Source organism: Acinetobacter sp. YH12134, from assembly GCF_013418555.1.
GTDB lineage: Bacteria > Pseudomonadota > Gammaproteobacteria > Pseudomonadales > Moraxellaceae > Acinetobacter > Acinetobacter indicus.
In genome coordinates this window covers 115,181-171,698 of the sequence record NZ_VPBT01000004.1, presented here as the reverse complement: position 1 = coordinate 171,698, position 56,518 = coordinate 115,181, and the positions used below count along the sequence as shown (strand labels likewise).

The following is a 56,518-nucleotide window of genomic DNA, read 5'->3' as shown; positions in this document are numbered from 1 at the left end:
CGTCGATTGATTCTGAGGGAGGTGCGGTATTCAGTTCTGGACGCGGCACAATACCATAAAGCATCAGATGCACGGTATGCTGGATAATGCGCTGCTGCATGCTGCGGTTGCGCAGGGTTTTGCCGGTGACCATTTCCATTTGCGTCGCGAAGTCTGCATAGTTCTGGGTCAGGGCCCAAATATTCAGAATCAGCAGTTCAGGGTCAATATCTTTGGAGATTTTGCCTTGTTCCTGCCAGTTGCTGATGACTTTGGCTTTACGCTTGACCAGTTTTTTCAGCGGACCTTTCAGGATTTCCAGAATATGCGGGGCACCCTGAATCACTTCCAGCGCAAACAGGCGTGAAGCTTTTGGCTGGGTGCGAGACACTTCAATCTTTTGCAATAAGTAGTTGGTGATCGCTTCTTCAGGTTCAAGCTCGGCTTCCAGCATTTGCAGTGGCGCCAGCCATTTCTGTAATACAGTGGTCAGCACTTCTACATATAACGCTTCTTTATTTTCATAGTAATAGAAAATATTCGACTTATGCATTTCTGCAATCTGAGCGATTTCATCTAAGCTCGCCCCATTAAAACCGTATAAGGAAAATACGTCGAGTGCTGCGTTCAGCAACTGATGTCGTTTTTGAGTACTCTTTTTTTTTTCCATTAGCAATTAAAAAACAATGAAAAGGGGGAATCACGAATTGTACGTCAAATCATCAGTTTTGTGCATCCTCGTCTATTGCAAATTATGATAAATGCAGCAGAATTTTGTAGATTAACTAATAATTTCCACAGGATTGTTAAATTTAAGCCCTATAAAGCACACTTTTTGAGTCTGGTAAAAAATATAACTGAAGGCTTGATTTCAAAGATTTTTTATTCTTTTATTTTAAATCAAAATATAAGACATAGTTTATAGAAATAATCCTGCATCTATTTGGGCCTATGTCACAAAAGTTTCATAAACCGAGATGAAGTTTTACCCTTAAATTGAGCCGGAATTTAAGGGTAAAGCTGCGGGGGCAGGCTCAGATCAAAATTAATCCTCATGTGGCCAAGACTGCATCTAGCACCTGCTGCTCCAGTTCGGCAAAGGCAATACTTTTTTGCCGCGGGCGCGGTAAATTGACCTGAAAGGTTTTGGCAATATGACCACGATCGAGCAGAATAATCCGGTCGGCCAGCTGTACCGCTTCACTGACATCATGGGTGACTAAAATGGCAGTAAAGCCCTGTTCGGTCCAGAGCCGTTCAATCAGCTTCTGCATTTCCAGACGGGTCAGGGCATCCAGTGCACCTAAAGGTTCATCCAGCAATAAAATCCGCGGTTGATGCGACAGGGCACGTACCAACGCGGTACGTTGTCGTTGACCGCCAGACAGTTGCGAGGGCCATAGCCCGGCTTTGTCTTTCAGACCGACTTTTTCCAGCAGGGCGCTGGCATGTGCGTACTGGTCTTTGCCCAGACCAAGCTGTACATTCTGCTCGATGCTGCGCCATGGCAGCAGACGCGGGTCCTGAAACATCACCCGGATATCATCCGAGGTAATGCCTTCGTGGATATGCCGTGCCGACTTAAATTTGATTTCGCCGTAGCTTGGTTTTTCCAGATCGGCAATTAAACGCAGCAGGGTGCTTTTGCCACAGCCACTGCGTCCGACAATGGCCAGAAATTCGCCCGGCTGAATATGCAGATCCAGGTCTTGCAGCACCTTCACCGAACCATAAAACTTGTGTAACTGTTCAATCAGGATTTCCGCACCTGCCACCGCCTGCGGCTGAATATCCGGATTGCTGCGCAGTTTCGGGCTGCTGTGCTCGGCATGCAAGCCAGCAATTAAATTACTCATCTTCGCTCACTCCTTATTTCTGGTAGCCGGCATGCCAGCGCAGTAAATAGCGTTCCAAAGCCACGGCCAGTACGTCGGCCAGTTTACCCAGCAGGGCATACAGCAGGATGCCAACCAGCACGATATCGGTCTGTAAAAACTCACGCGCGTTCATAGTCATATAGCCAATCCCGGACTGGGCGGAGATGGTTTCGGCGACAATTAGCAGCACCCAGACCAGACCTAAAGAAAAGCGCAGTCCAACCAGAATTGAAGGCATTGCACCCGGCAAGATAATTTCCTTATACAGTTGCCAGCGGCTCAGGCCGTAGCTTTTGCCCATTTCAATCAGCTGTGGATCGACCGAGCGAATGCCATGATAGGTATTAATGTAAATGGGAAAGAACACGCCAATCGCAACCAGAAATAATTTGGCTGTTTCATCAATCCCGAACCAGAGAATCACCAGCGGAATCAGCGCCAAAGCCGGAATATTACGAATCATCTGCAAGGTGGTATCCAGCAGGGTCGAGGCGGTTTTGGAGGAGCCATTTAACAGGCCAAGCAGCAGGCCCAAACCACCGCCAATCAACAAGCCGAGGAGGGCACGTCCGGCACTGACCTGAACGTGCTGCCACAGCTCGCCACTGACCAGTAAGCCCCAGAAGGCACTAACCACTGCCGTTGGTGCCGGTAAAATCCGGCTTTCCAGCAGGCCGGTACTTGAGGCCAGTTGCCAGAAAGCAATCAGTAATAATGGCACCAGCCAGGGCAGCACCCGCTGCCCAAATGATGTTCCACGTGAAACTTTGGCCTCTGCCAGCTGCTCCAGAGAAATGGTTTTACTCATCAGGCCGGCTCCTTCAGCTGTTTGCTCGCCTGGCTGTCTGCGGCGACATAGTTATTCGCAACAATTTCCCCAAAAGGACCGGTCAAATTCGGTTGTGCCAGTTTCTTGCGGGTTTCCAGCGGCAACAGCGGGAACACCAGTTCGGCAAAACGGATGGATTCTTCCAGATGCGGATAGCCGGAGAAAATAAAGGTGCTAATACCCAGGTCGGCATATTCCTGAATACGGGCCGCCACTGTTTCAGGGTCACCGACCAGTGCCGTACCGGCTCCACCACGTACCAGGCCTACGCCTGCCCAAAGATTTGGGGAGACTTCCAGTTTGCTGCGATCGCCATTGTGCAGTTCAGCCATACGGCGCTGACCGACGGAATCCATCGCTTTAAACTTGGCCTGTGCTGCGGCAATGGTGGCATCATCGACATACTGGATCAACGCGTTGGCTGCTTGCCAGGCTTCTTCATTGGTTTCACGTACAATCACATGCAGACGGATGCCATAGTTTAGACTGCGGCCTTTGGCCGCGGCTTTGGCACGTACCGTTTCAATTTTTTCTTTTACTGCTGCCGGCGGTTCGCCCCAGGTTAAATAGGTGTCGACCTGATCGGTGGCCAGCTCAATGGCTGCATCGGAAGAGCCACCAAACCAGAGCGGTGGATATGGTTGCTGGACTGGTGGATAGAGCAGCTTGGCTTCATCGACCTGTAAGCGTTCGCCGTGGAAGCTGAACGATTCACCTGTATGCGAGCGGGTTAAAATTTCACGCCAGATGGTGGTGTATTCCGCAGCCGTCTGATAACGCGTGGCATGATCTTCATAGACACCATCGCCTTTCAGTTCCTGTTCATCACCACCCGTGACCAGATTCAGCAATACCCGGCCGCCAGATAAACGGTCAAACGTCGCCGCCATACGCGCTGCTAAAGCCGGTGTGGTCACGCCTGGACGCAAGGCTACCAGAAATTTCAGGTTCTGGGTCGCATCAATTAAACTGGCTGCAGTAATCCACGGATCTTCGCAAGAACGGCCGGTTGGAATCAGCACACCTTCATAACCTAAATTGTCCACTGCCACCGCAATCTGTTTCATATAGGCATGATCGACCTGACGGCCACCTTTGCTGGTACCTAAATAACGGCTGTCACCATGGGTGGGAATAAACCAGAAAATTTTCATATTATCGTCCTTTATTTCAATGGGATTACTCGGTCATCAATCTGCAGTTGGAGCCGTCCAGACAATGGGCTGGACCTCAATCGGTTTTGGAATCAGCTTGAGCTGATAGAACTGGTCAGCAATTTTCTGCTGAGCCTGAATGACCGTCGGATTTAAGCTTTGAATCGGTGATGGTTTCAGGCGGCGGTCAAAGGCGTTTTTGGCGACCGCCGGGTCCAGGCCGGTATTTTTCTGATAAATTTCTAGGGCCTGAGACTGATGTTTAACAATCCACTGATCCGCGGCATTCAGGGCCGCCAGAAAGCCGGTGGTGGCCTGTGGATGTGCGGCAATAAATTTGGGATTGGCCACATAAAACGAATAGGTCTGGTCAAAATCACCGGTCTTGATCAGCGGGCGGGCCTGTCCATGCAGTTCAACCGCAGACAGGAACGGGTCCCAGATGGCCCAGGCATCAATCGACTGCTTGTCAAAGGCGGCACGTGCATCGGCCGGTGGCAGCCAGATTGGCTGAATATCTGACCAGTTCAAGTTGGCTTTGGCCAGCACTTTGGCCAGAAATTCATGGGCATTGGAGCCTTTTTGCAGGGCAATACGTTTGCCTTTTAAATCCTGCAGGGTCTGTATGGCACTTTGCTGCGGCACCACTAAGGCCAGCGAATGGTCGGCATAGACTTCATAGCCGACATAGTTCAGCTCCTTGCCAGCCGCCTGGGCAAAAATGGGCGGGGTATTCCCCACTGAACCATAATCGACTGCGCCAACGGCCAGGGCTTCCAGCATTTGGGGTCCGGCCGGAAATTCTTTCCATTCAATTTTGGCTCGTGGGAACTGCTGTTCCAGCAGTTTTTCATCACGTGCCACCAGTAAATTTAAGGAAGATTTCTGGTAGCCAATAGAAATGGTTTTCACCGCCTGTTCAGTTGAGTTGTTGTCTGTTACCGCCTTGTGGGCTTCCGGTTTCTGGCAGCCGCTGAGACCCAGTCCCAGCGTGGAAATGCCCAGCAGCGCCCAGGTTGTTAATTTACGCATCTTTTATTCCTCATTCTTGTTGTGTCGACTGCGTATTCAGCAGGGCCGCCTGAATCTGAATTTGCTGTGGAATCAGCTTTTGCTGATAAAAGGCATCAGCTACATATTGCTGTTCTTTGGCCACGTCACTAGAGATGGCCTGTACGCCAAAGCCCATACGGGAAATTGAAGTTTTTAAGACCTCGACATCCAGGCCGGTCGGTTTTTGCAGCAGTTGAGCCGCTTCATCCTGATGCTGGGCCACCCATTGCGTGGTGCTGTTCAAGCTTTGCACCACGGTGTCTAGAACCTGCGGATGCTGTTCGGCAAACTGACGATCCGCCAGATAGAACTGATGGTTGCTGACCAGATTTTCGCCGGTGGCAATGACCCGTGCGCCAATCTGGTGTTCGGCTGCGGCAAAGAACGGATCCCAGATCACCCAGGCATCCACCGAACCACGTTCAAAGGCTGCGCGGGCATCGGATGGGGGTAAATACACCACTTGAATATCGTGCAGGCTAAGCTGGTTGGCTGCTAACAGCTTCAGCAGCAGATAATGCACATTGGAGCCTTTGTTCAGAGCAATGCGTTTGCCTTTTAGATCCTGCACCGACTGAATGGCCGAATCTTTAGGCACAATTAAGGCCTCAGCTAGCGGCGCTTTAGGCTGGTTGGCCACATAGACCAGTTTGGAATTGGCTGCCTGCGCAAAAATGGGCGGTGCTTCGCCGGCTTCACCAAAGGCCACACTGCCGACATTTAAACCTTCCAATAATTGCGGACCGGCTGGAAATTCTACCCATTTCACCTGTACACCCTGGGCTTTTAGGGCCTGCTCCAGTTCACCGCGCTCTTTGACAATCGGTAAAATGCCGTATTTCTGGAAACCAATATTCAGGGTAATGTTGTCGGCGTCTTTGGGGCTGCTACAGGCAGTCATGAACATGGCACCCGCCACCACGGCAGATAAAATAGCGCTTTGAGTTGAAAAAATACGGCGTAGGCTGCTCATGAAAATACCTGCTCTCGGAAATTAAAAAAATTCAAAAGTGGAGAATGAGAGCTACCTTAAAGATTTTTCTTTTTCGAAAAAAATAACAAATCAGGAATTTCTAATCAGGAAAAAAGATAAATAAAGATGTGCAAATCTTATGCATAAATCTGATTTATAAAATAGATAATCTATTAAAAGCTTAAGTGTTAAATTGTTGTATTTAAAATATTTTTATTAAATTGAAGGCGCAGGAATAAGCTTATACTAATTCCTGCTAATACCAGATGCAGCACAATTGGGCCAGCTGCAGATAAGCATATGCCAAATTGAGCTAAAGCCGGCCTTGAACAGATCAGGTGAGTGACTTTTTACAGACCAGTGAATTACGCTGGTAGTTGTATAAGGCTTGGCGGGCATTGGGTAAGTCATCGACACTGGCCGGCTCAAAGCCCTGTTCCAGAAACCAGTGCGCAGTACGGGTGGTCAGAATAAATAGCTGCTGAATACCAAGGCTACGGGCTTTATCTTCCAGATAATGCAGAATCTGGCTGCCACGATTGGATTTACGATAGGCCGGATGTACCGCCACGCAGGCAATTTCCGCCGAGCGCAGTTCATTGTCGCTGACCGGTAGCGGATACAGCGCCGCACAGGCCAGAATGGTGCCATCACGTTCAATCACCGCAAACTGTTCAATTTCATTTTCCAGCCGTTCCCGCGAACGGTAAACCAGCACACCTTCTTCTTCCAGCGGGCGCAGCAGGCTGATGAGACCGCCGACATCCTGAATATTGGCGGTGCGCACTTCTTCATAATGCGCATCGGTAATCATGGTACCGGCACCATCGCGGGTAAACAGCTCTTCCAGTAGTGCGCCATCAGAGGCATAGGAAATCAGATGTACGCGATTGACGCCCTGAGTGGCAGCATCCTGTGCACCGCGTAAATGCAGGGCCATTTCCGGCTGGCTGGCCTGATACAGGCCAATATAATGACTGAGCTGGGATGGGCGGATTTCACGTTGCAGCTGACCCTGTTCATTCAGTAAACCCTGCTGTTTGCCCAAGAAAATCAGCTTGTCGGCTTGCAGGCGAATCGCGGTTTTGGTGGCGACTTCTTCAGCCAGTAAATTAAACACTTCGCCCGTCGTGGAATAGCCGGTCGGGCCGAGTACGACAATATTATGATTGTCCAGATGACGCTGAATGGCATCGGTATCGACACTGCGCACTTCGCCGGTCAGCTGGAAATCAACCCCATCACGAATACCATAGGGTTTGGCGGTAATAAAATTACCCGAGACCACATCAATGCGGGCGCCGTACATCGGCGAGTTGGCCAGTCCCATCGACAGCAGGGCTTCAATCTGCAGGCGAATTGAACCGACTGCATTCATGACACAGCTTAACGATTCGCGGGTGGTAATGCGCCGTTGCTGATGAAACGGGGTGTCGATCTGGCTGGCCTGTAAATTCTGGTTAATCTGCGGGCGGGCACCATGCACCAGCACCAGCCGGATACCCAGCGAATGCAGCAGGGCAATATCATGAATAATATGCTGGAAATTGTCATGCAGGACCGCTTCACCATCAAACATCAGCACAAAGGTTTTGTTGCGATGGGCATTGATATAAGGCGCAGAATGTCGAAACCAGTGCACATATTGCAAAGTTGTGCTGTGTGATGTTTCGGTAGAATTCAGGTGCATGCCGGTCTCAATCAAGCAAAAGTCTTATAGCGGATTCTAATCAAAAAATACCGGGGCGTAAGCTGAAAAAATAAAAAAACACCTGAACGGGGTGGTTCAGGTGTAAAGAGGGAAGGGAAAATGAGACGAAACCCTTAGCCCATAATGCGAATAATCCGGTTGGTACGTTCGTTGATCATCACGTAATCGCCATTAATTTTGTACCACTGCTGATAACGGCCGGTGTTTGGTAAACGACGCGCTTCGCGGTCACTGACTTTATAACGGGACTGGTCATAGGCACGCGGTAAGGTCTGGCCCACACGCCAGTCACGGCTTGGATTTACGCGCACAACCGGACGTTTATGATCACGGTCCCAACGGCTGTCCTGATGTTTGTAGTGGGTTGCCGCACGACGGTCATGATCACGATGATCAGGCGCAGCCATGGCTGTGGTGGCCATAAACGCACTTAAAGACAGGGCAATGGTGGTTAATACTTTTTTCATGACGCTCACCTTTGAGTCAAACTGTATATCTCTGGAATACCTTCAAATTAACCAGAAAGTTGAGATAAAGGATGAGAGCAATTGAGATGAATTGTGAAAATCATGAAGAAAAAGCGGAGAGTCTGAAAGCCCGACAGCATCTGCCCTACAGCCAAAATAGCAGCTTAAAGAATTGCCGATATAAAAAAGCCCAAACTAATGTTTGGGCAACCGAGGAGTGAGACTGAAACGGTTGGAGTGCAGCTTAGAAAGACAGGATTTTAAGAATACTGTGGGTATCGGCATTGACCAGAATATAGTCATTATTGACCTTATACCACTGCTGCTTGCGGTCCGGTTTAGGCAGGTTATGCTCTTTATATTCGACTTTGTAGCCATTGCCACGATAATGCTGCGGCATGACATAACCGGTTTGCCATTTATGCTGCTGTAAACGCTGATAGCCCCGTTCTTCACGCTGGCGGCGTTTTTCATAAACCTCTTTGGATTCACGATATTCACGATGTTTTTTGCCCTGACCGTGCTGACGTGACTGTTCATAGCCGCGTCCCGGATTGTCAAATTGAGGTGCAGCCGCAGTGATCCCGCTGGCCAGCAACGCACTGAAAGAGATCGCCATAACTGTCACTATCTTTTTCATGTGAAAAAACCTCGTTTATCGTCTTTTATTTCACTGTGTCTTACTGTACGAAAAAAATGCAGAGAAACTGTGAAGAAAGATCGTTAATTCTTTATCGAAAGCAGAGATATTTTGGATATTATGCTGGAAAAGTAACAGACGATGAAAGACTTATCTGTTGTCACGTGAACTGGTTATACAACATTGGGCGCAAAAAGCCTAGCCCGTATTGCCGGGATTCTGCCCGCAGTCAGTTCCATTGCTGGCTTAAGTCCTGCAAGGAGTCGATGGCATGGGCCAGACATTCGGCCTGCTGGCCATCTTCAAGTACAGCCAATAAGCTGGCGGGTAGTTGTAAGTGTTCAATGGAACGGATAATGTCATTTTTACGTTGCTGGTCGGCCATGTGCTGCTCCTTTAATTGATGTATTGCGGTTAAGTCGCAGTATAGGTTGGATGTTTTAATTTGAAAAACCGAATAATTTTATAAAAATGATTTAAAAATGCGATTTATGGTCTGGTAGTGTATAAAATTTAGCAGCGCATAAAAAAGGACCCGCAGGTCCTGGATTCAAGCATGTGCTTAGTAGGCATATTTCAGGTCGGTATAGTCGGTCAGTGACTTCTGGATATGCGCCTGAATAAATTCGCGTACATCTTCGGCGCTCATTGGCTGGCCCTGTTTGGTAATCACATGCTCGACCGGGGCTTGGCCATCGACCAGAATCCGGTAGACAAAGTTTTTATAGACGGCATAGTCCTCGGCCTGTTTATAAATACCGGTGATATAGCTGTAGTGATGTTCAAAGTTCAGATCGGTATGCGAAAAGATAAACTGGTCAAACAGTTTCAGGTTTTGCCCGGTCTCGAGTGCCTGTAGTTCATCGAGAATACTGGCTTCAAATTTCATGCCGTATTTTTCAGAAATGGCTTGACCATTAATCAATAAAGACACCATGCCATCTTCATGGGTCGTTACTGTGATATTGCTAAAGTCAGACATGGGCATCTCGGGATAATCAGAAACAGGGCTTTAGTATCGGCAAATTTTGCTAAAATTCAAGCCGACTTAAGCCCAAACCGGTATATTTACGCAAAGTGGGAGCAATTACAGCTTTATGGATGGGCATAAAAAAGGAAGCACAGGGCTTCCTTCATGGATACAGCAAGGGCATTAATCCTGCGCATCAATACTCTGGCCGTTCATGTGCAGACTGTCATCGCCCATTAAATATAAATAGGCTGGCATGATTGATTCCGGTGTCGGCAAGGTTTTCGGGTCTTCATCCGGATAGGCCTTGGCGCGCATGGCGGTGCGGGTCGCGCCCGGATTAATGCAGTTATAACGGATATTCGGATGTACATTTTCCTGGGCAAACAGTTTGCTGACCGCTTCAATGGCAATTTTAGACACCGAATAGGCGCCCCAACGCTCACGTACTTCACGACCGACGCCCGAACTGGCAAATACCACCGAAGCATGTGCCGATTTTTCCAGTAAAGGCAGCAGTTCCTGGGTCATAACAAAGGGTGCACGCAGGTTGACGGCCATCACATCATCCCAGACATCAGCCGGATAATGCACCAGTTCGGTCTGTTCACCCAGAATGCCGGCATTGTGCAAAATGCCATCCAGACGGCCAAACTGCTTGTCGAGCGTATCGACCAGCAATTCATAATCACGCGATGACGCACTGGACAGCTGGAGCGGAAGAATGGCTGGCTGCGGCGCGCCTAAACCTTCAATTTCATCATAGATGACTTCCAGTTTATTCAGGGTGCGACCATGCAGGACAACGGTTGCGCCGTGCAGTGCAAAGCTGATCGCGGCTGCACGTCCAATACCGTCGCCCGCACCTGTAATCAGGATCACGCGATCTTTGAGCAGATCAGGGCGAGGTTGATATTCTGAATATTTCATGATCGACCTCCGTTTTTTGCTGTAATTATGAAGTGATTGAATGTTGTTGTTGCTGTGACAGCATCTGGTGCAAGACCTGATGTAATTCTGTGACATTATTCACTATACAGTCTGCCTGCCAGGCTGTTAAGTCATCTTTGTGTTGTAAGGGTAAATAGCCATAAGCCGCCAGAATGGTGTACATGCTGGCATTGCGTCCGGCATCAATATCACGTGGATGATCGCCGACATAAATACACTGCTGCGGTTCCAGTCCCAGCTGTGCTGCGGCCAGATACATCGGTTCCGGATCGGGTTTGGTCTTGCTGACATCTTCCGGGCAGACCAGTACCGCACAGCGTTCGGTCAGGTTCAGGGCTTTTAACAGCGCTTCACTGAGCCAGCGTGGCTTGTTGGTGACAATACCCCAGGGAATTTGCTGCTGTTCCAGCTGCTCTAGCAGTGGATACATGCCTTCAAACAGGTCGGTTTCTACCGCAATATCGGCGCCGTAAAGGTCTAAAAAGCGCTGGCGATGGCCTAAAAAGACCGGGTCTTCCACTTCCAGCTCCGGATATACCAGCTTGACCATGGCGCGTGCGCCTTCAGAGACTTGGGTGCGAATCTGCTCGGCGGCGACAATGTCACAGCCTTTATCGCGGCACATGTCTTGAATAATACGGATAAAGTCGGCCGCGGTATCAATTAAGGTGCCGTCGAGGTCAAATAAAACCGCTTTCATTGGCCACCTTCATTCAGGGTATGCACCATATAGTTGACATCAACATTGGGCGCCAGCCAGTAGCGTTTGGTCAGTGGGTTATAGTGCAAACCGGTCATATCTTTCAGTTTCAGGCCGGCATTGCGAATATCGTGTGCCAGTTCGGACGGCTTGATAAATTTATGATAATCATGCGTGCCTTTGGCCAGCATACGCAGCACATATTCCGCGCCAATAATCGCAAATAAATAGGCTTTCGGATTACGGTTAATGGTCGAGAAGAACACATGGCCGCCCGGTTTGACCAGCTTCTGGCAGGCCTGAATAATTGAGGCCGGATCAGGTACATGCTCCAGCATTTCCATACAGGTCACCACATCGTACTGGCCAGCCTGTTCTTCAGCCAGTTGCTCGACCGGAATCTGGCGATATTGAATATTTTCGACGCCTTCCTGCTGGGCATGTAAACGTGCCACATTCAGCGGCGCCTCGCCCATATCAATTCCGAGTACATCGGCACCACGGCGTGCCATACTTTCCGAAAGAATGCCGCCGCCACAACCGACATCCAGCACTTTTTTGCCAGCCAGTCCGCCTGAATGTTCATCAATCCAGTTTAAACGGAGCGGGTTAATTTGATGCAAAGGGCGGAACTCAGAATGCTGATCCCACCATATAGCTGCGAATGCTTCAAATTTGGCAATTTCTTGCGGATCAACATTCAGTTGCGACATTGGTGTCACCTCAATCAAGTTATTATGATTTCAAAAAGTCTATGCTGTTTAGTGTAGCGTTTATTCTGGAAAAAGCGATAAAAGCCGTAAAAAAGTTCACAGAAGCAAAACGAAAACGGCATAATTGATTTATAGTGTTCGCATAAGCTAATCATAACGATTTATGAGGACAATAAGTTCAATGAAAAAGTTTCTTTTGGGTAGCCTTGCAACCGCAATGTTTGCAATTTCAGGTGGCGCATGGGCGGCCAATTTTGTTGAAGGCCAAGACTATCGCGTACTGGCCAATCCGGGCAAAGTCGATGTGCCGGGTAAAATTGAAGTCCGTGAATTCTTCTGGTATGGCTGTGGCCACTGCTTTACCTTGGAGCCGCATATGCAAGCCTGGCTGCGTAAGCTGCCAAAAGATGTGAACTTTGTGCGCACTCCGGCTGCCATGAACCAGGTCTGGGAAATGAATGCGCGCGGCTATTATGTGTCGGAAGCACTGGGCGTCCGTAAACGTACCCACTTGCCGTTATTCCATGCCATTCATGACAAAGGCCAGCAGATTTTTGACCAGAAATCCCAGGCCAAATTCTTTGTCAAATACGGTATTCCTGAAGCCAAGTTCAACAGCATGTTTAACTCTTTTGCGATTACCTCTAAAGTGGCACAGGCCAATAAACTGGCGCGCCAATACCAGTTGACCGGTGTGCCGGCAGTGGTGGTCAATGGTAAATATGTGGTGTCGGGCGATAACGGCAAAGTGATTCAGGTGGTGAACTACCTGGTCGATAAAGAACGTAAAGCCAAATAAAAGCCCAACATGATGTTAAAAACCCGCTGTTTAAAGCGGGTTTTTTAGTGCTGCGGTTTCAGGCATTGTGATGCTTGGGCGTTCCCAATGGCTAATACCACGAAACAGCAATTGCACCTGGATAATGGTCTGCTCGGTAAACTGTTGCTGCTGCTGGCTTAGGGCCTCACCTTCAAACTGGCGACTGAGGCCAATCCAGCTCATGGCCCAGTTAAAGGACAGGTTAATTAAAATATTGGCCAGTACTTTAAAATCTTCCGGGTGTTCAAAATGCTGTACGCTTTCGACCCGTTTCAGGTCGTTGGCAAAATCATCAATTAAAAACTCGATTTCCCGGGCAATGGCCTGACGCACCGTGGCCGAGCCGCCCCAACGCTCGGCAATTAAAAAAATCCATTGCTGCGGATGCTGATCCACCGCCTGAAAAAACAGTTCGACGCTGGTCCGGGTTTTGGCATTGGGCAGATATAAATAGGCCTGACCCAGCTGATGCAGAATGCTTTTTAAATGCAGCGCCACCTGATCGACCAGTTCTGCACCGAGTTCATCCATATCCTGAAAATGCCGGTAGAACGCCGTTGGCACCAGCCCGACATGGCGGGAAATCTCCCTTAAGCTGATGCTGCTAAAAGAGCGCTCGGCAGTACTTAAGGTCAGGGCCGCATCTAAAATGGCCTGACGACTTTGCTGCTTACGTTCTTCCCGAATCGACATGTCACATCCCTGATACTGTTTAAAAATTCATCTCTGTGGCTATTATAGAGCAGAATCGGCCCGGGCAGCAGCCATGCTGTTGCATTGGCTGTGCAGGGCCCGCTTTTCTGTGGCGAGATTGTGTAAAAGCCGACCCGGGGACAAAACCTGTGCGCTTGCATCTGCTATACTGGCCGACAATTTATTTGAGTCAAAATAAGGACAACTTATGCGTATCGACCAACGTACCCTAGATCAATTGCGTGATGTCAAAATTACCCGTAATTACACACGTTATGCGGAAGGTTCTGTCTTGGTTGAATTTGGTCATACCAAAGTGCTGTGTACTGCCAGTATTGATAACTCGGTACCGCGCTTTTTAAAAGGCAAAGGCCAGGGCTGGGTAACTGCAGAATATGGCATGTTGCCACGTTCTACCCATACGCGTAGTGACCGTGAAGCGGCACGGGGTAAACAGAGCGGCCGTACTCAGGAAATCCAGCGCTTAATTGGCCGCAGTCTGCGTGCCATGGTCGATCTGAAAAAACTCGGTGAAAATACCATTACCATTGACTGTGATGTAATTCAGGCCGATGGCGGTACCCGTACTGCCGCAATTACCGGTGCAGCGGTGGCGCTGGTCGATGCCATGAATGTGCTGCTGGAAAGCAAAAAAATTAAACAGGACCCGTTAAAAGGTCTGGTCGCTGCTATTTCTGTGGGTATGTATCAGGACGAAGTATTGCTGGACCTGTGCTATGAAGAAGATTCAAACTGCCAGACTGACCTGAATGTAGTGATGACCCAGGCCGGTGAATTTATTGAAATTCAGGGCACTGCTGAAGATAAACCATTTACCCGTCTGCAATGTAATGCCATGCTGGAAATGGCCGAGCAGGGCATTCAGGAACTGATCAAAAAGCAGCAACAGGCCTTGGGCTGGTAAACACTGCAAGATCAGAACAATATATTTATAAAACGCATCTCCGGATGCGTTTTTTTGTGATTGAAGCAAACGTAACCAGCGGCTGTGCGCAGATTCATCTTCATAACAAAAACCAACATGCTGAAACCGAGCTTCATGGCTTACTAAAACTCGCAGTGATTTTTTTAAAACAGCAAAAAAGAGGGATGTACCATGAAATACTTGATGATCTTACTGGCGATGGGCGCCTTTGGTTTAAGCGCGTGTGATACGGCCAATGACCGTGATGGTGATGGCACCATGCTGAATCAGGACCGTGATGGCGACGGCCGTGCAGATGATTAAAGTCTTGCGGCCATCGACTCACCCTAAATGAATAAAAAAGGTGCCTCATGAGGCACCTTTTTTCGTTATCGACAAATATCGAATTGCGATTAAGCATTAAAACGCATGGATAAATCGACCGCTTTGACATCTTTGGTCAGAGCGCCCATAGAAATATAATCGACACCAGTGCTGGCCACTTCACGCAGGTTGGCAATGGTGATATTGCCCGATGCTTCCAGTTTGCAGCGACCGGCAACATGCTTGACTGCATCAATCATCTGTTGCTGGCTAAAGTTATCCAGCATCACGATATCGGCCTGAGCGTCCAGAGCCTGATTCAGCTCATCCCAGGTTTCAACTTCAACTTCCACCGGTTTGCCTGGTGCAATTTGATGGGCTTTGGCAATGGCCTGGGCAATACCGCCAGCGGCCATAATATGGTTTTCTTTAATTAGGAAGGCATCAAACAGCCCCAGACGATGGTTTTGGCCGCCGCCTACAGTGACCGCATATTTTTGTGCAATACGCAGACCCGGCAAGGTTTTACGCGTATCCAGCAGTTTGGTGTGCAGGCCATCGAGCTGTTTCACATATTCGGCAGTTTTGGTGGCCACGGCCGATAAGGTCTGGACAAAGTTAAGGGCAGGGCGCTCTACGGTCAATAAACTGCGCGCAGAACCGGCCAGCTTTAAAAAGGCTTCATTGGCCGCCACGCGATCACCATCCTGTTTCAGCCATTCAATCTGAACGCTTGGATCGTACTGCTGGATTAAGGCATTCACCCAAGGCTGACCAGCCAGCACCATGTCTTCACGGCTGATAATGGTGGCGGTGGCCTGTTCATCTTCCGGGGTAAGTAAAGCGGTAATATCTGCCTCGCCAATATCTTCCTGCAGGGCCTGCTGAATATTGATCTGGATAGATTGCTCCAATAAAGATTGTGGTATGCTCATTGCCTGTCCTTATCTCTTTACCCATGAAAATTGCGCGATATATTAGCACTGTTCGGCTGGCCCGATGCGCTTTTTCGCGGCTTTTTTGTCTGATTTGAGATTTTCAGCTGAAAGTTTTAGGATGGGCTAAATTTTTATACTGAAAAAAATATCAGGATCATTCTATGCAGCAGGCGGCTTCTTTTCAGGTCATCCAGGGACAGTTAAAAGGTGCGCGGCAGGTGCCTTCACCGAATTTTAACCAGCGTCCGCAGCAGACCGAAATTCAGCTGGTGGTGATTCACAATATCAGTTTGCCGCCATCACAGTTTGGCGGCAGTTATATCGAACAGTTTTTTCAAAACCGGCTGGACTGGTCGGCGCATCCTTACTTTCAGACCATTGAAGGGATGCAGGTCTCGGCGCATCTGCTGATTTTGCGTAGCGGCGAAGTGCTGCAATGTGTCAATTTCAATGACCGCGCCTGGCATGCCGGACGTTCCAGTTATCTGGCCAAGCCGGAATGTAATGATTATTCCATTGGTATTGAACTGGAAGGCAGTGATGATCTGCCCTTTGAAGCGATCCAGTATCAGGTACTGGCGGAAGTGGTGTCGGCCTTGCAGCAGGCCTATCCGAAAATCCAGCGTCATCTGGCTGGACATTCCGATATTGCCCCGGGGCGCAAGACCGATCCGGGACCTTATTTTGACTGGAGCCGGTTCCGGTCTTTACTGCGTGACTGCAACAGCAGGATAGAAGCAGCATCTTCATCAATTCATAACGAAACTTGTGCTTAGGTTTCTTTACAATAGCGGCTAAATTTTTATTTGGGTGGTTCCGATGGCGCTTTGGCGATCGACCTTTATTGTCAGTGCGATGACCATGCTGTCCCGGGTGTTGGGACTGGTGCGGGATATTGTGTTATTAAATGTGTTTGGTGCGGGAAAGGATTTCGATACCTTTGTGGTGGCCTTTCGTATCCCGAACTTTTTCAGGCGACTGTTTGCTGAAGGGGCATTTTCCCAGGCCTTTATTCCGGTTCTGACCGAATATAAAACCAGCCGCACCCATGCCGAAGTGCAGATTCTGATTAGCCGGGTGTTTGGCTGTCTGGCCTCGGTGATGAGCCTGCTGACGCTGGCTGCCATGGTGGCAGCGCCGGCGGTGATGTACGTTTACGCACCAGGTTTCCATAGCGATCCGGAAAAATTTGCGCTGGCCACGGACATGTTCCGCCTGACCATTCCCTATTTGCTGTTTATGTCGCTGACCGCTTTTGCCAGCAGCATCTTAAACAGTTATGGCTCCTTTACCACGCCGGCCTTTGCACCGGTGCTACTAAATCTGGCCATGATTGCCGGAGCCCTGTGGCTAACGCCGTATATGGCCGAGCCGATTATGGCCTTGGGCTGGGCGGTGATTATTGCCGGAGCCTTGCAGCTGGCGATCCAGATTCCGGAATTGTGGCGTAAAAAGCTGCTGATTCCGCCAAAAATCGACTTCAAGCATGAAGGCGTTGAGCGCATCATGAAGCTGATGCTGCCGGCCCTGTTTGGGGTGTCGGTGACCCAGATTAACCTGTTGCTGAACACCATCTGGGCGTCATTTATGCAGGATGGTTCGGTATCGTGGCTGTACAGTGCCGAACGGATGACCGAGTTGCCGCTGGGCCTGATTGGGGTGGCAATTGGTACGGTGATTTTACCATCCTTGTCGGCGCGCCATGCCGAGCAGAATCAGGAAAAATTCCGTGGCATGATGGACTGGGCGGCGAAAATTATTGTGCTGGCTGGTGTGCCTGCCAGTATTGCACTGTTTATGCTGTCGACCCCAATTATTCAGGCCCTGTTCCAGCGCGGCCAGTTCACCTGGGAAGATACCCAGATGACGGCCTTGGCCCTGCAATGTATGAGTGCCGGGGTCATTGCCTTTATGCTGATTAAAGTTTTTGCTCCGGGCTTTTATGCCCAGCAGGATACCCGCACCCCGGTTCGGGTCGGTTTAATGGCGGTGGCAGCCAATGCCATTTTAAACGTGGTGTTTATTGGGCTGTTTAAACTGATTGACTGGGAAGCCGAGCACATGGCGCTGGCACTGGCATCTTCAGGTTCCGCGCTGGTCAATGCCGGTATGCTGTATTTCTATTTGCATAAACGCGATATTTTCCGTTTTGGTGGGCACTGGAAAAAACTGCTGTTCCAGTTTGGCACAGCCAATGCGGTGATGGTGGCTGCCTTATGGTACGCCTTGAGCTGGTATAACGGTGATGTATCGCAATGGATGCGTGTGCTGGAAGTACTACTGCTGTGTGTGGTGGGTGTGGCAGCTTATGCTCTTGGTCTGCTGGCCACTGGTTTTAGACCGCGTCATTTAAAACCTTAATTACTGAGAGCTGAGCGCGAAAGATGTTCAGCTCCTATAAAAGAACCCTTTGAGCCGTTGAGTCTCAAAGGGTTTTTTTATGGGCTTTTATTGAAAGATGAGGCTGCATGAGCAGCACAAGCATCTTTATTTATTGATCACTTCCAGCAGTTCGACATCAAAAATCAGGGTGCTGTTCGGTTCAATCGCATCGCCAGAACCAATCTGGCCATAGCCCAGATTCGCTGGAATAAAGAAGCGGTATTTGGCTCCTTCACGCATCAGTTGCAGCCCTTCGGTCCAGCCCTGAATGACTTGTGTGACCTGAAATTCAGCCGGTTGCTGCCGTGCCATCGAGCTATCAAACACGGTGCCATCAATCAGGCGGCCTTCATAATGCACGCGTACTTTGGAGCTGGCCTTCGGTTTTTTTCCGGAACCGGATTGCAAGACCAGATATTGCAGCCCCGATGAAGTGACTTTCACCCCATCCTTACGCGAGTTTTCTGCCAGAAAGGCCTTGCCAATCATGTCATTGGCTTCAGCGCGCTGTTTCAGCTCAATCAGCTGTTTGGCTTCGGCCTGCTTTTTGAACTGGGTCAGAATACGGGCCATGTCTTCATCGCTCAGGCTGGCTTGCTGGCCCAGTGAGGCGGCTTTTAAACCCGCCACAAAGGCATCCAGATCCATACCTTTTAAGGTGTCGACATTGCTGCGCCCCATTAAATAACCAAAGCTGTAGCCCACCTGCTGTTCAGTGGAGCTTTTGGTGGTCACCGGTTGAGCCAGTGTGGCCGCGCTACACAGGGCGAGGCCGAGCAGGGTGATCGTTTTTTTCATATTATGGGTCCCTAAACAACGAAGGAGAGCCAGGCTCTCCTTGTTTTTATTTTACTTCAATCAGCTCAACATCAAAGATCAGGGTGCTGTTTGGTGGAATCATGCCCGGCACGCCCTGTTCGCCATAACCCAGTTGTGACGGGATATACAGCGTGGCTTTCGAGCCTTCTTTCATCAGTTGCAGACCTTCGGTCCAGCCTGGAATCACCTGGTTTAACGGGAACTCGATTGGTTCACCACGCTCAACCGAGCTGTCAAATACTTTGCCATCGACCAGTTTACCGGTGTAGTGTACTTTTACCACAGAGCTGGCCGTTGGCTGTTTGCCATTGCCTTGCTGGGTAATTTTATATTGCAGACCTGACGCGGTGGTTTGTACCCCTGCCTGTTTGGCATTTTCAGTCAGGAAGGCATCGCTGGCCGTTTGTGCCTGCTGGGCCTGATCAGCCTGTTTTTGTTGCAGTTCCTGCTGGAACTGTTCATAGGCCTTTTGTAATTCTTCTTCAGTATAGGCTGGCTGCTGACGCGCATGACCTTCACGGACACCAGTCACAAAGCTGTTAATGTCCAGCTCTGGTGGAGTTTGATGGGCAACTTCATAGCCTAATGCATAGCTGATTTTTTCAACCGCAGACGCATTTGCAGATGCTTTTGAGGATACAGTGGCAGGGTGTTGAGTTGCATAATAAACAGGAACAAGTGCAGCACCGCCTAAAATTACAGCAACAGCAATGGGTAAGGCTTTACTCATAGGTTTTCTCAAATCATTTTATCGTGTCAAAGCTGCTTTCATGTTAGCAGACTTTTTGAATCAAACCGCTGACATCAATCATTCGGTTTGGCTAATTAATATATGCGCATCGTTAAGCATATGCCATAACAGACTGAATATCTAACACATTTTTTATACAATCGGGGCCAGCCGCAGAGGCGGCCCAATTTATTCGTGAGTAATTGTATCTATTATAGATTTGGCTTCAAAGCAGATTAAAAATCTGCTTTCAGCACCACCCGGTAACGCGCCCGGCCAGTATGTAAATGTTCAATTGCCTCGTTAATCTGCGACATCGGGAATACTTCAACCTGCGGCGCCAGCTGTTTGCGGGCGGCAAATTGCAGTAGCTGGCGCAAGGTCGATGGTGAACCGGTCGATGAACCCGTCACCGCTTTGCCACCACCAATTAACGCACCGGCCGAGACCTGTAACGGCTCTAAGGTCAGGCCCAGCATATGCAGCGTACCATTTGGTGCCAGGGCAGACAGATATACCGGCCAGTCCAGGCTAACATTCACCGTACTTAAAATCAGGTCAAACTTGCCGCGCTGGGCTTTCAGGGCAGCGCTGTCACGGCTATTCACCACATGATCGGCGCCCATGGCTTTTAACTCTGCGGTTTTCTCCAGGTTGGAACTGAAGGCCGTAATTTCACAGCCCCAGGCTTTGAGCAGTTTAATGGCAATATGCCCAAGGCCGCCAATTCCAATCACCCCGACATGATGCACCGCCTGAATCTGGTGCTTAATGATCGGATCAAATACGGTAATACCGCCACAGAGCAGCGGGCCGGCACTTTCCGCATCCAGATCATCCGGTAAGGGAATGACCCATTGCCAGCCGGCGCGAACCTTATCGGCAAAACCGCCGGCATGGCCGACAATGGTGGCGACACTGCCGCCGGTACATTGCACCTGCCGGCCGGACAGGCATGGATCGCAGTGCTGGCAGCTTTCTGCCGTCCAGCCAATGCCAACGCGCTGGCCCACAGATAATCCTTTGGCTTCACTTCCTAACTGGACAATGGTACCAATAATTTCATGCCCGGCCACCACCGGATAGACCGAAGAACGCCAGTCATTGTTAATCACCGATAAATCGGAATGGCACAGGCCACAATATTCCACCTGAACTTCGACCTGATGCGGCAACAGTTCGCCAGCATCAAACTGATATGGCACCAGCGCTTCGCCGGGTTGCATGGCGGCATAGGCACGGATGGTAGTGTTGCTCATGATGAGTGCTCCTCGGCTAAAGGGGGAAGAGATTTAAAGGCGCAGTGATCTTCATGGTCGTTGACCATGCCGACGGCCTGCATAAAGGCATAACAGATGGTGGGGCCAACAAATTGAAAGCCCTGCTTTTTTAAAGCTTTAGACAGTGCCACACTGGCTGCAGTATAGGTCGGGGCGCTGCGATAATCGGGCACGGTATGCTGCTCGGGCTGATGATCGACAAATTGCCACAGCCAGTCGACCAGATTGATACCTTGCTGCTGCAGCTGGAGCCAGGCCTGAGCATTGGTGCGGATGGCTGCGAGTTTGGCCGGATGCCGGATTAATCCGCGATCCTGTAATTTGTCCTGCAAGGCCTGATCAGACAACGCGGCAATATCGGCAATGGAATATTGAAAAAAATGCTGACGGTAACATTCGCGTTTTTTGAGCACGGTAATCCAGGCCAGACCGGCCTGCTGGCCTTCCAGACATAGCATTTCAAACAGCTGCGCTTCATCGTGAAGCGGGCGGCCCCATTCCTGGTCGTGGTAGGCGATATAGAGCGGATCTTCGGAGCACCAGCCGCAGCGTGTTCGATCCATAGATGATGCTCCTGTACGGGTTTAAAGCTGGAAATGAACCCATTGATCCTGACGGTTATCCCAGTAAGACAATTCCGCCTGAGGCAGATCGGCAAAGGCAATCCAGACATCCTTGCCGGATTTATCGGCATAGCCGGTGCTGATCAGAAGTGCATCTTCAGTAATTTCCATGATCCAGCCCTGATGACTCTGGCCGTTCAACACAATTTTCTGTTGATTCCCGGATTCGGCAAACTCGACCAGTCGATTGATCAACGCTTCTGACATGTACACTTCCTAAAGCAAACTAACGTAAATAGGGATAGGGATTAACTGCACCGCGACCTTTGCCATTTAAATACAGGCCATAATGCAGATGCGGCGCGGTATGGCGGGCGTTGCCGCTATTGCCGACATAGCCAATGAGATCGCCTTTCTTGACATAATCTCCGACCTTCAGGCCACGTTTGTGCCGGTCCAGATGGGCATAATAATGCCAGCTGCCGCCCGGTCCCAGAATCCATACCACTTTACCACCCAAATTGTTATTGCGTAAGTCGGCAATGAGGCCTTCGGTGGCGCTGTACACCTTGCTGCCGCGTGGCGCCAGAATATCAATGCCTTCATGCAGGCGACCGCGACTGCGTGACGCGCCCCAAGTATCTTGCAAGTGTTGACGTTTGACGCCCTGTACCGGCACCGGCAAGCGGGTTTTAAGCGGCATGTGCTGCAGTTTTTTGACCATGGCCGGTGGTAGGGGCGCAGCAGGTTTTTTCGGTGCCGAGGTACAGGCCGCTAGCAGAATCAGACTGAAGAAAACACAGCAGAGTGAAATCGAGCGAAGCACAGCATCTCCCTGATGATTATTATGTCGATAGTATTCGAATTCCTATCTTTGACTATGTCATAAATCGGCGGCCGAGATCAATTTTTTCATGGCGGTCGGCAGTCCACGTGCAGTAGCCTGTGCCGGCGTCATCCATTCGGCGTCCAGCTCAATCGCCAGATGTTCCTGCTGGTCCGGCTCGACCGGAATTACACTGGCATCCAGCAGCCAGGTAAAGTGGGTAAAGCTGTGTGAAATCTGCAGCTGCTGTTGTCGCTGTTTCAGACCCAGACGCTGACAGAGCGCCTGAAACTGCGCTGGATCATCAATAATCGGCAGGCACCATAATCCGCCCCAGAGGCCGCTATTCGGCCGCTGCTGCCACAGCCACTGGCCATCACTGTGTAAGAGCAACACCTGGGCCTGTCTTACGGGTACGGCTTTTTTCGGTTTTTTAAATGGTAATTCGGCTTCTAGGCCCTGCTGGTGGGCCTTGCAGTGCTGCTGCATCGGGCAGTACAGACATAAGGGTTTTTTCGGGGTACAGATGGTGGCACCGAGGTCCATAATCGCCTGGGTGTAGTCATGATTACGCTCGGTCGGACACAGCTGTTCTGCCAGCTGCCACAAGGCCCGTTCATGTACCGGTTTGGACAGATCATCTTCAATGGCAAAAAAGCGCGCCAGCACCCGTTTGACGTTGCCATCCATAATTACGCCGTATTGTCTGAGACCCAAAGACATCAGTGCGCCTGCGGTCGAGCGGCCAATGCCGGGCAGGGCCATCCACTGTTCCAGATTTTCCGGAAAATGTCCTTGCTGGGCCACTATGCCGGCCGCTTTATGCAGATTGCGTGCCCGGGCATAGTAACCGAGTCCGGCCCAGTATGGCGCCACTTCATCCCAGGAGGCACGGCCTAAGCTTTCCACATCGGGAAAACGCTGAATAAAGCGCTCGAAATATTGCAGCACGGTTTTGACCTGGGTCTGCTGCAGCATGATTTCCGATACCCAGACTTTATACGGGTTATCGGCCACCTGCCAGGGCAGGTCATGGCGACCGTGTACATCAAACCAGGAAAGCAGGGCATGGGAAAAAGAAAAGGCAGACATGAGAACCGGAACTGTTAAGCAGTCGCCTAGTATACCCAAATCTTGCCGATGCAGCAGGCAATAAAAAAGGTGATGCCGCGGCATCACCTTCTGTTTTGGTAGCGGCAAGGCTTAGATGCTGCCGCTCATCCCCCAGCGTTGGTCCAGCTTGAGGATTTGACCTTCATAGCGCGGAATAATGTGGATATGCAAATGCTGCGATGGGCTGCCAAACACATCGCCATCGTTAAAGCCGACATGAAAGCCCGCCGGTTGATGGCGCAGCTGTAATTCATTCCGCGCCAGTTCCAGCAGCGACATCAGGCTTTTACGTTCTTTGTCAGTAACATCAAAAAAAGAACTGACATGACGTAGAGGGATAATGACACAGTGGCCTTTAGACAATGCGTTCGGTTCGGGTAGAATCACGCCATAATCATTTTTGGCAATGACATCATATTCATCAAAGTTGCAATATGGGCAGTCTTGTTCGGTCATTCTTCTATCCTCTATTCAAATTCATTAATCTTTTTCAATATATATGGCCTCATGCCAGAATCAGGCCAAACGGCGTTGTAATAATTGGTACATGGCATCCAGGCTTTGCTGTTCTGCTACCGGGCTATAGCCGAGGTCGACGCCATTGGCTTTGGCACGTTCATCGGCCAGCGGGTTACTAAAGCCGTGCTTGGCATCTTCAAACACAATCACGTCATGTTCTACCTGGGCAGCGTGCATTTCTTCACGGAAGCTGGCCACATCATCCAGCGTTACCATGCTGTCCAGTTCACCATGCAGCACCAGAATTTCTGCCTGTACCTTGCCTTCCTGCGCTGGTTCTCTGGCCGCCAGAATGGCATGGAAAGTCGCAACGGCTTGCAGGTTGGCGCCTGAACGGGCCAAATCCAGCACCACTTTGCCGCCATAACAGAAGCCAATGGCTGCCAGTTTAGCCTGATTTACTTCCGGTTGGGCAGCTAAAGTGTCCAAAGCTGCAGACGCACGAGTCACAATTGTATTCGGGTCTTCAAAGGTCTGGCTCATCCATTCATTGGCCTGGGCAGCCGTGGTGGTATTTTTCTTGTCGCCATACATATCAATGGCCAGGGCGGCATAACCATGTTCTGCCAGTTCGCGGGTACGCTGTTCAATATATTCATTTCGGCCCCACCATTCCGGTGCCACAATCACACCCGCGACTGGTGCATCGGTTTCGGGTGCAGCAAAATAACCAACCAACTGGCTACCATCTGCCGCCGTATACTGAATTTCGCGAGTTTTGATTGCTAAAGTCATGCGTCCAATCCTTGTGTTTTTTGAAATAATTCGATTAAAACATAAAAATGAGACAGCGGTTTGAAAAACATTTCAATGGGCCTAAACAAATGTGAGAAAATATTTTTAAGTTATTTTTCAAAGAATAATCTGTCTGTATCTGCTGTCGGTCTAAACACAGGCATAAAAAAAGAAGGATTTGCATCCTTCTTTTTTGTGAAGGTCAGGGTATAAGAAACTATACCTTGCCGCGGGACAGGAAGCCGACAATTGCCAGAATAACAGCAATAACCAGCAGAATGACCGCGAAATCTTTAGATAAACCAGCGACACCACCGAAACCGAGTAGACTGGCAATAAGTGCGATTACAGCGAAGATAATGGCCCAACGAAACATAATTTTTCTCCATGTGTTTTTATACTTCTTGATCAAGTATAGGGGCAAGTCGCTGATTTGATTGTTTTGCTTTTGTTTATTAAGTGTTCAACTACTTATTTAAGTCTATGATTCTATTGTATCTATGACATAGCACATGCTTTTGTAGAAGACTGTTATAATAGACCGGTTATTTTGTAGTGTTGTGCATCATGTCTGATCAGCTTCGTCCCCAATTCTGGAAAAATTATCCGTTAACAGCCTTAACCCAGGCAGAATGGGAAGCGCTGTGTGATGGCTGCGGCTTATGTTGCCTGGTTAAACTGGAAGATGAAGACAGTCATGAAGTCGCTTACACCAAAGTGGCCTGCAAGCTGCTGGATTGTACGACTGCCCGCTGTTCGGACTATCCGAACCGGCAGCAACAGGTGCCGGACTGTATTCAGCTGACGCCGGAAAAGCTGGACAGTATTCACTGGCTACCGCCAAGCTGTGCCTATCGCCGTTTAAAAGAAGGTAAAAACCTGCCGTCCTGGCATTATTTAAATACCGGTTCACGCCAGAGTGTGATTCGCGCCAAAAAATCGGCCGCTGGCCGCTGTATTTCTGAAACGGAAGTCAATGAAGAAGAAATAGAAGACTATATTGTGCGCTGGGTACGTTAAATTTTTAGGCCGTCTGTATCTTTAAGAGTAAAATTGGCGATTTAAACCTGATAAAACAACTGCCGACACTCAGGCTGAGTTTCCCGCAGCAAGCGCTAAAAAATCGGCTATTGAAATACTGCATTTTGCCATAACATAGTACACTCAGCCGCAGCTTTGTACAGAAAACCTTCTATGTCAGACAGCCATATTCCACTTCCTGAACGTTTGCGCCCGCGCGATCTGTCGCAGATTATCGGTCAAGATCATCTTCTGGGGGAGCAGGCCCCGTTACGTCAAATGATTGATCAGGGCCATTTGCCTTCGATTATTTTCTGGGGACCACCAGGCGTTGGAAAAACCACCATTGCCTTGTTGCTGGCGCAGGCGGTTGATCGTCCTTTTGTCAGTCTGTCTGCGCTCAATACCGGGGTCAAGGAGTTACGTGAAGTGATTGCCGATGGCGGCGATTTACTAACGCCGGTGGTGTTTATTGACGAGATTCACCGCTTTAATAAATCCCAGCAGGATGCCTTATTAAATGCAGTCGAGAAGGGCAAAATTACCCTGATTGGTGCCACCACGGAAAACCCGTCTTTTGAGGTGAACAGTGCCTTGCTGTCGCGCTGCCAGGTCTATACCTTAAATGCACTGAGTGCCGAGGCCATCCAGCAGCTGCTGACCCAGGCCGTCCAGAATGATAGCTTCTTAAAAGAACGTTATATCCAGATTGAAGAGTTTGAAGCACTGGTGCAGTTTGCGGCGGGTGATGCACGTAAGGCGCTGAATTTACTCGAGCTGATTGCCGGCACCTTTGAGCCGGACACAGAAAACAGTATTAACAATGCCCTGGTCGTGAAAGTGGCGCAGCAGAATATTGCCCGTTACGACAAATCTGGCGAGCAGCATTATGATCTGGTCTCGGCCTTTATTAAGTCGATTCGCGGCAGTGACCCGGATGCGACTCTGTACTGGATGGCGCGCATGCTCAAGGGTGGAGAAGACCCGCTGTTTATTGCGCGGCGTATGCTAATTGCTGCCTCGGAAGATATTGGCAATTCCAACCCAAATGCCTTGTTGCTGGCCGGTGAATGTTTCCGCGCAGTGCAGGTGATTGGTATGCCGGAAGCGCGGATTATTCTGGGCCAATGTGCAGTCTATCTGGCCACCAGTGCCAAAAGTAACAGTACCTATCTGGCCATTAACAAGGCGCTGGACTTGGCGGAAAAAACCGCCAATTTGCCGGTACCGTTACATTTGCGTAATGCGCCGACCAAGCTGATGAAAGAGCAGGGCTACGGGGTGGATTATCTGTATCCGCACAATTATCCGGAGCATTTTGTATTGCAGGATTATTTGCCGCCAGAATTAAAAGGCACCAAGCTGTATGAATCGGCGCGCAATAAACGCGAAGTTGAAGCCGAGCGTTTACAGCAGCGGCGCTGGATGCAGCAGCAACAGTAGCAATAAAAAAAAGCCCAATTCAGAGGGATGAATTGGGCCAAACTGGATGTTAGATTGGGAGAGAACATCCGCGAGGATTAACGAAACTGATCGGCAGTCACTGTAAAATTTACCGTGTCTTGCCTATGTGCTTAAGCATAGGTCAAAACTAAAAATATGTAAAAACGATCATTTTTATAAGTTGAATTTGTTTTTTCGATTGATAGTGAGAAAACTCAGCCAATAAAAAACCGGATCAGCTGATCCGGTTTTTTTATCGTTCATCTTGGAGATGATCAGATATTGTCGAGGTTGATGCCTAAACGTGCCGCAACTTCTTCATAGGCTTCAACCACGCCGCCTAAACCTTGACGGAAACGGTCTTTGTCGAGTTTTTTCTTGGTGTCTTTGTCCCATAGACGGCAGCCGTCTGGAGAGAATTCATCACCCAGCACGATACGGTCGTGGAACACACCAAATTCAAGTTTGAAATCGACCAGAATCATGTTGCCGGCATCAAACAGGGCTTTTAGTACATCGTTAACTTTGTAAGTCAGTTCTTTCATTTGTGCCAGCTGCTCAGCAGTCGCCCAACCCAGCGCAATTGCTTGAGATTCATTGACCATTGGATCGCCTAAGGCATCATCTTTAAAGAACAGTTCAAATGTTGGCGGGGTCAGTTCCTTGCCTTCTTCGACACCGAGGCGACGGCAAAGAGAACCAGCTGCATAGTTACGGATTACGCATTCAACCGGAATCATGCTCAGCTTTTTCACTAGCACTTCATTTGGGGTTAGCAGTTTTTCAAAATGCGTTTCAATACCGGCTTCAGCCAGTTTTTCCATAATAAAGGCGTTAAAACGGTTGTTCACCTTACCTTTACGATCTAGTTGTTCGATCTTTTCGCCATTGAACGCAGAGGCATCGTCACGAAAGACTAAAATCAGGTGGTCTTCACTATCTGTGGTATAAACAGATTTCGCTTTACCAGTATAGAGCAAGGTTTGTTTTAACATGAGGGAACCTTTTTCAGAAAAAAATGCCTAGTAATGTCTAGGCTGGCCAATTTTGGTAAATCTGGGCCAACAGGTCTGCAGCTTTTTCTTTGTCTGCAAAACTGTTGTCGGCGTTGAACACAGCCAGGTTGTTACTTGTACCGACAGAGGTGAGTCTTAAGACGTAGGTCTGTTGATCGACCGAGATGGTGACTTCGTAACGGTTTTTGCTCTGACCAATAATGCTATGGTTCAGGCTGCTGAGTGTGGCAAGCGTATACTGCCAAATTGTAGCAGAATTTCCATCTATTTTGAGCAGTGGATTTTGATTTCCATCTACAACCGGTTGTGGACGACCTGGCGCGGTGTTGTCCTGTACAGCAGCGGCCTGAGTCGGCTCTACGGCTGGAGGACGAGGAAGTGCGAAACGGTTGCCACGGCTGTTTTCCAGCTTCGGTGCATGTTCAATGGCCAGTGGGTCAACCGTTGGTGCAGGATACAATGGCGTTGCTGGTCGGGCCACAGCACCTTCAGGATATTGTAAGGGCGCAAGGGTGGTGGTGTCTTTATAATCCAGAGAGCCATTGCTGATGGCTAAAGAACTACAACCTGCCAAACTTACCACTGAAAGTGCAGCGATTAAACCAAAACGTAATTGCATAATATTGTGCTCTTATTAAATGACACCCGAAGCCTGTAAAGCTTCACGTAACGGTGCGCGATATTGTTCTGCAAGTGGCGTTAATGGCAGGCGGATGCCGGTACCAATTAAGCCCATTTCATGAAGTGCCCATTTCACCGGAATTGGGTTTGATTCACAAAATAGAATATTGTGTAAATTTGCAACTGTATTGTTACGTGCTTCAGCGCTGTCATTGTCGCCGACAATGGCTGCGGCACAAACTTCGCTCATGACTTTTGGTGCCACATTGGCCGTAACCGAGATATTGCCTTTGGCACCAGCCAGCATTAACTGATAGGCAGTGGCATCATCACCTGAATAGACAGTCATGTCTTTACCGGCCAGACCAGCCAGTAATTCACGGCCACGTGGTACATCGCCAGTGGCATCTTTAATGCCCACAATTTGTGGAATGTCGGCCAGACGAATCACTGTTTCGTTGGACATGTCGACGCCAGTACGGCCCGGAACGTTATACAGGATTTGTGGCAGATCCACTGCTTCGGCAATAGTCTTATAATGCTGATATAACCCTTCCTGGGTTGGCTTGTTATAATATGGCGTGACGAGAAGTGCGGCATCGGCGCCGAGTTCTTTGGCTTCTCTGGTCAGTTCGATCGCTTCATGCGTTGAGTTTGCACCAGTACCAGCAATCACCGGGATACGTTTGTTGGCCACGCGAATGATTTCTTTAATCACACGTGTATGTTCAGCCATGCTTAATGTAGAGGCTTCACCTGTCGTGCCCACGGCCACAATACTGTTTGTGCCTTGTTCTATGTGCCACTCAACCAGCTTCTCGAGACCTTTCCAATCTACGCTGCCATCTTCTAACATTGGGGTGACGATTGCGACAATTGAGCCTTGAATGGTCTGTGCTTGCTGAGTCATTTTGAAAAAATATCCTATTTTTCCATCCACAAAAGTTCGTAGAAACAGAAAACGTGGATGGTTGCAGTATTTTGATTTGAGTCAGAATTCAATAAGTCATGATTGAATAATGCTTATGCAAATTATGACTGATTCAGTGTGTCAGAACAATATGCGTAAGTCAAAGCCAATATCAACTTTATCCGCTGCTCAAAACAGTCCGGTATAAGGCATAAGTTGGTGCTTTTACAGCAGTTCAGGTTCATTTTCGACTTTAGAATGAACTGGCGAGTAAGCATAGGTCTATAGAAGCTGTCCGGACAGCAATTTTGCCTGGAAAATGCAGTAAAAAGCCACGAAAACCAGGTAAAAGGGTCGGAATTAAGATAAAAAAACACTTAAACTAGACCTGAAAATTATTTGAATAGCCTTTTTTTAATGCCATTTCCTGCTTAAACCAGCTCGGAATGATTTTTTTCAGATCTAAATAAAAATAATAGTTTTGACTGTCTGTTTATTTATATCCTTTGATATTTATATGAATTTTATTGTTTTGTTAAATTGCTGTACTTCAATTAAGTCTTTCTAAAACTATATGTTTGCGCGTCTTAAAATAAGAAATGTCTATTAATTTTTTGCCAGACCGGGGCTTTATTCCACTTATTGGTAGTTAATTCAGAGGACATCCTCATAGATGATGGCGGTCTTAACCTTTTATAAACACTGATTGAAACAAGGATTCTCCAATGGAAAGATCAGATAATCGACATGCGATTGTGACAGTAGCCATCTGTTTCTTGATTGCGGTCATTGAAGGCTTGGATATCCAGGCAGCAGGTATTGCCGCAGTTGGTATCCGTGAGCATTTTGGCCTCGATAGCTCGCAATTGGGGGTGTTTTTTAGTGCAGGGATTCTGGGTTTATTGCCTGGTGCACTGGTTGGTGGACGCGTGGCAGACCGTATTGGCCGTAAACAGGTGCTAATCTGGTCAACTGCCGTATTTGCGGTCTTTACTTTATGTACCGTATGGGTCAACAGCTTTAACTCATTACTGGTGGTGCGTTTCCTGGCCGGTGCCGGTCTGGGTGCAGCCATGCCAATTCTGATTACGCTGGCCTCTGAAGCGGTATCACCACAAAACCGTGGCCGTGCCGTGGGTCTGATGTACTGTGGTATGCCAGTCGGTGCTGCGATTTTATCGTTAATTGCCAGTACCGATTTCGGTTCTAACTGGAAAAACATTTTCTACCTGGGCGGTTTATTACCTATTATCGTCATTCCAGTGATGATGTGGTTATTGCCAGAATCGAAGGAATATTTAAAAGCCAAAGATCAGGCTGCGAATACGACAGCAGAAGCTACGCCACAAGGTTCGTTTAAGGATCTGTTTAACTCGAACAACCTGCTACGTACCATGTTCATCTGGGTCAGCTATTTCTTCACCCTGATGGTGGTGTACATCATGCTGAGCTGGTTACCGTCGCTGTTCCAGGAACTGGGCTTCTCGCGTAAAGAAGGCGCAACTGCACAGTTCTACTTTATGGTCAGCGCGACGATTGGTACCGTTATTTTGGGTATGCTGACCGATCGCTGGAAAAAAGCCTATGTCATTCTGTTGATGTACGGCGGTATTCTGGCCGGTCTGCTGGCACTGAACGCTGCAGGTTCATTAACTCAAATGTATCTGGCCTCTGCGCTGGTGGGTGCATTCGTCATTGGCTGTCAGGGTGTACTGTATGCCTTCGGTGGTATTGTGTATCCAACTGAAGTGCGTGGTACCGGTATTGGTGTGGCGTCTGCCGTGGGCCGTGTCGGTGCGATGCTCGGGCCTGCGATTGCCGGTTCACTGTTAACGGCTGGCTTTGGTGCAGCAGGGGTGATCTCTGCCGCGATTCCATGTATCGTGATCTCTGCCATCTTTATGTTACTGCTGGTGCGTCGTATTCAAAACTAAACACGCATTGTAACGACCCCTTCAGACAGCCCGCATATGCGGGCTGTTTTGTTTTCACCGTACAGTCCAATGATTCCGCTGCAACAAAACCATCCATTTGGTATATGCTAGGACGCTGACAATAAGCGAAACATGGATAGGTGTTATGCAAGCGCAGACGGCATTGATCGTAGTAGATGTACAAAATGGATTTACGCCGGGCGGTAATTTGGCCGTCGCTGATGCCGATCAGATTATTCCGATCATTAACCAGCTGGGACAGGTCTTCGACAATATTGTCCTGACCCAGGACTGGCATCCGCAGAATCATATTTCTTTTGCCGACAATCATCCGGGCAAACAGCCGTATGAAGTGGTGATGCTGGAATATGGCGAGCAGGTGCTGTGGCCGGCACATTGTGTTCAGGGCACCACCGATGCTGAACTGCATCCGGCGCTGGACTTGCCGCAGGCGCAGCTGATTATCCGCAAAGGGTTTCATGCGCAAATTGACAGCTATTCGGCCTTTATGGAAGCAGATCAGAAAACCACCACCGGCCTGGCCGGCTATTTAAAAGCGCGTGGCATCGACACGGTGTTTATTACCGGCATTGCCACCGATTTTTGCGTGGCTTGGACTGCCATAGATGCCTGCAAGCTGGGCTTTAATACCTTTGTCATTGCCGATGCCAGCAAAGGCATAGACCTGAAAGGTTCATTGCAACATGCCTGGCAGGAGATGCTGGCGCATGGGGTGAAACGGGTCTATAGCAAAGATGTGCTGAGCCTGTTACAGCCTGCTGCACAGCCAAGCCTGGCCTGATTGGCCCGAATCATTCATTCAGAACGTGCCGAGGTCTATGGTGTTAGGTTTTAGCCAGTTTGTACAGAAAACTTTTGCCCTGTGGGTGCTGCTGTTTGCCGTGATTGCCATGTATCAGCCAGAGGCTTTTGTCTGGTTAAAAGCCTATATCACCTGGATGCTTGGTATCATCATGTTTGGTATGGGCATGACCATGTCGCTGCAGGATTTTAAAGGTGTGCTGCAAAGTCCGAAAGCGGTCGCGATTGGCGTGGCTGCGCAGTTTATGGTGATGCCGCTGTTGGCCTATCTGTTATGTGCCTTGTTCCGGTTACCGGCGGAAATTGCCATTGGGGTGATTCTGGTTGGCTGCTGCCCGGGTGGTACGGCTTCCAATGTAATTACCTATATGGCCAAAGGCAATACCGCCTTGTCGGTGGCCTGTACTTCGGTGTCGACCTTGCTGGCGCCGCTGCTGACCCCGGCAATTTTCTTTGTGCTGGCCAGCCAGTGGATTGAAATTGATGCCTGGTCCATGCTGAGCTCGATTTTACAGGTGGTACTGTTCCCGATTGTACTGGGCCTGCTGCTGCGCGCGCTGTTTAAAACTCAGGTGGAGCGTTCCATTACCCTGATGCCGCTGGTTTCGGTGGTGGCGATTGTTGCCATTGTCGCGGCAATTATCGCCGGCAGCCGGGCACAGATTCTGGAAAGCGGCTTGCTGATTTTAGCGGTGGTGATGCTGCACAATGGCCTGGGCTATTTACTTGGTTTCTGGGCAGCTCGTTTATTTAAATTGCCCTATGCCGACAGTAAAGCGGTGTCGATTGAAGTCGGAATGCAGAATTCTGGCTTGGGCGTGGCCTTGGCGGCGGTGCATTTTGCCGCGTCTCCGGTGACCGCCGTGCCGAGCGCCATCTTCAGTTTATGGCACAATATTTCTGGACCGGCACTGGCCACCTATTGGGCCAGCCGGCAGCGCCAATAAAGGACAGCTGTCATCCGGCTGTCATCAAGGCAAGGATGCCTTAGTATATTGAATATTCTGTCTTTTTACTTAGATAAAAAACAAAAAAATGATAAAAAACAGATTTTTATTTTGAACAAATTTGGGCTAATTTTCATCATTTGGTCATTTTTGTAACACAACTGTCATATTCAATTTCTAAGATGCCCTCACAGAGGCGGCACAAACAGACTGTTGTAAAACAGCATAGAGTGAGATATGAGCGATTTTCAGCATTCATCCATGACCTATTTCAATCGGGAACTGGCATTATTCGAGTTCCATCAACGGGTATTGGCCCAAGCGCTGGATGAGCGTCTGCCGCTGCTGGAACGCTTAAACTTTCTGATTATTTTTTCCCGAAATCTGGATGAGTTTTTTGAAATCCGCGTGGCGGGTTTAATGAAACAGCTGGATTTAAATGCCCTGACCCGCACCCCGGATGCAATTCCGACCGAACTGGTGCTGGCACAGTTATCTGAAGAAATTCATGCGGCGGTCGAGCTGCAATATCGCACCTTAAATCAGGACATTCTGCCGCAGTTGCAGCAGGCCGGGATTCGTTTTATCCAATATCCACAAATTCAGGACAAGCATAAACCCTGGATTGCCCAGTATTTTGCCAAACAGGTCCAGCCGGTACTGACCCCAATCAGTCTGGACCCGTCACATCCGTTTCCGCGACTGGTCAATAAAAGCCTGAACTTTATTGTCAGTCTGGAAGGTAAGGATGCCTTTGGCCGTGAAATTGAAATGGCGATTGTGCCAGCCCCACGTTCCTTGCCGCGCTTAATTGCCTTGCCGCCTGAAGTGGCCGGGGAGGGTGAGGAACAGATTTTTCTGACGGCGATTATCCAGCAGCATATTAATGACCTGTTCCCGGGCATGAAAGCCACCGGCTGCTATGCTTTTCGTGTGACCCGAAATGCCGACCTGATTCTGTCGGAAGATGTCGATGATCTGGCGGTGGCCTTAAAAGATGAGCTGTCATCACGCCGTTTCGGCCGTGCGGTGCGTCTGGAAATTGAAGATGACTGCCCGCAGAGTATTATTGACTACTTGCTAGATGAGTTTGATCTGGATCAGCAGCAGCTGTATCAGACCAGTGGCCCGATTAACCTGTCGCGTCTCACCACCAGTTTTGACCGTCCGGAACTGAAATATCCGATTTTTAGTCCGGTGATTCCGCCGGTATTTCGCAAGCAGAAACCAATTTTTGAGGTGCTGAAAAAGCAGGATGTATTGCTGCATCATCCGTTTGATTCTTTTCAGCCGGTGATCAGCCTGCTCAAAGAAGCGGCCAAAGATCCGCATGTGCTGGCAATTAAACAGACCCTGTATCGCAGTGGTCCGGACTCGGAAATTGTGCAGGTACTGGCTGAAGCGGCACGTAATGGCAAGGAAGTCACTGCGGTCATTGAACTACGTGCCCGCTTCGACGAAGAATCCAATATCATGGTTGCCAACGTGCTGCAGGAAGCCGGTGCGGTAGTGGTGTATGGCATTGTCGGCTATAAAACCCATGCCAAAATGATTCTGGTGGTACGCCGCGAGCAGGACCAGCTGGTGCGTTATGTGCACTTGGGCACCGGTAACTACCATGCCGGCAATGCGCGCATGTACACCGACTACGGCCTGATGACCACCCAGCCGGATATCTGTGAAGATGTGCACCGCATGTTCCAGGAACTGACCGGCATGGGCAAAATGGCCAAACTGAAAAACCTGCTGCATGCGCCGTTCACCCTGCACACTGAACTGCTGAAACTGATTGAACAGGAAATTGAATTTGCCCAGGCCGGCAAAGCCGCGCAGATCATGATTAAAGTCAATGCCCTGACCGAGCCACAACTGATTGCGGCGCTATATCGTGCCTCGCAGGCCGGGGTGCAGGTTGATCTGATTATCCGTTCGATTTGCTGCCTGATTCCCCAAGTGCCGGGCATGTCAGACAATATCCGGGTGCGTTCGATTGTCGGTCGTTTCCTGGAACATACCCGCGTCTATTATTTTGAACATGGCGGCGAGAAAAAACTGTTCTGTGCCAGCGCTGACTGGATGGGACGTAACCTGTTCTCACGGGTTGAAACCTGTTTCCCGATTCTGGACAGCAAGATCAAGAAATGTATTGTCGAAGATGGTTTACGCAGCTATTTAAATGACAACCAGAATGCCTGGGAATTGCAGTCCGATGGCCACTGGCAGAAAGTGCAGCCGGAACCGGAACAGCCCCTGCACAGTGCACAGGCCTATTTACTGCAAAAAAAGCTCCTCAAACTCTAAGCCTCTATCAAAAAATCCTGACACGGGTCAGGATTTTGATCAGACGACAGCGGCTGCTGCGTCTTAAGACGCTTTAGAGTGCTTGCCACGTAAAATTTCAGTTCTTAACTGCTGGGCCAGTTCGGCCGCTTCACTGTCCATGCCATTGACCATATAGGCATGCCGGGTCAGCACATTGGTCGGGTTTGGCATACTGACCAGTTCATAATGATCGGACAGAGTTTTCAGTAATTCATGCGGTAAATGCACCGCATTTTCCTTAGCTGACAGCTGGCTGACCAAGCGTTCTGCCGCCTGCACCGAAGACAGCTGCATGGCATCGACCGGGCTGGACAGTGCACTGCGGGTTTGCAGCACAAAGCGTTTTTCTTCACGGTAGCGTTTATACAGCACTTCAGACAGCAGCTGGAACACGGTGCCAATCATCGCCAGACACGGTGCCGCATTCGGTTTATCGGCCGACATGCTTAAGGTGGCGCCATCTTCATGGAATGGTTGTACCGTGGTGATATCCTGCTGGCTAAGTTTATAGTGCTGCACACACAGCTCGATGCTCTTGTTCAGGAAAATCTGGCATAGATTAAAATACGGCACCGAAACGGTTTTGTTGACCGTATCCATCAACTGTTTCGGATCATAGAACTGGATGTTTAACGAAATTGTATGCTGATCAACCGGGGCCGGTTTGTTTTCTTTCAGTTTTGGTGCGGCTTTGGCCTGTTGCTGCGCCTGTGCAATCGCCAATGCGGTATTGTGTTTTTCCTGCTCCAGTGCCTGGGTCAGATTCTGGATTTCGTGTTTCAGACGCGATTCATTGTTGATACGCGCCAGATATTCTGAACGGCTTGGACGGGCAATCGCACGATAGGCCAGCCACAGCAGGGCATGAATAAACAGCGAACTGAGAATCGCCATCCACTGGGTACGCAGAATTTCGCCAATACTTGGTTTGACCAGGGTCACTTCAATGGTGCCGACTTTCTTTTCGTTTTGCAGCGCATCGCGTACAAAGACTTCACCCTGACGGGTTTTGGCCAGGCCACCGGTGGCCAGCACCTGATTGTTGGTATTCAGAATGCGAATTGAGGCAATACTCGGGTTGGTGGCATAACGATCGGCCAGAAGCGCCAGTGAAACGGTATTGGCCGGTTCCAGCTCGGACAGGCTGTCTGTGACCAGCTGGCTGGTGATCAGCTGGCCTTGACTGGCCCGATTTTCATTGAGCTGGTGAGTCGTTGCCAGTACCAGTAAAAAGGTATGCAAGGCAAAACTTATGGTCAGTAGGCTAGCAAATAGCCCTTGTCTAGGCGCATTCAACGTAAACTTCCAAAGTAATTCTACTTAATTTCGATTATGATTCTAACAATAGTTGTAGCTCAGACCCGAGTCAATTCATGCGAGAAATCATTCTTATATCATTTTTAGGACCTGACCAACCGAATCAGTTTACTCGATTAATGCAGGTTCTGTCCGCTCATTCCTTACAAATCTTAGATGTCGGTCAGGCGGTCATTCATAACCAGTTGACTTTAGGTATTGTCGTCTCATCAGATGACCAGACGGCTACCGCATTAGCCATGAAAGAGATCCTGATTTTAGCACATGATATTGGCTTAACTGTGCGCTTTAAACCGATCTCTGCAACAGAGTATGAACAATGGGTCAATGAAGGTGGCCGTACCCGTTACATCGTGACGGCTTTGGCGCCAGAACTCAATGCCTCTCATCTGCAGGCAGTAACACAAATTGTATCCAGCCAGGGTTTCAATATTGAGACCGTGACCCGTCTGTCTGGCCGTCCGGCAGCAGATGGTTCCAGCCAGGGGCCAAAACGTGCCTGTGTGCAGTTTGGTTTAAGCGGTCAGATGCTCGATGCCGCAGCCATGCGTGCCGCCTGTTTAAGCCTGTCCAACGCGCTAAGCGTCGATGTCGCGGTACAGGAAGACAATGCTTATCGCCGTAACCGTCGTTTGGTCTGCTTTGACATGGACTCAACCTTAATTGAGCAGGAAGTGATTGACGAACTGGCGATTGAAGCCGGTGTCGGTGCACAAGTGGCTGAAATTACCGAGCGCGCCATGCAGGGCGAGCTGGATTTTCAGCAAAGTTTCCGTGCCCGTGTGGCCTTGCTAAAAGGTCTGGATGCGTCGGTTCTGCCAAAAATCGCCGAGCGTTTAACCGTGACTGAAGGCGCCGAGCGTCTGATTTCGACCTTAAAAGCCCTGGGCTATCGCACTGCGATTCTATCGGGTGGATTCCAGTACTTTGCCGAATATCTGCAGGACAAGCTGGGGATTGATGAAGTACATGCCAATATTCTGGATGTCGAGCATGGCGTGGTAACCGGGGAAGTGAAAGGCCATATTGTGGATGGTGCGCGTAAAGCTCTGCTATTGCGTGAACTGGCCGAGAAAATGGGTATTTCTCTGGAGCAGGCCATTGCGGTAGGTGATGGTGCCAATGACCTGCCAATGCTATCCATTGCCGGTCTGGGGGTTGCTTTCCGTGCCAAACCGCTGGTACGTGAAAATGCCAATCAGGCGATTTCCAGCGTTGGCTTGGATGGTGTTTTGTATCTATTAGGTGTCCATGATAAAGACCTGAACCGGGCTTAAGCACATCACAGGTTGAATCAAGCGCAGCATAAGGGCTGCGCTTTTTTTATGCAAAATCAGTGAACAAGGGCAAATGTTCATTTTTTGACTGAATCGAAATCTGCTTTAAAAACATCGAAAAAAATATTTTTCAGGGCAGTTTTGCAGGTTGTTTTTTTGTAATGACACGCGAAAGAAGGAGTAGCCTTATCTTCAGAAATCTTTAAAATTAAAAAAGTGTAATGACAATATAATATTGCGACAATGTGTGTCGCGTGGTCAAAATTTAAGTCTTTTTTTATCCAGAAAACTACTCATAATGCTTCCATAGATTTGAAATTGGCCTTGCCATTCATTTACAAGTATTGAAGATGGCATGGGGACTCGACAAGATCCACATCCATTTTTGGACGGAGGTTTTTATGTTAACAGCGAATTTAGCAACTATAGTCGGCTTGAGCTTGGTAGCGGCTGCTTTGATTGCTGTTTTCTTTTCGCCTTATCGTCGTTGGTTAAGCTTCATGTTGGCCGGTATGGCATTCTGGGGCATTTTGGAAACGGTCCGTTTTAGCGTACAAACTGTTTTTGAACTGCCTGTGACCTACAGCTATCTGTCTGCATTAACCCTGGCGATGATTGTTGTGACATTGCTTCTGCTACGCGAAGACCGTCGTGCAGAGCGTGCATTGGCCAAAAGACGTTATATCGAACATACCCCAGTGTATGAAGATGACCAGCAGCAGTATTCCAGCCGTTAAGTCTATACAGATAAGACGTCCAAAAAATGTACAGTCATGTACATTTTTTTTTACTTTCGATAATGATTGTTATACAAAGCCTTGCTGAAAAATCAGCTGTTTATGTTAGGATGAAAAGCAATCTAACCCAACAATTACAATAGGCTCGGACGTCATGAAACTTTCCTCAATTCCTGTCGTGAAACTTCCTCTGGTTGATGTCAGCACGGATCCGCTTGATTTACTCGTGACAGGTTTGGCTTTGCGTATGAAGCAGCTAGCCCGTACCAGCCCTAAATTTATTGAGTTGGTTCATGAGCGTCAGTTCCGCATCCAGATTGGTACCGATACCGGTTTTGCCCGCCAGATTATTGTCAATAATGGCGACATTGATACCGTGTCGGGTGATGCTGAAAAAGCCGATTTTATTTTGCAGTTCGCCGACAGCGAGCAGGGCGTGAAAACCCTGATGAAAGGCGATCCGACTGCCTTTATGACCGGCATGCAAAATGGCACCATTAAAATGGAAGGTGATTTTGGTCTGCTGGTCTGGTTTAACCAGGTGGCGAAACTGGTACCACCAAAGCTGCCGAAACCGGTCAAAGAAAAAATTAAAATGGCGCGTCAGTTTATTAAGCAGAAAACTGGTAAATCAATCTGATTGCTGCGTCGAAACGCCCAAGAAAAAGGTCTTCCAGTGGAAGACCTTTTTTATGCACCAAGCATTGGCTTATTCAATTTCCAGCTGAAAGGTCACCGGCCCGTCATTGACCAGATGCACTTTCATATCGGCGGCAAAAATACCGGTTTCTACCTGTGCAAACTGGCTTTTGGCATAGTCCACCAGCTGATCATACAGTTCTTTGGCTTGCGCGGGGGGCATCGCCGGGCCAAAGTCAGGGCGTAAACCTTTCTGGGTCTGGGCCATCAGGGTAAACTGCGATACCAGTAAAATACCGCCGCCGGCCTGGCTGACATTCCAGCCCATCTTGCCCTGTTCATCATCAAAAAAGCGATATTTCAGGATTTTATCAATCAGCTTTTTGCCTTTGTCCAGATTATCGTCTTTGCCCAAACCTAAAAAAACCAGAATACCGTGCTGAATTTCTCCGGTTGTTTCACCCTCAACAACGACTTTGGCTTCTAGCACTCGCTGTAATAATGCGCGCATATTTGACTCAAAAACTGAAAATTATGTGCATTGTACAAGAACCGCAGCAAGTCTGCAGATTAGCTCTGCTTAAAATGTATTCTAATCTATTGACTATATTTGATAATATTTTAAATAATCTAAAAACACGATTGAATTTATAAAAATTATCAGTTTTATCTATTTTTTACTCTCGAGTATCTTAGCCCATGCAGGAAAGGTAATAAATTGAGAGATTTAGAAATGTTTAAGCGTTCATTACTGGTTGCAATGCTTGCAACTGTCACAGCCGCACAAGCTGCCCCATTAACTAAAGATAACGGCGCGCCAGTGGGGGATAACCAGAACTCGATCACTGCTGGTCCAAATGGTTCCGTTTTACTTCAAGATGTACAATTAGTTCAAAAATTACAACGTTTTGGTCGTGAGCGTATTCCTGAGCGTGTGGTACATGCGCGTGGTACGGGTGCCTATGGTGAATTCGTTGCAACCAAAGACCTATCTGATCTGACCCTTGCTTCATTGTTCAAAGCCGGTACTAAAACTCCAGTTTTCCTACGTTTCTCTACCGTAATTCATGGTAAAGGCTCACCAGAGACCCTACGTGACCCACATGGTTTCGCAGTGAAGTTCTACACACAAGAAGGTAACTGGGACTTGGTCGGTAACCAGACACCGGTCTTCTTTATCCGTGATGCGATCAAATTCCCAGACTTCATTCATGCCATGAAGCCAAGCCCGGTGACTAACGTACAAGATGCCAACCGTGTGTTTGATTTCTTGTCGAGCCAGCCATGGGCAACCAACATGCTGACCTATGTATACGGCAAGCAAGGTGTTCCAACCAGCTACCGCGAACAGGACGGTTTTGGGGTTCACGCTTACAAACTGTATAACGACAAAGGCGAATACAAGTACGTGAAATTCAACTTCCGTTCTAAACAAGGCGTGAAGGGCTTGAACGTGAAAGAAGCGGCTGAGCAGCAAGGTAAAGATTTCAACCATTTGACCAATGATCTTTATAACAACATCTATGCAGGTAACTTCCCGAAATGGGATCTGTATATTCAGGTGCTTGATCCTAAAGACCTGGGCAAGTTTGATTTCGATCCGCTAGATCCAACTAAAATCTGGCCAACTGAGCTGGTTCCAGAAACTAAAGTCGGTACCTTGACCCTGAACCGTATGCCGAAGAACTTCTTCAATGAAACTGAACAGTCAGCATTTGCGCCAGGTAACCTGGTTCCAGGTATCGAGCCATCAGAAGACCGTCTGTTACAAGGCCGTATCTTCTCTTATTCAGATACACAAATGTACCGTCTGGGTGCAAATCATCAGCAGATTCCAGTCAACCGTCCAGTGGTAAATGTGAACAACAATAACCAGGATGGCTACATGAATGTATCTGAGCGTGACTCAGATGTGAACTATGAGCCAAGCCGTAAAGAGCCAAAAGCTGCCACTGAAAAAGCACGTGCGGTACAAACACCATTATCTGGTCATGTACAGCAAATTGGCGTGAAAGAGCAGAACTTCAAGCAGGCAGGTGAGCTGTACCGTTCATACACAGCTAAAGAGAAAGATGACCTGATCATGAACTTGGCTGCTGACTTAGGTGCAGTGAAAGATTCAGAAACCAAGCACATCATGTTGTCTTATTTCTACAAGGCAGATGCAGACTACGGTACCCGTATGACCAAAGCGGTGAACGGTAACCTGGCGACGGTTAAAGCTAAAGCTGCAAAATTAAAAGACTAATCTCGATTGGTCTTGAGGAACTGGTGACTAGGGTATAGCGCATCACCTCCGAAAAGTCCTGTAAAACTCCAAACCTTTCCTGCACCCTAGGGGGAGTTTTACAGGCACCTCTTTATTTTGCCGATTCAGACAGGAGCAGCAAGATGCGTATTTTCACCATGCTCTGTGCCGGACTGTTCAGCCTGGGAGTAGGCGCAGCACCAGCCTGGGCACAAGCAGATTCATTCTCGGCCACAAGCCAAACCGTAGCATCATCTGCCGCACAAGAGCTGATTGATCTGTTTTTTGCGGCTGCCCGCAGTGGCCAGCATGACGTGATTCAGGAATTTTTACAGCACGGTTTTCCGGTCGATGTCCGTAATTCGGCCGGTTTTACGCCATTAATGATGGCGACGTATTATGGCCATCAGCCAATTGTCAGCACCTTGCTGGCCTATGGCGCCGACCGCTGTGCACGTGACCAGAAAGGTCATACCGCGCTAATGGCAGCCATTGTAAAAGCCGAGTGGGGTATTGCCCGGCAGTTACGTCAGGTCGATTGTGATGCTCACGCGGTCCAGACCGGCCAGCTGACTGCCGAAGAATTTGCCCGGGTATTTGGCCAACAGCAGCAATTTCAGAAGCTGAGTGAGGACTAGCCGAGCGCCAGGTTCTTACCCAATGGTCGATACAAAAGGTTAAATATCGCTGTAAAAATTATGCTTTAATGCAAGGAGTACAGCAAAAACGAACTCTTATGGCACCAATCATCCACTCTTTGCTTGATACCGACTTGTACAAATTTACCATGCTACAGGTGGTCTTACATAAATTCCCGCAAACCCACAGTGTCTATCATTTCCGCTGCCGTAATCTGGAAGATACGGTCTATCCACTGGCGGATATTCTGGATGATTTAAATGCACAGCTGGATCATTTGTGCCGCCTGAAATTTAGCGAAGATGAACTGCAGTATTTGCGCAGTTTACGCTTTATCAAAAGCGACTTTGTCGATTATCTGGAACTGTTCCAGCTCAAGCGCCGTTTTATTCGTGCCGGCATCGACAGTGAAGGGCGTCTGGATATTGTGATAGAAGGCCCGATGGTTCAGGCCATGATGTTCGAGATTTTTGTGCTGGCCATTGTCAATGAGCTGTATTTCAGCCGTATTCGCAGTGACGAGGTGCTGGCCGAAGGTGAACGCCGTCTACAGGCCAAAGTGGCCTTGGTGCAGCAATATGCCGCCGAGCAGAATCCGGAAGATCCGCCATTTCTGGTTTCGGATTTTGGTACACGCCGCCGTTACAGCTTTGCCTGGCAAAAGCATGTGGTGCAGCAGATTAATGCCGCCGCGCCGGGTGTATTCCGCGGCACCAGCAATGTGCTGCTGGCCAAACAGCTTGGCATTACTCCAATTGGCACCATGGCGCATGAATTTTTACAGGCCTTTCAGGCGCTGGATGTGCGTTTACGTGACTTCCAGAAAGCGGCGCTGGAAACCTGGGTACAGGAATATCGGGGTGACTTGGGGATTGCCCTGACCGATGTGGTCGGGATGGATGCCTTCCTGCGTGATTTTGACCTGTATTTTGCCAAACTGTTTGATGGCCTGCGCCATGACAGTGGTGACCCGTATAGCTGGGGCGACAAAGCCTATGCCCATTATAAAAAGCTGAAAATTGACAGCAAAACCAAGATGCTGACCTTTAGTGATGGCCTGACCTTGGAAAAAGCCTGGGCGCTACACAACTACTTTAAAGACCGCTTTCAGGTCAGTTTCGGGATTGGCACCAACCTAACCAATGATATGGGACAAACTCCGCTGAATATTGTGTTAAAGCTGGTGGAATGTAACCGTCAGTCGGTGGCCAAAATTTCCGACAGTCCGGGCAAAACCATGACCGACAACGACACCTTCCTCGCTTATTTGCGTCAGGTGTTTGATATTCAGGAATAAGCAAAAATACAGGCCAGGTCCAGTACAAAGGCTGGACCTCGTCCTCTCCCTGATGGCGGGTTGACCTCTATCCATTTTTCTGCGCAAGGAATGCAGAAATTCAGGATAATCCTAAAAATGACTTGTGCTAACATCAGGGACAAGGATAGTGATAAAACATACAACCACGATGAATGATGCCACGATCAATTTCGGTCTGTTGATTGAAGCCGAAGACCTGGTGCCCTATTTAGGCAGTGAAAAATTACGTATTGTCGATTTAAGCCGCAACTCGGTCTATGAACAGCTGCATATTCCACATGCGCTACATGTAAAGCCAAAACTATTGCTGCGTCAGGAAGAGTATGCTTCGGGTTTATTGCCGGAGCAGGACGGCCTGGAAGAACTGATCCGCTATTTAAATATTTCCCCTGAGCATCATGTGGTGGCCTATGACGATGAAGGCGGAGCCTGGGCCGGGCGTTTGCTGTGGAATTTACATTGTTTAGGTTTTGAAAACACTAGCCTGCTCAATGGCGGGATTCATGCCTGGCTGGCGGCCGGTCTGCCGACCTCGTCGGAGCTGCCGAGCTTTGCGCCGGTTGAGCATTTGGTGCCGGTACAGCTGAATGATCAGTATCAAATTCAATATGATGCGTTATTAGAGCAGGTACAAAGTGCTGAACTGCAACTCTGGGATTGCCGCACTGCAGAAGAATATAGCGGACAGCGACTGGCGGCGCGACGCGGCGGTCACATGCCGGGCGCCCGACATTTCGAGTGGAGTACTGCCCTTGACCGCGAAAATCATTTAAAATTGCATCCGCTAGAACGCACGCAGCAACGTCTGGAACAACTTGGCTTTGATTTAAGCCAACCGGTGGTGGTGTACTGCCAGTCTCATCATCGTTCCGGTCTGGCCTATATTCTGGGACGTTTACTGGGTTGGCCAATCCGGGCGTATGCAGGTGCGTGGAGTGAATGGGGCAATCGCCTCGACAGTCCTATCATTACCGGAGAGTTGCCGTCTTGAGCCTCACATCTCGTTTAAAAAAACAATTATTTATTCAGGCCCAGCGCGTGGTACCCCAGCACCAGTTGTCTCGTGTGGTGGGTAAAATTGCTGCCAGTGAACACCCGATGGTGAAAAACGCAGTAATTCAGGCATTTAAAATGCAGTACGGAATTGATATGTCGATTGCCGAGCAAGGCAATGCCCTGAAATTCAAATCCTTTAATGAATTCTTTACCCGTGCCTTAAAAGATGGGGTGCGTGTGGTCGATGCCGATCCGAACAGCATTGTTTCTCCGGCTGATGGCGCGATTTCCCAGCTGGGTAAAATTGAAGATGGTGCAATTTTTCAGGCCAAAGGCCAGAACTTTACGGTTGAAAACCTGATTGCCGATCCGCAGCTGGCCGAGCCATTTAAAAATGGTCAGTTTGCCACCGTGTATTTATCACCGCGGGATTATCACCGGGTGCATATGCCATTTGCCGGTACCTTAACTGAAACTCTGTATGTACCGGGCGAGCTGTTTTCAGTGAACCAGACCACGGCAGAACATATTCCGGGACTGTTTGCCCGTAATGAACGCATGGTCTGCCTGTTTGATACCGAGATGGGCCGGATGGCGGTGGTGCTGGTGGGTGCCATGATTGTGGCCGGTATTGAAACGGTTGCCACCGGCAAGGTCAAACCATCGGGCCGTTTGGAGCTGAACCAGCATGACCTGTTCCTGGAAAAAGGCGCCGAATTAGGCCGTTTCTATCTCGGTTCTACCGCAGTGATTTTATTTGAACAGGATAAAATGCAGTGGGATGCGCAGTATCAGGCCAATTCTCTGGTGGAAATGGGCAAAGCCATGGGTCATCGCCTCTAAGCTGTTTGTATTGAAATGAAAAATGCCCGGATTAATCCGGGCATTTTTATGGGTATTCGGTTTAAAGGCTATACAGCCGTTCTTTGGGAAAGACGGCCTTAAAGGTTGAGCCGCTATTTTCTTTGGACTCGACTTCTAAATGGGCATTGTGCTGCATCAAGACATGCTTGACGATGGCCAGCCCTAAACCGGTACCGCCGGTCTGACGGCTACGCGCGCTATCTACCCGATAAAAACGTTCGGTTAGACGCGGCAGGTGTTTCGGATCAATGCCGATGCCGGTGTCCTGCACGCTAAAATAGCCATGCTCGCCATCATCATGCCAGCCAATGGTAATGGTGCCGCCTTTCGGGGTGTATTTGATGGCGTTGGTAATTAAATTGCTAAAGGCACTGGCCAGTTCCATATCGGAGCCAATCAGGTCGCAATGACTGTCGATATCCAGATTCAGGGTATGGCCATAATCAATATTGTAGGCATGCGCATCATCAAACAGCTGGTTCATCAGACTTGGCATGTCAATAATCTGGTTTTTAGCAATGGTCTTTTCATTTTCCAGACGCGACAGCAGCAGCAGGTCATTGACCAGCGCATTCATACGCCGGGTTTGCGACTGCATCTGTTCAAAGGCACGTTTCCAGCGCGGATTCATGTCTTCCTGGTCGGTAAAGGTTTCAATATAGCCACTCAGTACGGTCAGCGGGGTGCGTAATTCGTGCGAGATATTGTCGACAAAGTCTTTGCGCATCTGTTCCAGATTGTGCATCCGGGTCATGTCATGTGCCACCAGCAGGCGGCTTTCGCCACCAAAGCGGGTCATTTTGACCTGCACATAGTGTTCATCCAGCACGGTCGATTTGATTTTCAAGCCATCTGGTGCCTGATCAATATGATGAAAATATTCAATAAATGCCGGTTGGCGCAAAATGGTTAAAATATTGCGACCACGATCCAGTGGCTGAATGCCGAGCAGGCGCTCTGCTGCCGGGTTCCACCATTCGATCTGATGGTTATCATCAATCAGCACTACCGCTTCGGCCAGGGCCACTAGTGACGACTGAGCGCGGTCAATCAGCCCGACCATTTCGGCCTGGACAATACGTTCCTGACGCTGCGAGCGGTAGACATTAAATAATAAAGCCCCCCAAATGCCATGCAAATTGGGGGGAACATCATAGGGACGGTTGGCAATCCAGTCATTGACCAGATAGAGGGAGCGCATTTGGGTGGCGAAAAACGCCAGAAAGCCAATAAAAATACAGATCCAGAACTGTTCGATCCCGAGACCAATAAAACCTGCAATTACTAAAAAAAAGATCAGTAAACGGAGATCTTGTTTGGCAAAAGTCCACAAACTGCTGTAACGGACATTCTTGTGGTCACGGGCCAGTTCGGGGACAGGGTATGGTTCATACATAAAAAGCGATTAACCTAAGGCGACATCCGCACGGGTTGAGAAACGGTATCCAGTGCCACGAACCGTTTGTACAAAGCGGTCTGCGCCAAATGGCTCCAGCACCTTGCGTAAACGACGAATATGCACATCAATGGTACGATCCTCAATATATACGTTGCCACCCCAGACCTGGTCAAGTAGTTGTGCACGGGTATAGGCACGTTCCGGATGCGTCATAAAGAAGGCCAAAAGACGATATTCGGTTGGACCCATGTCCAGAATGTTGTCGCCAAAGCTGACGCGCTGGCTGACCGGATCTAGAATCAGGCCGTTGGCATCAATGGTTTTTTCACCATTCAGGGCATTGGCACGGCGCAGTACGGCTTTGATGCGTGATACCAGCTCACGGGTAGAAAACGGTTTGGTCATGTAGTCGTCGGCACCGGCATCCAGACCCTGAACCTTGTGGTCTTCTTCACCGCGTGCAGTCAGCATGATCACCGGAATTTCCGCCAGGTTTTCATCACGTTTTAAACGACGACATAAATCAACACCGCTGACACCGCCAGGCATCATCCAGTCCAGCAAAATCAGTGCCGGGCGTTGATCGACGATCATCTGATGCGCCTGTTTGGCATCTTCGGCCTGTAAGCAATGAAAGCCGGCCATATCCAATGAGGTATGGATCATCTCTCGGATTGGAAGTTCATCATCGACAATTAAAATGTAGTCATCTTTCACAACGCAATACCCTATAAGTGAACGGTGAACCGTTTATATTTATGACAGGCTTATTACAAAGATTAATTATGACAGTATCATTGCAGAAAGGGCAGACAGCGCTATTTTCGCAATGTTTTGTGACAATTTTTTGTACAGAATGGGCTGAATCCGGAATTCATTTAAAAAAATTTAAATAAAAGATTCAAATATTTAATTTTTCTTGCAGTTTGATGACAGGGATTCAGGCTTTTTTGCTACTTTCTGGCTCCGCTTCGGAAAAATGTTCGAGCAGGGAAATGAACACCACGCTACAGGCGCTGAGCACTTCATCCATTGACTGCTTAAAGCCGCTCATGACCCAGCGGATGGCAATTTGGGTGACATAACCGTTCAGGCCGCTGGCAATTAATGACAGTTCGCGTTCTGAATGCTGCAGGTTTGGCATCATTAGCATGACAAAGGCCTGAATCATGCGGTCAAAGCGCGCCATGCTTTCCTGAATGGTGGCCTGGTTGTGCAGTTCCTGTACCAGCATGGCATCAATATAAATAATCCGAGCCATCTGCGGGTTGTCTTTGAGCGTAGTCAGCAGGGCAGTTAAACCGGCTTCAATCATTTTTTGCGGATTGGTCGAGGCCTGCATGATGGCCTGCATCACATTGTGTTGCAGTGCATCAATCAGCTGTAAAAAAATGGTCTGGAACAGGTCTTCACTTTTTTTGAAGGATTCGTAGAAATAGCGCTCGGTGAGTTTGGCCTCGGTACAAATATCTTTCACCGTGACCGCAAAAAAACCATGCGTGCCATAGGCGTGCAGGCCGGCTTCAATCAGTTTTTCCCGGCGTAGCTGTTTGCGCTCGCTCAGCGATAATCCTTTAAATTGGCGCTCTTTATTTTGGGTATTCTGCGCATTTGGGGGAGCGGGGTGTTGTGCTTCGGTCATAGTAAAAAGGCCAGTTCACATCCTATATTGCTATAGATTAACAAGATTTTGCGCTAAGTGCGAAGTTTGGCATTCAGATTTGAACGCAGCAGACAGAAATCTGCGGGCTTTTGCGTTGACAATGATTATTGTCAAAATTATATTTGAGTGGTGAAATTGAAGTGCGCTGCCGTGCCTGAGGGACGCAGCCAGACCATCCATAAAAAGGAAGCGGAATGAAAAATTTTAAAAATAAAGTCGCGGCGATTACCGGAGCAGGTTCAGGCATTGGCCAGCAGCTGGCCGTCTTATTGGCCCAGCAGGGCTGTCATTTGTCTTTAAGTGATGTCAATGAAGAAGGTTTGGCTAAAACCAAAGCCTTGCTGAGTGATTATAACGTGCGAGTGACCACGGCGCAGGTGGATGTGGCAGATCGGGCGGCCATGAAGCACTGGGCTGAACAGACCGTGCAGGATCATGGCTCAGTCAATATGATTTTTAACAATGCCGGGGTGGCCTTAGGATCGACCGTTGAAGGCGCCTCTTACGAAGACCTGGAGTGGATTGTCGGGATTAATTTCTGGGGCGTGGTGCATGGCACCAAAGAATTTTTGCCGTATATCAAACAGACTGGTGATGGCCATATTGTCAATATTTCCAGCCTGTTCGGGATTACTGCGCAGCCGACCCAATCGGCCTATAACGCGACCAAATTTGCGGTACGTGGTTATACCGAGTCGTTACGTCAGGAACTGGATATCCAGAACTGTGGCGTGAGTGCGCTGTGTGTGCATCCGGGCGGGATTCGGACCAATATTGCCAACGCCGCGAAAATGAATGACAGTCTGAGCAGTCTGGGCATGAATTCAGAAAAGTCGATACGCTCCTTCAATAAATTATTGCGTTATCCGGCAGAGCATGCGGCACGCGATATTCTGGATGCGGTTTTAAAAGATAAACGCCGTTTATTGATTGGCAATGATGCCAAAGCCATTGATTTAATTCAGCGGATTGTCCCTAGTGGCTATCAGCGGGTGATGGCGGTGGCGACCCAGCTGGGCAAAGGCCGTAAATAAACTGTATTTTAAAGAAGCCTGCGTTAAGCGGGCTTTTTTGTGGCTGTTCAGCATATTTCATTTTTTATTTATCTGAAATTCAGAATAAAACTGTCAAGTTTTTGACAGATTTGAATAAGTCGTTTTGACATCATCAGCTCATCCCGAGTGGAAACCTTTAAAAACATCAAAAGAGAAATGAAGGAAATTTAATATGAGCTATGACTATCAACATATTCAGGTCAAACCGATTAATGGCCGTATTGGCGCTGAGATTCAGGGTATTCAATTATCTTCGCAATTAGCGCAAGCGGTGATTCAGGAAATTAATCAGGCGCTATCTCCTGCCCTCAAATCAACACCTCAATGGTCTTTTTCTTCCAGACAAACTGATAATACAGACCCTGTAAAATACACAGACTGACAAAGGCCAGCGCATAGGCATACCAGATGCCTTGTAATCCCCAGCACTGACTAAACAGATAGGCACACGGCACTTCAATCAGCAAAATTGCCAGCACATTAATAATCATTGGCACCGTGACAGTCCCGCTGGCGCGCATAATCGAAGCGAAAATGGCACTGGCCCCAAAGAACAAAATTGACCACAGCACAATAAACAGCAGCTGCTGGCCCAGCTCGACCACCTGCGGGTCGGTAATAAACAGCGCCATTAAATATTTCGAGAATAAATAGGCCAGTACCACCAGCATCCCGGTAATCATCAGGTTCATACCCAAAGCAGTACGTGTGACTTTGGCCAGTAAATCGGATTTGCCGGCCCCAATCGCCTGTGCACCAAAAATAGACGCAGCAATGGCAATCGACAGCGCCGGGAACTGAATATAGTTCAGCACCTGATTCACCGCACCATAGGCCGCTGTGGCTTCAGCGCCATAACGGTTGACCAGCCCAACAATCACCAGACCCGCTACCGACGTGGTCACCATCTGAATGCCGGTCGGAATGCCCAGACGTAAAATAATCTTGCTCAAGATCGGTTGATGGCGAATATTTTTCAGCAATTGCCAATCCGGTCGCAGCGGATGGTTTTTCTTGTTCAGATACACCGCCAGAAAAATCAGCACCGCCAGATAACCAATAATGGTTGCAATGGCCGGAGCAATAATCCCCAGACGTGGAAAACCAAAATAGCCGGCAATCAGCACCGGGGTAATAAACAGCCCGATCAGGCTGGTCATGCCTAAGGCAATTAGGGGGGTAATACTGTCGCCCACGCCGCGTAAAATAGAGGTGTAAATAATATAGACAAACAGCAGCGGACTGCCGGCCAGCATCCATTGCACATAGGGCAACGACAGATGCATCACCTGCGGATCGGTACCTAAGGCTAGCAGAATGGATTTGGCGAAAATCACGCCTAAAATTGCAATGATGGTACCGCCAATAAGGGTCATAAACAGGGTCGAGCCGACCACACAACGCACTTTTTCAATATTCTGCGCGCCCCAGGCTTGGCCAACCAGCACGGTTGAACCCGCGGAAAGCCCGATCACAAAAGCCATCAAACAGAACAGAATCGGGAAAAATACCGCCACTGCTGCAATGGCATCGACACCCATCATCTGGCCAACAAAGACGGTGTTGATGGTGCCAGACAGGTTTTGCAGAATATTGGTGGCAATCAGCGGCAGCAGGAAAATCAGGAAGGTTTTCCAGAGCTTGTGTTGATTCACCAAAGGTTGATGCTGCGGCATGAGCAATCCTGTAACCGGTTTATGATCGTGTGCATGAATGGCTTTACCCTAGCATGAGCCTGTAGCAAAAAGCCTTAGCAATTGCGTAACTTAGCTGATCTTACGTACTCGTGTTAACAGGCCGAGAAAATTTCTGCGGCCCGATCCAGCGTTTCATCTTTTTTGGCAAAACAGACCCGAATCAGGCGTAAATCATCCGGTGGGGTCTGATAAAAAGCAGAAATCGGAATCGCCACAATCTTGTGCTGCTCGGCCAGATACTGGCACATCTGCAGATCGTTTAAATCCGGGCGGATGGCGCGATAGTCCAGATTCTGGAAATAGGTGCCTTGCGCGGGAATCCACTGAAAACGGGAGTGCTGGATACCGGCCTGAAAGCGGTCGCGTTTGGCCTGATAGAACGCGGCCAGTTCAGCAATATGTTCCGGATGCTGTTGCATAAATTGTGCCAGCGCGACTTGCACCGGGGTCACACCACAGAAATTGGCAAACTGATAAACCTGCCGGAACAACTGCATCAAAGCCGGTGAAGCCATGCAATAACCGGTTTTCCAGCCGGTGACATGAAAAGTTTTACCAAAAGAACCAATCACAAAACTGCGCTCGTGCAGGGCCGGAAAATCAAGCGCTGAATAATGCTGCTGGCCGTCATAGACCAGATGTTCATAGACCTCATCGGACAGTACGACAATATTGCGATCCTGAATCAGCTCAATCAGGGTCTGCCAGTCCTCGGCTGACCACAGCGTACCGCTCGGGTTATGCGGGGTATTGACGATGATCATGCGGGTACGATCATGAATGGCATCTTTGACCTGATTCCAGTCGACCTGAAAATGGGGCGGCTGCAAGGCCAGATGGATAGCTTTCCCGCCGGCCAGTTGCACGGTGGGTGCATAACTGTCATAGCTGGGATCAAAAATAATGACTTCATCCCCGGCCTGCACCACCGCCTGAATGGCACAGAAAATGGCAATAGTCGCGCCGGCGGTAATGCTAATTTCGGTGTGAGGATCAAACGAACGACCAGTCTGTTGCTGCTTTTGCACAGCCAGCTGTTCTCTGAGCAATAACAGTCCATCACCGGGTGGATACTGGTTCTGGCCCTCTAATGTCGCCTGACACAGGGCCTCCAGCAGGGCCGGTGGGGCCGGAAAATCGGGGAAACCCTGTGACACATTCAGGGCATTCAGGCGCTGAGCCAGGGTGGTCATGACACTAAAAATGGTCACGCCAAGCGCAGGAAGTTTAGATTGAAGTTCAAGCATGACCATTGACTACCGTTATTGTGTATACACATCGCATGATAAGCCGCCATCCGCCAGCAATTGAAGCAGTGGGCGAAAAAAACTGAATTAAATCAATTCGACCAGCGCCCGGATAATCCCCAGTGCCAGACCAATAAAGGCCCCCACCACCACGCCATTGACCCGGATCATATGCAGGTCGCCGCCGACTTCGTTTTCAATTTTGCCAATCATCTGGCGTGAATCCCATTCATGAATCCGCTCACTAATAAAACGGATCACTTTTTCACTGTACTGGTCAGAGAGATTGACGGCGATGCCGCTCATTTTGTCATTCAGCAACTGGCGTACGGCGCCGTTACTGATAATGTTCTCACCGACCTGCTGAATGGCCACGCGCAGGTTTTCCGCAATACCGGAATCGGGTTTTTCCAGATCTGCCCGGATTGCATCACACAAAATCACCACTGCACCACTAATAAAATTCAGCACTTGCGGACTGTCCAGCAAGGCATTTTTGGTCTGGTTCAGGCGTTGGCTGGCGGCACTGTCCTGATCGGCCAGCTGTTGCATCAGCTGATGCGCCATATCTTCCACTTTTTGTCGCCACGGATGATCGGGATCGGCCAGCATCGAATCGACCCGTTCCAGTAAAGAGTCGATGGTGCGCTGCTGTACATCAATACCAATCCAGCTGGCACCTCTGGCCAGACGCCACACGCCCAGTTCTTTAAACAGGGTGCGGGTCAGCTCGCGGGTTTCTTCCGGATGTTGCAGCATCCAGTCATGCGCCAGATCCAGCCCGCGTTGCAGCACATCCTGATGGAAATCATTTTCCAGCACTGCGCGCAGCATTTCACTGGCCAGATAATTAATGTCAGTATTTTTGACCCATTGCACGCTGTTGTTCTGGATAAAGCGGCCAATCTGTTCCTGCCCGACAAATTCAAAAATCTTCGGTACGGTCTGTTGAATTAGCTGGCTGACCTGCTGGTTGTTCTGTGGATTGGCCAGCCATTTACCCACGGCCAGCGATACATCGGTATTGTGCAGGCTGCGCTGTACAATTTGCGGTGACAGGAAATTTTCCTGAACAAAACGTCCCATCGATTCGGCAATACGGTCTTTGTTGCGCGGAATAATTTCAGTATGGTCCCGCAGAAACTTGGGAATGGGCAGCCGGCCAAAGGGATTACGAAACAGCACAGTAATCGCATACCAGTCAGCCAGCCCGCCGACCACGCCAGCTTCAGCCGACAGCATCAGAATATGAATCAGCCAGATATAGTCGGGCAGCAGTTTGGCCAGCACCATTAAACAGATCCAGGCCAGCACGGCCGTGATCAGGGCCATGGTGGCAAAACGCTTGCTGCGTTGCAGGTTTGGAGAAGTCGGTGCTGGCGCTGTCTGCATGCATGTTTCCCTAGTTTGAAGTGGCTACCGGTGGCTGTAACACCTGACCGCCTGGACTGAGCCCGTATTTTCCACCCAGTGACTGCAAGATCAGGCGAGCATCAAAGGCATCACTTGGGGCGCTTTTTTGATCTTTATAACATTGAATCGTATAGGAAACCTGAATCGGGTCAACATTAATGACCTGCGGGTAGTCATAAAATGGGTCAGGCCAGAAAGCCGGATGGCGACGATAATAGCCATAAGGATAAAAGCTCGGTGCCGGATAGACCACAGCCTGACGCGGTGGCTGCTGGCTGCGGTTACTTGGATCATCCAGCACTTTAAAGAAGGTATGGCCCTGTTGCAGCGTGGTTTGCGCAGCTTTGACCAGGGTAATTTCTTCGGCGGTGCCAAAGCTCATGTTGGGACGGGCCTGAAAACTGATGCGATAGGTCTGGCTGTTCAGCGGCGTCACCGAATATTGACCCAGCTGGTCAAAGGTCAGCGGCTTGGATGGTGTGGTGGCACAGCCGCCCAGCAGCAGACTGAGCCCGAGGCCTAAACCAAGAATTAGATGTTTCATGCTGTTCTCCTGTGAAGATACTGCAAGGGGAGAATGAACCGCGTTTTAATTAAAAACTGCTGTTCGGTTGGGTCAGGAACTCCAATTCTTCTGCGCTTGATTGGCGTCCCAATATTTGATTGCGATGTGGATAACGGCCAAAGCGCTCAATAATAACTTTATGTTGCTTTTCAAAATCCAGATTTTCAGGGTTGCCCAGCCGTTGAAACAGTTTCAGGGCAAATTCATGGATTATCTGCGATTCACTGTGCATAAATGGCATGTATAAAAAACTGCGCTGCTCCGGACTCAGCTGCTGATCCAGTTTCAGGCTGATGGCTTCCTGAGCCAAAGCCAGCGCCAGTGCATCCTGCGAAAATGCACGCGGAGAATTGCGGTATAAATTACGTGAAAACTGATCCAGTACAATGATTTCGGCCAGCCGTCCTTCGGCACTGCTGCGCCACGACCACAGCTCGGCCTGACTGGCCGCCGTATGCGTGGCCTGAAAGCGCTCCGCAATCAGCCGGTCAAAGTCATCACTTTTGGCAAACCACTGCGGGCGGTGGGCTGCATCAAACCAGAAATCCAAAATATCTTGATAATTCATATGTTTTATGAAGTCGCTGCGGTATAGGATAATAAAATCACAAATTTCACATGTCTTATAGAGCAACTTTGTGATAAAAAATTGCCAAAAATAAAGTTGTGGGTTTGTTTGAAAACTATACAGGATGTAATGTGCCGGCACTAAATCGCGTTATACTGATATAAACCGATGATTTTCTTTAGTAGTTTTTTGCGATAAGCGAGATTGTAATGAGTCAACCCGAATCGACCTCTCAAGATACTTTAACGACTTGGGTGGATTCTTCGCTACTGCGCGGCATGTTGCGCGGTATTGAGCGTGAAAGCCTGCGTATGCAAAGCAATGGATTTCTCTCTCAGGCAGCCCATCCGCAGGGCTTGGGTTCGGCACTGACTCATCCGCATATCACCACCGATTATTCCGAAGCATTAATGGAGTTTATTACTCCGCCGCAGGACAGTATTCCTGGTGCACTGAATTATTTAAGCGATATTCATGCCGTGGTGCACCGTCAGCTGGAACATGAAGAAAAACTCTGGCCACTGTCAATGCCGTGTATGCTGGATGATGCCGAAGAACGCATTCCGCTGGCGCAATATGGCAGCTCCAATATTGGCCGTTTCAAGACCTTATACCGTCATGGTTTGGGGGTACGCTATGGACGCCGGATGCAGACCATTTCCGGGGTACATTATAATCTGTCTTTCCCGGATGCTTTATTTGAAGCGCTACAACAGCAAGAAAGCGATGAGGCACTCAAAAATCTGAGCCTGCAGGATTATCGCAGCCATCGCTATTTCGGTTTAATCCGTAATTTTATTCGCCTGACTCCACTGGTGATGCTGGTGGTCGGTGCCAGTCCATCGGTGTGTCAGTGTTTTATGACCGGCCGTGAACATCATTTGCTGCCACTGGTACGCGGCACGCTGTTCCTGCCGTATGCCACCGCCTTGCGCATGGGCCGTTTTGGTTATCAGAATTCGGCGCAAAAACAGCTCGGGATTCACTATAACAACCTGAGTGGTTATTTAGAGGGTCTGCAAAAAGCCGTCAAAACCCCGTATCAGCCATTTAGCCGTTTGGGCCTGAATGATGCACAGGGTGAGCCGATTCAGATCAATGATCACGTGCTGCAAATTGAAAACGAATACTACAGTCTGGTGCGTCCAAAACAGGTG

General features: G+C 49.0%; 60 protein-coding genes (2 of these 60 cut by a window edge). 21 read left to right on the top strand and 39 right to left on the bottom strand.

The genetic code is table 11. From position 1 onward, the window contains the following. The 14 genes from FTU69_RS04960 to ubiG form a co-directional block, all read right to left on the bottom strand. Positions 1-649, bottom strand: partial view of a TetR family transcriptional regulator C-terminal domain-containing protein gene (locus FTU69_RS04960; RefSeq protein ID WP_180103560.1) — the 5' portion only. It extends 5 nt beyond the left edge of the window; the window shows 649 of its 654 coding nt (coding positions 1-649); its start codon is at positions 647-649; its stop codon lies off the left edge, out of view. A gap of 382 nt (positions 650-1,031) precedes the next feature. Beyond that, positions 1,032-1,835 (bottom strand): ABC transporter ATP-binding protein, encoded by an 804-nt coding sequence (locus tag FTU69_RS04955; RefSeq protein WP_180088842.1) that lies wholly within the window; start codon positions 1,833-1,835, stop codon positions 1,032-1,034. Between the two features lie 13 nt (positions 1,836-1,848). Then, complete coding sequence (gene ssuC / locus FTU69_RS04950; RefSeq protein ID WP_160240810.1) at positions 1,849-2,664, bottom strand: aliphatic sulfonate ABC transporter permease SsuC; 816 nt, start codon at positions 2,662-2,664, stop codon at positions 1,849-1,851. Further along, complete coding sequence (gene ssuD, locus FTU69_RS04945; protein WP_168383880.1) at positions 2,664-3,839, bottom strand: FMNH2-dependent alkanesulfonate monooxygenase; 1,176 nt, start codon at positions 3,837-3,839, stop codon at positions 2,664-2,666. Before ssuD ends, ssuC begins: the two co-directional genes overlap by 1 nt. Positions 3,840-3,875: 36 nt before the next feature. Then, complete coding sequence (locus FTU69_RS04940; protein ID WP_180088840.1) at positions 3,876-4,871, bottom strand: aliphatic sulfonate ABC transporter substrate-binding protein; 996 nt, start codon at positions 4,869-4,871, stop codon at positions 3,876-3,878. Between the two features lie 10 nt (positions 4,872-4,881). After that, complete coding sequence (locus FTU69_RS04935; protein WP_005180991.1) at positions 4,882-5,865, bottom strand: sulfonate ABC transporter substrate-binding protein; 984 nt, start codon at positions 5,863-5,865, stop codon at positions 4,882-4,884. A gap of 334 nt (positions 5,866-6,199) precedes the next feature. Then, positions 6,200-7,555, bottom strand: a complete 1,356-nt coding sequence (gene argA, locus FTU69_RS04930; RefSeq protein WP_104498700.1) for an amino-acid N-acetyltransferase — start codon at positions 7,553-7,555, stop codon at positions 6,200-6,202. A 134-nt stretch (positions 7,556-7,689) separates the two neighbouring features. After that, positions 7,690-8,043: an RcnB family protein gene (locus FTU69_RS04925; RefSeq protein WP_005180985.1), complete on the bottom strand. Its 354-nt coding sequence runs from the start codon at positions 8,041-8,043 to the stop codon at positions 7,690-7,692. Positions 8,044-8,287: 244 nt separating this feature from the next. Further along, the gene (locus FTU69_RS04920; protein ID WP_005180983.1) at positions 8,288-8,683 is read right to left on the bottom strand and encodes an RcnB family protein; all 396 of its coding nucleotides are present in this window, start codon (positions 8,681-8,683) and stop codon (positions 8,288-8,290) included. Between the two features lie 229 nt (positions 8,684-8,912). Beyond that, complete coding sequence (locus FTU69_RS04915) at positions 8,913-9,068, bottom strand: hypothetical protein (protein WP_005180980.1); 156 nt, start codon at positions 9,066-9,068, stop codon at positions 8,913-8,915. A gap of 177 nt (positions 9,069-9,245) precedes the next feature. Then, on the bottom strand, positions 9,246-9,665 hold the full coding sequence (locus FTU69_RS04910; protein ID WP_005180979.1) for a hypothetical protein: 420 nt from the start codon (positions 9,663-9,665) through the stop codon (positions 9,246-9,248). A 171-nt stretch (positions 9,666-9,836) separates the two neighbouring features. Next, positions 9,837-10,583 carry a YciK family oxidoreductase gene (locus tag FTU69_RS04905; protein ID WP_180103559.1) on the bottom strand — a complete coding sequence of 249 codons (747 nt, stop codon included), beginning with the start codon at positions 10,581-10,583 and terminating at the stop codon, positions 9,837-9,839. A 25-nt stretch (positions 10,584-10,608) separates the two neighbouring features. After that, entirely contained in the window at positions 10,609-11,304 is a 696-nt protein-coding gene (locus FTU69_RS04900) for an HAD family hydrolase (protein WP_075167943.1), read from the bottom strand. Then, positions 11,301-12,017: a bifunctional 2-polyprenyl-6-hydroxyphenol methylase/3-demethylubiquinol 3-O-methyltransferase UbiG gene (gene ubiG, locus FTU69_RS04895; RefSeq protein WP_016658684.1), complete on the bottom strand. Its 717-nt coding sequence runs from the start codon at positions 12,015-12,017 to the stop codon at positions 11,301-11,303. The genes FTU69_RS04900 and ubiG overlap by 4 nt, the downstream gene beginning before the upstream one ends. 181 nt (positions 12,018-12,198) lie before the next feature. Here ubiG and FTU69_RS04890 point away from each other — a divergent pair, with 181 nt between their 5' ends. Next, positions 12,199-12,816 carry a thiol:disulfide interchange protein DsbA/DsbL gene (locus FTU69_RS04890; protein WP_016658685.1) on the top strand — a complete coding sequence of 206 codons (618 nt, stop codon included), beginning with the start codon at positions 12,199-12,201 and terminating at the stop codon, positions 12,814-12,816. 30 nt (positions 12,817-12,846) lie between these two features. On the opposite strand, the gene FTU69_RS04885 is transcribed toward FTU69_RS04890, so the two are convergent. Next, positions 12,847-13,530 (bottom strand): TetR family transcriptional regulator, encoded by a 684-nt coding sequence (locus tag FTU69_RS04885; protein WP_045796571.1) that lies wholly within the window; start codon positions 13,528-13,530, stop codon positions 12,847-12,849. A gap of 208 nt (positions 13,531-13,738) precedes the next feature. Between FTU69_RS04885 and rph the strand changes: the two genes are divergently transcribed. Both rph and FTU69_RS14780 read left to right on the top strand, forming a co-directional pair. Next, positions 13,739-14,455 carry a ribonuclease PH gene (gene rph / locus FTU69_RS04880; protein WP_005180961.1) on the top strand — a complete coding sequence of 239 codons (717 nt, stop codon included), beginning with the start codon at positions 13,739-13,741 and terminating at the stop codon, positions 14,453-14,455. 192 nt (positions 14,456-14,647) lie between these two features. Further along, positions 14,648-14,779 carry a hypothetical protein gene (locus FTU69_RS14780; RefSeq protein ID WP_005180959.1) on the top strand — a complete coding sequence of 44 codons (132 nt, stop codon included), beginning with the start codon at positions 14,648-14,650 and terminating at the stop codon, positions 14,777-14,779. Between the two features lie 89 nt (positions 14,780-14,868). Here FTU69_RS14780 and nadC read toward each other — a convergent pair whose 3' ends face one another. Next, the gene (gene nadC / locus FTU69_RS04875) at positions 14,869-15,714 is read right to left on the bottom strand and encodes a carboxylating nicotinate-nucleotide diphosphorylase (RefSeq protein WP_016658688.1); all 846 of its coding nucleotides are present in this window, start codon (positions 15,712-15,714) and stop codon (positions 14,869-14,871) included. A gap of 164 nt (positions 15,715-15,878) precedes the next feature. On the opposite strand from nadC, the gene ampD reads away from it, so the two are divergent. Both ampD and murJ read left to right on the top strand, forming a co-directional pair. Continuing rightward, entirely contained in the window at positions 15,879-16,493 is a 615-nt protein-coding gene (ampD, locus tag FTU69_RS04870) for a 1,6-anhydro-N-acetylmuramyl-L-alanine amidase AmpD (RefSeq protein ID WP_180088006.1), read from the top strand. Positions 16,494-16,536: 43 nt separating this feature from the next. Further along, positions 16,537-18,078 carry a murein biosynthesis integral membrane protein MurJ gene (gene murJ, locus FTU69_RS04865; RefSeq protein ID WP_016658690.1) on the top strand — a complete coding sequence of 514 codons (1,542 nt, stop codon included), beginning with the start codon at positions 16,537-16,539 and terminating at the stop codon, positions 18,076-18,078. Between the two features lie 126 nt (positions 18,079-18,204). Here the strand turns inward: murJ and FTU69_RS04860 are convergent, their stop codons facing one another. The 10 genes from FTU69_RS04860 to FTU69_RS04815 form a co-directional block, all read right to left on the bottom strand. Then, entirely contained in the window at positions 18,205-18,897 is a 693-nt protein-coding gene (locus tag FTU69_RS04860; RefSeq protein ID WP_104472308.1) for an FKBP-type peptidyl-prolyl cis-trans isomerase, read from the bottom strand. Between the two features lie 46 nt (positions 18,898-18,943). Next, complete coding sequence (locus tag FTU69_RS04855) at positions 18,944-19,648, bottom strand: FKBP-type peptidyl-prolyl cis-trans isomerase (RefSeq protein ID WP_005180950.1); 705 nt, start codon at positions 19,646-19,648, stop codon at positions 18,944-18,946. A gap of 236 nt (positions 19,649-19,884) precedes the next feature. Further along, positions 19,885-20,907, bottom strand: a complete 1,023-nt coding sequence (locus FTU69_RS04850; protein WP_180103558.1) for an NAD(P)-dependent alcohol dehydrogenase — start codon at positions 20,905-20,907, stop codon at positions 19,885-19,887. After that, the gene (locus FTU69_RS04845; protein WP_016658692.1) at positions 20,904-21,491 is read right to left on the bottom strand and encodes a DNA-3-methyladenine glycosylase I; all 588 of its coding nucleotides are present in this window, start codon (positions 21,489-21,491) and stop codon (positions 20,904-20,906) included. Before FTU69_RS04845 ends, FTU69_RS04850 begins: the two co-directional genes overlap by 4 nt. 21 nt (positions 21,492-21,512) lie before the next feature. Next, a complete protein-coding gene (locus tag FTU69_RS04840; protein ID WP_045796565.1) occupies positions 21,513-21,758 on the bottom strand; it encodes a hypothetical protein in 246 nt (81 codons plus the stop codon). Positions 21,759-21,777: 19 nt separating this feature from the next. After that, positions 21,778-22,317, bottom strand: coding sequence for a M23 family metallopeptidase (locus FTU69_RS04835; protein WP_005180945.1), 540 nt, complete (start codon positions 22,315-22,317; stop codon positions 21,778-21,780). Positions 22,318-22,374: 57 nt separating this feature from the next. Beyond that, positions 22,375-23,409 (bottom strand): A/G-specific adenine glycosylase, encoded by a 1,035-nt coding sequence (gene mutY, locus FTU69_RS04830; RefSeq protein ID WP_104470565.1) that lies wholly within the window; start codon positions 23,407-23,409, stop codon positions 22,375-22,377. Positions 23,410-23,520: 111 nt separating this feature from the next. Further along, complete coding sequence (locus tag FTU69_RS04825; RefSeq protein WP_005180943.1) at positions 23,521-23,886, bottom strand: HIT family protein; 366 nt, start codon at positions 23,884-23,886, stop codon at positions 23,521-23,523. A 60-nt stretch (positions 23,887-23,946) separates the two neighbouring features. Beyond that, entirely contained in the window at positions 23,947-24,684 is a 738-nt protein-coding gene (locus tag FTU69_RS04820) for a dienelactone hydrolase family protein (protein ID WP_016658694.1), read from the bottom strand. Between the two features lie 217 nt (positions 24,685-24,901). Continuing rightward, positions 24,902-25,060 carry a DUF1328 domain-containing protein gene (locus FTU69_RS04815; protein ID WP_005006601.1) on the bottom strand — a complete coding sequence of 53 codons (159 nt, stop codon included), beginning with the start codon at positions 25,058-25,060 and terminating at the stop codon, positions 24,902-24,904. 191 nt (positions 25,061-25,251) lie between these two features. Here FTU69_RS04815 and FTU69_RS04810 point away from each other — a divergent pair, with 191 nt between their 5' ends. Continuing rightward, a complete protein-coding gene (locus FTU69_RS04810) occupies positions 25,252-25,704 on the top strand; it encodes a YcgN family cysteine cluster protein (RefSeq protein ID WP_016658695.1) in 453 nt (150 codons plus the stop codon). A gap of 174 nt (positions 25,705-25,878) precedes the next feature. Beyond that, entirely contained in the window at positions 25,879-27,147 is a 1,269-nt protein-coding gene (locus tag FTU69_RS04805; protein WP_016658696.1) for a replication-associated recombination protein A, read from the top strand. A gap of 275 nt (positions 27,148-27,422) precedes the next feature. Here FTU69_RS04805 and purC read toward each other — a convergent pair whose 3' ends face one another. From purC to dapA, 3 genes are read right to left on the bottom strand one after another with little or no spacing between them, the layout of a single operon-like run. Further along, positions 27,423-28,142, bottom strand: coding sequence for a phosphoribosylaminoimidazolesuccinocarboxamide synthase (gene purC / locus FTU69_RS04800; RefSeq protein WP_005180935.1), 720 nt, complete (start codon positions 28,140-28,142; stop codon positions 27,423-27,425). Positions 28,143-28,179: 37 nt separating this feature from the next. Further along, complete coding sequence (locus tag FTU69_RS04795) at positions 28,180-28,782, bottom strand: hypothetical protein (protein WP_005180933.1); 603 nt, start codon at positions 28,780-28,782, stop codon at positions 28,180-28,182. 15 nt (positions 28,783-28,797) lie between these two features. Then, the gene (dapA, locus tag FTU69_RS04790) at positions 28,798-29,694 is read right to left on the bottom strand and encodes a 4-hydroxy-tetrahydrodipicolinate synthase (protein ID WP_180088005.1); all 897 of its coding nucleotides are present in this window, start codon (positions 29,692-29,694) and stop codon (positions 28,798-28,800) included. 725 nt (positions 29,695-30,419) lie between these two features. On the opposite strand from dapA, the gene mhpT reads away from it, so the two are divergent. The 4 genes from mhpT (at position 30,420) to ppk1 (ending at position 35,698) form a co-directional block, all read left to right on the top strand. Beyond that, a complete protein-coding gene (mhpT, locus tag FTU69_RS04785) occupies positions 30,420-31,628 on the top strand; it encodes a 3-(3-hydroxy-phenyl)propionate transporter MhpT (protein WP_180046851.1) in 1,209 nt (402 codons plus the stop codon). Positions 31,629-31,773: 145 nt separating this feature from the next. Continuing rightward, a complete protein-coding gene (pncA, locus tag FTU69_RS04780) occupies positions 31,774-32,430 on the top strand; it encodes a bifunctional nicotinamidase/pyrazinamidase (RefSeq protein ID WP_005180927.1) in 657 nt (218 codons plus the stop codon). A gap of 37 nt (positions 32,431-32,467) precedes the next feature. Next, positions 32,468-33,397: a bile acid:sodium symporter family protein gene (locus FTU69_RS04775; RefSeq protein WP_034598041.1), complete on the top strand. Its 930-nt coding sequence runs from the start codon at positions 32,468-32,470 to the stop codon at positions 33,395-33,397. Between the two features lie 237 nt (positions 33,398-33,634). Beyond that, the gene (gene ppk1 / locus FTU69_RS04770) at positions 33,635-35,698 is read left to right on the top strand and encodes a polyphosphate kinase 1 (RefSeq protein ID WP_075175034.1); all 2,064 of its coding nucleotides are present in this window, start codon (positions 33,635-33,637) and stop codon (positions 35,696-35,698) included. A 63-nt stretch (positions 35,699-35,761) separates the two neighbouring features. Here the strand turns inward: ppk1 and FTU69_RS04765 are convergent, their stop codons facing one another. Then, the gene (locus FTU69_RS04765; protein ID WP_005180919.1) at positions 35,762-37,015 is read right to left on the bottom strand and encodes a hypothetical protein; all 1,254 of its coding nucleotides are present in this window, start codon (positions 37,013-37,015) and stop codon (positions 35,762-35,764) included. A 77-nt stretch (positions 37,016-37,092) separates the two neighbouring features. Here FTU69_RS04765 and serB point away from each other — a divergent pair, with 77 nt between their 5' ends. From serB to FTU69_RS04750, 3 genes are all read left to right on the top strand, one after another. Next, the gene (serB, locus tag FTU69_RS04760) at positions 37,093-38,313 is read left to right on the top strand and encodes a phosphoserine phosphatase SerB (protein WP_005180917.1); all 1,221 of its coding nucleotides are present in this window, start codon (positions 37,093-37,095) and stop codon (positions 38,311-38,313) included. A gap of 401 nt (positions 38,314-38,714) precedes the next feature. After that, on the top strand, positions 38,715-39,050 hold the full coding sequence (gene aciT / locus FTU69_RS04755) for a ciprofloxacin tolerance protein AciT (protein ID WP_005180916.1): 336 nt from the start codon (positions 38,715-38,717) through the stop codon (positions 39,048-39,050). A 154-nt stretch (positions 39,051-39,204) separates the two neighbouring features. Then, entirely contained in the window at positions 39,205-39,690 is a 486-nt protein-coding gene (locus tag FTU69_RS04750) for a hypothetical protein (RefSeq protein ID WP_016658700.1), read from the top strand. 69 nt (positions 39,691-39,759) lie between these two features. Here the strand turns inward: FTU69_RS04750 and dtd are convergent, their stop codons facing one another. Next, positions 39,760-40,200 carry a D-aminoacyl-tRNA deacylase gene (gene dtd / locus FTU69_RS04745; protein WP_180046852.1) on the bottom strand — a complete coding sequence of 147 codons (441 nt, stop codon included), beginning with the start codon at positions 40,198-40,200 and terminating at the stop codon, positions 39,760-39,762. 222 nt (positions 40,201-40,422) lie between these two features. On the opposite strand from dtd, the gene FTU69_RS04740 reads away from it, so the two are divergent. The 5 genes from FTU69_RS04740 to asd all read left to right on the top strand — a co-directional run bounded on the left by FTU69_RS04740 (position 40,423) and on the right by asd (position 45,733). After that, complete coding sequence (locus tag FTU69_RS04740) at positions 40,423-41,937, top strand: catalase (protein ID WP_005180906.1); 1,515 nt, start codon at positions 40,423-40,425, stop codon at positions 41,935-41,937. Positions 41,938-42,080: 143 nt separating this feature from the next. Then, positions 42,081-42,575, top strand: coding sequence for an ankyrin repeat domain-containing protein (locus FTU69_RS04735; RefSeq protein WP_171431540.1), 495 nt, complete (start codon positions 42,081-42,083; stop codon positions 42,573-42,575). 98 nt (positions 42,576-42,673) lie between these two features. Beyond that, positions 42,674-43,873: a nicotinate phosphoribosyltransferase gene (gene pncB / locus FTU69_RS04730; RefSeq protein ID WP_180103557.1), complete on the top strand. Its 1,200-nt coding sequence runs from the start codon at positions 42,674-42,676 to the stop codon at positions 43,871-43,873. 169 nt (positions 43,874-44,042) lie between these two features. Next, positions 44,043-44,885, top strand: a complete 843-nt coding sequence (locus FTU69_RS04725) for a sulfurtransferase (RefSeq protein ID WP_005180899.1) — start codon at positions 44,043-44,045, stop codon at positions 44,883-44,885. After that, positions 44,882-45,733, top strand: a complete 852-nt coding sequence (gene asd, locus FTU69_RS04720; protein ID WP_005180897.1) for an archaetidylserine decarboxylase — start codon at positions 44,882-44,884, stop codon at positions 45,731-45,733. Before FTU69_RS04725 ends, asd begins: the two co-directional genes overlap by 4 nt. 61 nt (positions 45,734-45,794) lie before the next feature. On the opposite strand, the gene phoR is transcribed toward asd, so the two are convergent. From phoR to FTU69_RS04705, 3 genes are all read right to left on the bottom strand, one after another. Further along, the gene (gene phoR, locus FTU69_RS04715) at positions 45,795-47,150 is read right to left on the bottom strand and encodes a phosphate regulon sensor histidine kinase PhoR (RefSeq protein WP_016658705.1); all 1,356 of its coding nucleotides are present in this window, start codon (positions 47,148-47,150) and stop codon (positions 45,795-45,797) included. Positions 47,151-47,159: 9 nt separating this feature from the next. Next, a complete protein-coding gene (phoB, locus tag FTU69_RS04710; RefSeq protein WP_005180894.1) occupies positions 47,160-47,870 on the bottom strand; it encodes a phosphate regulon transcriptional regulator PhoB in 711 nt (236 codons plus the stop codon). A 223-nt stretch (positions 47,871-48,093) separates the two neighbouring features. Next, positions 48,094-48,795, bottom strand: coding sequence for a TetR/AcrR family transcriptional regulator (locus tag FTU69_RS04705; RefSeq protein WP_005180893.1), 702 nt, complete (start codon positions 48,793-48,795; stop codon positions 48,094-48,096). 215 nt (positions 48,796-49,010) lie between these two features. Here FTU69_RS04705 and FTU69_RS04700 point away from each other — a divergent pair, with 215 nt between their 5' ends. Next, positions 49,011-49,850, top strand: coding sequence for an SDR family oxidoreductase (locus FTU69_RS04700; protein WP_016658706.1), 840 nt, complete (start codon positions 49,011-49,013; stop codon positions 49,848-49,850). Positions 49,851-50,179: 329 nt separating this feature from the next. On the opposite strand, the gene FTU69_RS04695 is transcribed toward FTU69_RS04700, so the two are convergent. The 5 genes from FTU69_RS04695 to FTU69_RS04675 all read right to left on the bottom strand — a co-directional run bounded on the left by FTU69_RS04695 (position 50,180) and on the right by FTU69_RS04675 (position 55,361). Further along, entirely contained in the window at positions 50,180-51,547 is a 1,368-nt protein-coding gene (locus tag FTU69_RS04695) for an MATE family efflux transporter (protein ID WP_180103556.1), read from the bottom strand. A 113-nt stretch (positions 51,548-51,660) separates the two neighbouring features. Further along, positions 51,661-52,815, bottom strand: coding sequence for a methionine aminotransferase (locus tag FTU69_RS04690; protein WP_168384472.1), 1,155 nt, complete (start codon positions 52,813-52,815; stop codon positions 51,661-51,663). Between the two features lie 87 nt (positions 52,816-52,902). Further along, positions 52,903-54,207: a DUF445 domain-containing protein gene (locus tag FTU69_RS04685; RefSeq protein ID WP_180103555.1), complete on the bottom strand. Its 1,305-nt coding sequence runs from the start codon at positions 54,205-54,207 to the stop codon at positions 52,903-52,905. Between the two features lie 10 nt (positions 54,208-54,217). Continuing rightward, on the bottom strand, positions 54,218-54,772 hold the full coding sequence (locus tag FTU69_RS04680; RefSeq protein ID WP_005180882.1) for a hypothetical protein: 555 nt from the start codon (positions 54,770-54,772) through the stop codon (positions 54,218-54,220). Positions 54,773-54,821: 49 nt separating this feature from the next. Then, positions 54,822-55,361: a DUF924 family protein gene (locus FTU69_RS04675; protein WP_168396978.1), complete on the bottom strand. Its 540-nt coding sequence runs from the start codon at positions 55,359-55,361 to the stop codon at positions 54,822-54,824. 209 nt (positions 55,362-55,570) lie between these two features. Here FTU69_RS04675 and gshA point away from each other — a divergent pair, with 209 nt between their 5' ends. Continuing rightward, positions 55,571-56,518: the 5' portion of a glutamate--cysteine ligase gene (gene gshA / locus FTU69_RS04670; RefSeq protein ID WP_180103554.1), read on the top strand. The gene runs 630 nt beyond the window's last position; 948 of the gene's 1,578 nt are visible here — the first part of the coding sequence; the start codon lies at positions 55,571-55,573; its stop codon lies beyond the right edge, outside the window.

Bases quoted from the DNA above. Each gene is read 5' to 3' on its own strand.
- FTU69_RS04955 (WP_180088842.1), bottom strand. From the start codon at position 1,835: ATGAGTAATTTAATTGCTGGCTTGCATGCCGAGCACAGCAGCCCGAAA.
- ssuC (WP_160240810.1), bottom strand. From the start codon at position 2,664: ATGAGTAAAACCATTTCTCTGGAGCAGCTGGCAGAGGCCAAAGTTTCA.
- ssuD (WP_168383880.1), bottom strand. From the start codon at position 3,839: ATGAAAATTTTCTGGTTTATTCCCACCCATGGTGACAGCCGTTATTTA.
- FTU69_RS04940 (WP_180088840.1), bottom strand. From the start codon at position 4,871: ATGCGTAAATTAACAACCTGGGCGCTGCTGGGCATTTCCACGCTGGGA.
- FTU69_RS04935 (WP_005180991.1), bottom strand. From the start codon at position 5,865: ATGAGCAGCCTACGCCGTATTTTTTCAACTCAAAGCGCTATTTTATCT.
- argA (WP_104498700.1), bottom strand. From the start codon at position 7,555: ATGCACCTGAATTCTACCGAAACATCACACAGCACAACTTTGCAATAT.
- FTU69_RS04925 (WP_005180985.1), bottom strand. From the start codon at position 8,043: ATGAAAAAAGTATTAACCACCATTGCCCTGTCTTTAAGTGCGTTTATG.
- FTU69_RS04920 (WP_005180983.1), bottom strand. From the start codon at position 8,683: ATGAAAAAGATAGTGACAGTTATGGCGATCTCTTTCAGTGCGTTGCTG.
- FTU69_RS04915 (WP_005180980.1), bottom strand. From the start codon at position 9,068: ATGGCCGACCAGCAACGTAAAAATGACATTATCCGTTCCATTGAACAC.
- FTU69_RS04910 (WP_005180979.1), bottom strand. From the start codon at position 9,665: ATGTCTGACTTTAGCAATATCACAGTAACGACCCATGAAGATGGCATG.
- FTU69_RS04905 (WP_180103559.1), bottom strand. From the start codon at position 10,583: ATGAAATATTCAGAATATCAACCTCGCCCTGATCTGCTCAAAGATCGC.
- FTU69_RS04900 (WP_075167943.1), bottom strand. From the start codon at position 11,304: ATGAAAGCGGTTTTATTTGACCTCGACGGCACCTTAATTGATACCGCG.
- ubiG (WP_016658684.1), bottom strand. From the start codon at position 12,017: ATGTCGCAACTGAATGTTGATCCGCAAGAAATTGCCAAATTTGAAGCA.
- FTU69_RS04890 (WP_016658685.1), top strand. From the start codon at position 12,199: ATGAAAAAGTTTCTTTTGGGTAGCCTTGCAACCGCAATGTTTGCAATT.
- FTU69_RS04885 (WP_045796571.1), bottom strand. From the start codon at position 13,530: ATGTCGATTCGGGAAGAACGTAAGCAGCAAAGTCGTCAGGCCATTTTA.
- rph (WP_005180961.1), top strand. From the start codon at position 13,739: ATGCGTATCGACCAACGTACCCTAGATCAATTGCGTGATGTCAAAATT.
- FTU69_RS14780 (WP_005180959.1), top strand. From the start codon at position 14,648: ATGAAATACTTGATGATCTTACTGGCGATGGGCGCCTTTGGTTTAAGC.
- nadC (WP_016658688.1), bottom strand. From the start codon at position 15,714: ATGAGCATACCACAATCTTTATTGGAGCAATCTATCCAGATCAATATT.
- ampD (WP_180088006.1), top strand. From the start codon at position 15,879: ATGCAGCAGGCGGCTTCTTTTCAGGTCATCCAGGGACAGTTAAAAGGT.
- murJ (WP_016658690.1), top strand. From the start codon at position 16,537: ATGGCGCTTTGGCGATCGACCTTTATTGTCAGTGCGATGACCATGCTG.
- FTU69_RS04860 (WP_104472308.1), bottom strand. From the start codon at position 18,897: ATGAAAAAAACGATCACCCTGCTCGGCCTCGCCCTGTGTAGCGCGGCC.
- FTU69_RS04855 (WP_005180950.1), bottom strand. From the start codon at position 19,648: ATGAGTAAAGCCTTACCCATTGCTGTTGCTGTAATTTTAGGCGGTGCT.
- FTU69_RS04850 (WP_180103558.1), bottom strand. From the start codon at position 20,907: ATGAGCAACACTACCATCCGTGCCTATGCCGCCATGCAACCCGGCGAA.
- FTU69_RS04845 (WP_016658692.1), bottom strand. From the start codon at position 21,491: ATGGATCGAACACGCTGCGGCTGGTGCTCCGAAGATCCGCTCTATATC.
- FTU69_RS04840 (WP_045796565.1), bottom strand. From the start codon at position 21,758: ATGTCAGAAGCGTTGATCAATCGACTGGTCGAGTTTGCCGAATCCGGG.
- mutY (WP_104470565.1), bottom strand. From the start codon at position 23,409: ATGTCTGCCTTTTCTTTTTCCCATGCCCTGCTTTCCTGGTTTGATGTA.
- FTU69_RS04825 (WP_005180943.1), bottom strand. From the start codon at position 23,886: ATGACCGAACAAGACTGCCCATATTGCAACTTTGATGAATATGATGTC.
- FTU69_RS04820 (WP_016658694.1), bottom strand. From the start codon at position 24,684: ATGACTTTAGCAATCAAAACTCGCGAAATTCAGTATACGGCGGCAGAT.
- FTU69_RS04815 (WP_005006601.1), bottom strand. From the start codon at position 25,060: ATGTTTCGTTGGGCCATTATCTTCGCTGTAATCGCACTTATTGCCAGT.
- FTU69_RS04810 (WP_016658695.1), top strand. From the start codon at position 25,252: ATGTCTGATCAGCTTCGTCCCCAATTCTGGAAAAATTATCCGTTAACA.
- FTU69_RS04805 (WP_016658696.1), top strand. From the start codon at position 25,879: ATGTCAGACAGCCATATTCCACTTCCTGAACGTTTGCGCCCGCGCGAT.
- purC (WP_005180935.1), bottom strand. From the start codon at position 28,142: ATGTTAAAACAAACCTTGCTCTATACTGGTAAAGCGAAATCTGTTTAT.
- FTU69_RS04795 (WP_005180933.1), bottom strand. From the start codon at position 28,782: ATGCAATTACGTTTTGGTTTAATCGCTGCACTTTCAGTGGTAAGTTTG.
- dapA (WP_180088005.1), bottom strand. From the start codon at position 29,694: ATGACTCAGCAAGCACAGACCATTCAAGGCTCAATTGTCGCAATCGTC.
- mhpT (WP_180046851.1), top strand. From the start codon at position 30,420: ATGGAAAGATCAGATAATCGACATGCGATTGTGACAGTAGCCATCTGT.
- pncA (WP_005180927.1), top strand. From the start codon at position 31,774: ATGCAAGCGCAGACGGCATTGATCGTAGTAGATGTACAAAATGGATTT.
- FTU69_RS04775 (WP_034598041.1), top strand. From the start codon at position 32,468: ATGGTGTTAGGTTTTAGCCAGTTTGTACAGAAAACTTTTGCCCTGTGG.
- ppk1 (WP_075175034.1), top strand. From the start codon at position 33,635: ATGAGCGATTTTCAGCATTCATCCATGACCTATTTCAATCGGGAACTG.
- serB (WP_005180917.1), top strand. From the start codon at position 37,093: ATGCGAGAAATCATTCTTATATCATTTTTAGGACCTGACCAACCGAAT.
- aciT (WP_005180916.1), top strand. From the start codon at position 38,715: ATGTTAACAGCGAATTTAGCAACTATAGTCGGCTTGAGCTTGGTAGCG.
- FTU69_RS04750 (WP_016658700.1), top strand. From the start codon at position 39,205: ATGAAACTTTCCTCAATTCCTGTCGTGAAACTTCCTCTGGTTGATGTC.
- dtd (WP_180046852.1), bottom strand. From the start codon at position 40,200: ATGCGCGCATTATTACAGCGAGTGCTAGAAGCCAAAGTCGTTGTTGAG.
- FTU69_RS04740 (WP_005180906.1), top strand. From the start codon at position 40,423: ATGTTTAAGCGTTCATTACTGGTTGCAATGCTTGCAACTGTCACAGCC.
- FTU69_RS04735 (WP_171431540.1), top strand. From the start codon at position 42,081: ATGCGTATTTTCACCATGCTCTGTGCCGGACTGTTCAGCCTGGGAGTA.
- pncB (WP_180103557.1), top strand. From the start codon at position 42,674: ATGGCACCAATCATCCACTCTTTGCTTGATACCGACTTGTACAAATTT.
- FTU69_RS04725 (WP_005180899.1), top strand. From the start codon at position 44,043: ATGAATGATGCCACGATCAATTTCGGTCTGTTGATTGAAGCCGAAGAC.
- phoR (WP_016658705.1), bottom strand. From the start codon at position 47,150: ATGTATGAACCATACCCTGTCCCCGAACTGGCCCGTGACCACAAGAAT.
- FTU69_RS04705 (WP_005180893.1), bottom strand. From the start codon at position 48,795: ATGACCGAAGCACAACACCCCGCTCCCCCAAATGCGCAGAATACCCAA.
- FTU69_RS04700 (WP_016658706.1), top strand. From the start codon at position 49,011: ATGAAAAATTTTAAAAATAAAGTCGCGGCGATTACCGGAGCAGGTTCA.
- FTU69_RS04695 (WP_180103556.1), bottom strand. From the start codon at position 51,547: ATGCCGCAGCATCAACCTTTGGTGAATCAACACAAGCTCTGGAAAACC.
- FTU69_RS04690 (WP_168384472.1), bottom strand. From the start codon at position 52,815: ATGCTTGAACTTCAATCTAAACTTCCTGCGCTTGGCGTGACCATTTTT.
- FTU69_RS04685 (WP_180103555.1), bottom strand. From the start codon at position 54,207: ATGCAGACAGCGCCAGCACCGACTTCTCCAAACCTGCAACGCAGCAAG.
- FTU69_RS04680 (WP_005180882.1), bottom strand. From the start codon at position 54,772: ATGAAACATCTAATTCTTGGTTTAGGCCTCGGGCTCAGTCTGCTGCTG.
- FTU69_RS04675 (WP_168396978.1), bottom strand. From the start codon at position 55,361: ATGAATTATCAAGATATTTTGGATTTCTGGTTTGATGCAGCCCACCGC.